Genomic DNA, 55,740 nt, shown 5'->3' on the forward strand with positions numbered 1-55,740 from the left:
TGCAAAAGGCTGGAGCCCGATGGGGCCCAGCCTTCGACAAACAAAGAGCGGTGGTTATGGGTCCCTGGCTTTCGCCAGGACGACAATCTTAAAAGCTCGCGGCCCTAGCGCTCGACGAACGCCTTCTCGATCACGAAGTGACCGGGGGTATTGCCGCTGCCTTCCCTGAAGCCGCGCGTCTCGAACAGCTGCTTCAACTCTTCCAGCATCGCCGGGCTGCCGCACATCATGATGCGGTCGGTCTCGATGTCGAGCGGACCCTGATGCAGATCGGTGAACAGCTGGTTGGAGGTGATCAGGTCGGTGATGCGGCCGCGGTTGCGGAACGGCTCGCGCGTCACGGTCGGATAGTACGAGAGTTTCTCGGACAGCAGCGGCCCGAACAATTCGTCGTCGCGCAGCTTGGCGACCAGCTCCTCGCCATAGGCGAGCTCGGAGACCTGGCGGCAGCCATGCACCAGCAGGATCTGATCGTAGCGATCATAGACCTCGGGGTCCTTGATCAGGCTGGCGAACGGCGCGAGGCCGGTGCCGGTCGACAGCAGCATCAGCCGCTTGCCGGGAATCAGGTTGTCGGTGATCAGCGTGCCGGTCGCCTTACGGCCGACCAGGATGGTGTCGCCCTCGCGGATCTTCTGCAGCTTGGAGGTGAGCGGGCCGTCCTGCACCTTGATCGAGAAGAACTCGAGCTCTTCCTCGTGATTGGCGCTCGCCATCGAATAGGCGCGCAGCAGCGGCCTTCCGTCGACCTCGAGGCCGATCATGGCAAACTGCCCGTTCTGGAAGCGGAAACCGGAATCGCGGGTCGCCCGGAAGCTGAAAAGCGTATCGGTCCAGTGCTGAACGGAAAGAACTTTCTCTCGATAGAACGCGCTCATGGGTTTTCGTTTTCTCGACTGACCAGAATTAGAATGGTTTGACTCTATTGGCGCATGACCTGTTCGGAAAACCGGTGCCCACTTTTCCGGGTCATGCTTAGACTGCTCGCGACGGCGCGGAAGTGGCCGAAATCACTGAAGATCTCGCGTGTCCATTGCGCCAATGCAGGAGATAGTCAAGGTCAACTGGCGTGCAATTGCGATCTCAGAATGGCAGTCGTTCGATTTCGCGCAGAGGTTCAACCGCGTCATCGTTAACACGTGGGACTGCACGTAATTTACTTGCTGAGATCGGCATCGATCTGGCAATTAATTGCTACGAAAACCGCGGTGAAGGGAAAATGATCTCGTGGTCCTGATCAGCCAGCGAATCTTCCTGGAAACCATCAAAAAATATTGTTTGGCGCACTCGATTGCCGTCGAGATGCAGTCCGGCGGCTGGCTGGTCACCATGACCAAGGGCAACGCGCGGCGGCTCGCGATCGGCTACGACGTCGGGCTGAACAGCGCGGTCGCGCATCAGGTCGCCAATGACAAATCGGCCTGCGCGGACGTGCTGGTATCGGCCGGCGTTCCCGCCATTCCGCACACGCTGTTTTTGGGTGCGAAGTTCAGCAAGCACATTCCGGGATCGGACTCGCTGGACGCGATGCAGCGTCTGCTCGAACAGCATCCGCGAGGGCTGGTCGTGAAGCCCAATGAGGGGACCTCCGGCGAGCTTGTCTTCCGCGTGACGACGCGAGCGCAGCTGGAGACGGCGGTTGCGCGCATCCTTGCCGCGCATCCAAGTCTTGCCATCTCGCCCTACGCCGAGATCGCGGACGAGGTACGCGTGGTGCTGCTCGATGCGCGCGCGCTGATCGTCTACGGCAAGACGCGCCCGTCGGTGGTTGGCGACGGCATCCAGTCGTTGCGCGCGCTGGCGCAGGCGAACGCGACGGCCGAGCAACTCAAGACCATCACCGAGGATTTCGATGCCGCCGCGCTCGACGCCGTTCCGCCCGCCGGCGAACGGCTTCTGCTCAACTGGCGGCACAACCTCGATGCCGGCGCGGAGCCCGTGCTGCTCGCCGATGACGCGACGCGCGAGGCCTGCGTCGTGCTCGCGGTCAGGGCCGCGCAAGCCGTCGGCATCCGCTTCGCCTCGATCGACGTCGTGCGCACGGAGGGCGTGTGGAAAATTCTCGAGGTGAATTCCGGGGTCAAGATGGAAGCGCTGGGGCGCCGGCATCCGGCGCTGGTCGAGGCGGCCTATTCGGCGGCGCTGGACGAAGTGTTCGCGTAGGCAGCGTCTCCCGGCCCGATGACGCGGGCTCGACGGCGCTATCCTGCACTGGTGAGCGCCCGATCAGCCTTGCGGGTGCTCCTTTTCATAGGCGGCGACGATCAGTTCCGATTGCTCGATCTGTGCCGTGAGACGGTCGATCTCGGCTTGCGTCTCTGGAAACACGTCAGCCCCCGCCGTATTTCCGGATTGCAATTCCGCGATCAGCTCCCGGTTCTTCGCAATCTGCTCACGGTGCCAATCGATTTCAGGATCGTCTTGCATGGGCCACCCGTCGGCGAGAACTACGACGCCAGCTCCCGCAGCAGCATGGGTGGATAAACCGGCTTCTCGAAAAACTTGACGCCCTCGGGCAGCGCGCTGTCCGGGGGCCGACCCGAGATGACAAGGACGCGCACGCCCGGGTCGCAATCGAGGGCCAAACGAGCAAGCTCGACGCCATCCATTTTGCCCGTGAGCTTGATGTCGGTGACCACCAGCGACGGATGACGCATCTTGATGGCCAGCGCTGCCGTCTCGGCGTCTTCGCACTGGATGACGTCGAAATGACCTTCCTGCAACAACAGCGCAATCATGTCGCGCTGGATCGTGTCGTCTTCAACGACAACGGCTATTTGTCGAATTGGCCTCGCGTATCCCATGGCAACCTCCAAACAACCAGCCAGAGTTAACGAATGAGAATGTTTATGGTTCTGGTTCCCGCTTCATGAGGGACTGATCCGGCGGACCTTTGCAGGTTCCGAGCGGAACAAGTTTGGAGGTTTCAGCGTCATTGATGAGCGACAAGCCGGACGAGCCGAATGGTTCGGGCCTGAGCAAGGGAATTCTCGCGACATGGTGCCAGGAGGCAAAGCTCATGAAGAACGCGGTGCAGCCGGATCAGGATTCTTGCGAACCCCACGGGACTGACGTGACGGCTGGCGCGACAGGCTATGTGTCCTCTCGACGATTGATCGAGGATCAGGCCCTTGAACGACCCGCGCTCGTCAAGCCCCCCAGGAAGCAGCACGAGACAACCGATCCGCTTCGCGCTCGCCTGCCGCACGACGTCATCTCCGAAATGGAAGCAGAGCTGAAGCAACAGGTCGACCGACTTGTCGCCGAACGACATTAGCCGGTGAAGCAACGAGCTCGCCGACTTCAACAGCCGAATCTTGCCTGCCGATGATGCTCCAGAGATCGCGGCGCGTGGACACTCGAAGGAAGATCCCGCCGGATCGACGGAGCTTTGATGGGTGCGATTGGAGCGATTCTTGGGCGCGCGATTTTCCAGGTCATGGTTGTTCTGGCGGCGGTCGGCATCGTTGCCCTCGCATGTATGGCGGTTCGCGGCGGCTGACGCGGGGGCAGTGGTGCGGCTGGCACCGACGCTCTGGCCGTCATTTTGATCCATTCAGCGCCTTGCTCATCCCGCGCAAGGGAGTACGCTTCCGTACATTGATTGATCCGGAAACAGATTATGCGCAAACTTCTTTTGAGCCTTCTCGCAGTCGCGGCGTTCGCTGCCGCCTTCAATCCTCCGGCCGCCAACGCGGTGTTTTGGCGCGGCGTCACGGCCCCGACGAATATCGACATCCACGGCTACCCAATCATCAAGGAGCCGCCTCCGAGCACATGCCAGCTGATCCATGTGAACGGATACTGGGTCCGGCAGTGCCTGGATTTGTCGCGGCGCTATTGGCGGTGAACGATGCCGCGCCGCAATGGTCGACCTCTCCCGCGAGGGAGAGGTCGACCCTCGCGGCTAGTTCGACCCGCCCGGTGAATCGTCGAGCGCCTTGAAGGCCTCTTCGAGCTGCGGCGACAGCGCGACGTTGAGCTTCTCGCCGGTCGGCAGGCGGGCGACGAACCATTTGTTGTAGAGCGGGACGATGTCGCGGTTCGAGGCGAGCCTGCGGAACGCGCGCTCGACCACGTCCTTCATCTGCGGCTCGCCCTTGCGGTACATGATGCCGTAGGGATCGTAGGACAGGTAGTCGCCGGTGACGCGGAATTTGTCCTGCGACTTGTGCCGCGCGATCAGGCCGTAAAGCAGGATGTCGTCGGTCGCGAATGCGTCCGCCTTGCCGTCCGCCAGCATCTGGTAGGACTGCTCGTGGTCGGGGGCGGTGACGATGTTGAGGCCGAGCTTTTGCTTGGCGTCGACATTGTGCATCGCCTGCTCGTTGGTGGTGCCCTTGGTCACCACCACCGTCTTGCCCTTGAGGTCGGCAACCTGGGTGACGCCGGAGGCCTTCGGCACCATCAGCTTGGTGCCGGCCACGAACATCAGCGGCGAGAATGCGACCTGCTTGCCGCGCTCGGCATTCGCCGTGGTCGATCCGCATTCCAGGTCGATCTTCTTGTCGACGACCGCCGGAATGCGGTCGTCGGAGGTGACCTTGACGTAGTCGACCTTGAGATTGGCGTCGTCGACCTCGGTCCCGATCTCCTCGACGATCGCATCGCACAGCTCGAGGCTGTAGCCAATCGGCCGGTTGGAGTGATCGAGGAACGAGAACGGCGGCGAGCTTTCGCGATAGCCGATCCGCACCGCGTGCGTGGCCTTGATGTTGGCGAGCGTGGGGCTGAGCCCCTCGCCCGCCGGCTGTGCGGTGGCCGGTGCGGCGAGCAGGCTTGCCGCCAGCAGACACGCCGACAGCAGGCATGTCGACAGCAGAGGCGCCTCAGCCCGTATCGGCCTCCAGCGGGCGCGATGCATGCATCCCTCCCCTCAATGGCCGGCCATCACGGCGCCGGGCACCGCATCCTGCGGCACCGCGTCGTCGGGCCCGAGCTCGTGCTCGGCCTTCAGCTCGCCCTCCCACTTCGCGACCACGGCGGTCGCCAGCGAGTTGCCGATCACGTTGGTGGCGCTGCGGCCCATGTCGAGGAAGGTGTCGATGCCCATGATCATCAGCAGGCCCGCCTCGGGGATGTTGAACTGCGCCAGCGTCGAGGCGATCACCACCAGCGAGGCGCGCGGCACACCGGCAACGCCCTTCGAGGTGATCATCAGCGTCGCCAGCATCGCGAGCTGGGTGCCGACCGACATCTCGATGTGGTAGGTCTGCGCGATGAAGATGCTCGCGAAGGTGCAGTACATCATCGTGCCGTCGAGGTTGAAGGAATAGCCGAGCGGCAGCACGAAGGCCGAGATGCGCGAGGAGGCGCCGAACCTGTTCAGCCCCTCCAGCGTCTTCGGATAGGCCGCCTCCGACGAGGCGGTCGAGAACGCGATCATCAGCGGCTCGCGGATCAGCCGCAAGAGATGGCTGTAGCGCGGCCCGATCACGATGAACCCGACGACGACCAGGATGCCCCACAGGATCAGGAGCGAGAGATAGAAGCCGCCCATGAAGACGATGAGCTTCCAGAGCACGCCGAGGCCGTTCTTCGAGACGGTCGCCATGATCGCGGCCCACACCGCGAGCGGCGCGAACAGCATCACATAGCCGGTAACCTTGAGCATGATGTGCGCGAGGTCGTCGATCAGGCTCATGATCGGCTTGGCCCGTTCAGGCATCGCACCGAGCGCAACCGCGAAGAACACCGCGAACACGACGATCTGCAGGATCTCGTTCTGCGCCATCGCGTCCGCGATCGAGGTCGGGATCAGATGGGTGAGGAATTTTTCGATCGAGAACGCCGACACCGGCAGGCCGGTCGACTGGGCCTTGTCGGGCAGCGTGCCGGGGAAGTTGGCGCCGGGCTGCAGCAGGTTGACCATCACGAGGCCGAGCAGCAGCGAGACGAAGGAGGCGGACACGAACCAGCCCATGGTCTTCGCGAAGATGCGGCCGAGCTTGGCGCCGCTTCCCATATGGGCGATGCCGCCGACGAGGGTCGCGAAAACCAGCGGCGCGATGATCATCTTGATCAGGCGCAGGAACAGCATCGCGATCAGGTTGACGTCTGCTGCGATCTCGGCACGGCTGTCAGGAAAGTAGTTGAAGACAATCGTCCCCATCGCGATGCCAAGGACCATCGCAATCAGGATATACTGCGTAAACCTGCTCGACATTCTCTTACCCCCGTAAGTTCCCGGCGAAGGGCAAGTGTGGCAGATTTACGCAGCTACGCAACACGCTTCGCGTCCAGCGCGACTTTGCCGAAACGTTCCCGTTGTGGAATGCCAGCGCGCGGATTAGCGTTCATGCAGCGCACAATCTGTGCAAGGCGCTGCGCGCGCCGCAGTCAATTGCATGCGAAACGACCAACGCGAGGGGAGACACCAATGAACGACACCGTCAATCGCCAGATCCTGCTTGTCGAAAAGCCGACCGGCAAGCTGGGCCCCGAGCATTTTCGCCTGACCAAGGGGACGATCCCCGCACCGAAGGACGGCGAGGCGCTGGTGCGGACGCGTTACATCTCGCTCGATGCCGCCAACCGCGCCTGGATGCACGGCGCCACTTACCGCGCTGCGGTGGAAGCCAACACCGTGATGGCCGGCGGCAGCATCGCCGAGGTGATCTCGTCGAAGGATCCCGGCCTGAAGCCCGGCGATATCGTGTTCGGCGACACCGGCTGGCAGGATTATGCCGCCGTGCCCGCCAAGCACCTGGCGAAGATGCCGAAGCTCGAGCCGATGACGCATCTGCTCAGCGTCTACGGCGTTGCCGGCCTGACCGCCTATTTCGGCCTGCTCCACGTCGGCAAGCCCAGGGAAGGCGAGACCGTGGTGGTGTCGGCGGCCGCGGGCTCGGTCGGCTCGATCGTCGGCCAGATCGCCAGGATCAAGGGCTGCCGCGTCGTCGGCATCGCCGGCGGCAAGGACAAGTGCCATTGGCTGACCAGCGAGCTCGGCTTCGACGCCGCGGTCGACTACAAGGACGGCGCCACCTACAAGGCGCTGCGCGCGGCGGCGCCCAAGGGCATCGACGTCTATTTCGACAATGTCGGCGGCGACATTCTGGAAGCCTGCCTGGCGCAGATGAACAATCGCGGCCGGATCGCCTGCTGCGGCGCGATCTCGCAATATGACGGCGTCCCCTCCGCGCACGGCCCGCGCGGCGTGCCCGGCCTGATCGTGGTGAAGCGGCTGATCATGCAGGGCTTCATCGTGATGGACTACATGGACCAGCGCGACGCCGCGCTCGCCGACCTGCAGTCCTGGGTCGCCTCGGGCAAGCTCAAGGTGCAGGAGGACGTCATCGACGGCATCGAGAACACGCCGCAGGCGCTGATCGGGCTCTTGGCCGGCGAGAACCGCGGCAAGCGCATGGTGAAGGTGTAGCTGGGGAACATCTCCGAACCCGTCATCCTGAGGAGCGCGTAGCGCGTCTCGAAGGATGCACGGCCCGGCTGGTGGCCGTCGACCCTTCGAGACGGCCGCTTCGCGGCCTCCTCAGGGTGACGGTGTGAGAGTTGTAGCGAGTGGCTTCCCAACGTCGTCGTCCTGGCGAAAGCCAGGACCCATAACCACCGAATTCGATTGAGAGTGCGATAGTGGCCCCAGCGTCACACAACAACAAGCGGTTGGGGTAATGGGTCCTGGCTTTCGCCAGGACGACGGTGAATACATTCACATTCTCTCAGGGTGACGGGGAGAGATCTGAATGCACTCGGCGCAGCCCTAATGCGCGTTGCCCGACGCCTGCGGAGCGGCTTGCGGCGTTGCCGTCTTGCCCTTCTTCGCCTTGCGCCAGTTCTCGAAACTCTGCACCACGACGAAGAACGCCGGCACGAACAGCACGGCGAGGCAGGTCGAGGCGATCATGCCGGAGAACACGGTGATGCCGATCGACTTGCGGGCGTTGGCGCCGGCACCGGTCGCGATCACCAGCGGCAGCACGCCGAGAATGAAGGCAAACGACGTCATCAGGATCGGCCGGAATCTCGCGCGCGCCGCGTCGATCGCCGAATCCAGCACCGACCGTCCGTCGCGCAGATGACGTTCCAGCGCGACCTCGACGATCAGGATCGCGTTCTTGGCCGACAGCGCGATCAGCAGGATGGTGCCGATCTGGGTGTAGAGGTTGTTCTCGATATTCAGGCTCAGCAGCACCAGCGTCGGGCCGAGCAGCGACAGCGGCACGGCCAGGATCACCGAGATCGGCGCGTACCAGCTCTCATATTGCCCGGCGAGCACGAGATAGACCAGCAGCAGCGCCAGCGCGAACACATAGTAGATCTGGCTGCCGACCTCCTTCTCCTGGTACGACATCGCCGTCCACTCGAAGCCCGAGCCGGGCGGCAGCGTCTTTGCCGCGATCTCCTCCATCAACGCCATCGACTGGCCGGACGAGTAACCCTGCGCCGGCAGCCCGATGATGGAGGCGGACGGATAGAGGTTGTAGAGGCTGATCAGCGACGGTCCGATCGAGGGCGTGATCTTGGCGACCGTGCCAAGCGGGATCATGTCGCCGTTGCTGTTGCGCACCATCATGTTCTCGATGTCGCGCAGGCTCAGGCGGTACTGTGCCTCGGCCTGGGTATAGACCTGGAAGGTGCGGCCGAACTTGGTGAACTGGTTGACGTAGCTGGCGCCGAGATAGGACGACAGCGCCGCGAAGATCTGGTCGGGGGTGACGTGCAGGGTCTGCGTCTTGATGCGATCGACGTCGACGTCGAACTGCGGCACCATCGAGCGGAACGACGACTGGACCCGCTGCAGCGCGCTCTGGGTCTGCGCATTGGCCACGATCGCGCCGGTGACTGCCTGCAGCTTGCCGTAGTCGGCATTGCCGTCGCGCAGCTCGACCTGCATGGCAAAGCCGGCGGCGTTGCCGATGCCCTGGATCGGCGGCGGCGGGATCACCAGGATGCGCGCCTCCGGGATCACCGCGAGCTTGTCGTTGAGCCCGTAGACCAGCGAACGCAGATCCTCGCCCGGCCCGCGCGCGCCCCAGTCCTTCAGGATCAGGTAGGCGACGCCGGCATTGGCGAGGCTCGAGGAGTTGTCCAGCGCGGAGATGCCGGCGATGCTGACCACCTGCTCGACGCCGGGGGTCTTGCCGGCGATCCTGGTGACCTCGTCGAGCACGTGCTGGGTGCGGTCGAGGGCCGCGCCGTCGGGCAATTGCACCGCGGCGAGCAGATAGCCCTGGTCCTCGATCGGAATGAAGCCGGTCGGCACCCGCGACAGGCCGTAGCCGGCAAGCCCGATGATAACAAGCGCAACGGCGACCGAGGTCTTGGCATGCCCGGCGATGCCGCTGACCAGCCGTGTGTAGCCGCGCTCCAGCCGGTCATAGACCGCGTTGAAGCCGCGATAGAAGAAGTTGCGCTGCTCGGGCGGAGCGGGAGGACGCAGCCATAGCGCGCATTGTGTCGGCTTCAGCGTCGCGGCGTTGACGGCGCTGAGCAGCGCGGTGGCGGCGATCACCAGCGCGAATTGCGCGTACATCCGCCCGGTCAGCCCGGGCAGGAACGCCGCCGGCAAAAACACCGATATCAAGACCAGCGTGATGCCGACGATCGGCGCGAACAATTCGTCCATCGCCTTGATCGCGGCGTCGTGGCCCGACATGCCGCGCTCGATATTGTGCGCCGCGCCCTCGACCACGACGATGGCGTCGTCGACCACGATGCCGATCGCCAGCACGATCGCAAACAGCGTCGAGAGGTTGATGGTGAAGCCGAGCGCCGCCATGGCCGCGAACGCGCCGATGATCGTGACCGGCACGGTGGTTGCCGGCACCAGCATCGCCCGCCAGTCCTGCAGGAAGACCAGGATCACGACCAGCACCAGGAGGCCGGCCTCGAACAGGGTCTTGTAGACCTCCTCGATCGAGGCGTTGACGAATTTGGTGGTGTCGAACGGCGTGTCGTATTTGATGTCCTGCGGGAACTGCTTGGCGAGCTCCGCCATCTTCTTCTCGACGGCCTTCTCCACCTGCAAGGCATTGGCGCCCGGCGACTGGAACACGCCGATGCCGGTCGCGGGCTTCTGGTTCAGTGAGAAGATCTGGCTGTAGGTCTGCGCCCCGAGTTCGACCCAGCCGACGTCGCGCACCCGGGTGACGTCGCCGACATTGCCTGTCTTGACGATGATGTCCTCGAACTGGCTCTTGTCGTCGAGCCGGCCGTTGACGTTCAGCGTGTACTGGAACGCCTGGCCCGCCGGCGTCGGCGGCGCGCCGACCTGGCCGGCGGTGACCTGCTGGCTCTGCTGCTGGATCGCCTGGATGACGTCCTGCGGCACCAGCCCGCGCACCTGCAGCTTGTTCGGATCGAGCCAGACCCGCATCGAATATTGCCCGGCGCCGAACACCGTGACGTTGCCGACACCCGGAAGGCGCGACAGCTCGTCCCGGATGTTGATGGTGGCGTAGTTCGACAGGAACAGGCTGTCATAGGTCTTGTTCGGCGAGGTCAGCGTCACGAACAGCAGGATCGAGGTCGACCGCTTCTGGACCGTGACGCCCTGGTTCTGCACCGAAGTCGGCAGCTGCGACAGCGCGCTGGAGACACGGTTCTGCACCAGCACCTGCGCGAAATTGAGATCGGTGCCGATCTTGAAGGTCACCGTCAGCGTATAGGTGCCGTCGGCGCCGCTGTAGGACTGCATGTACAGCATGTCCTCGACGCCGTTGACCTGCTGCTCGATCGGCAGCGCCACGGTGTCGACCACCGTCTTGGCCGAGGCGCCGGGATAGCGCGTCGTCACCTGCACCGTCGGCGGCACCACGTCGGGATATTGCGCGACCGCGAGATTGTACAGCGCCACGCCGCCGATCAGGATCATCAGGATCGCGATGACGTTGGAAAGGACCGGGCGCTCGATGAAGAATTTCGAGATCATGGCGCGTGCGTCCTATTTGGCGGCTGTCGGCGCCGCGTCGGCCTTCTGCACCTGCGGATCGACCTTCTGCCCGGGGATCGCGCGCAGCAATCCGGCGGTCACGATACGGTCATCGCCCTTCAGGCCGCTCTCGATGACGCGCAGCCCCTCATCGAGCGGACCCGTCGTCACCTTGCGCTGCTCGACCACGTTCTCGGCATTGACGACCAGCACGTAGCGGCCGGCCTGGTCGCTGCCGATCGCGACGTCGGGCACCAGCAGCGCCTTGTCCTGCTTTTCGAACGGCACGCGAACGCGGACATAGAAGCCGGGCAGCAAGGTCCGGTCCGGATTTGCGAACACGCCGCGGACCGCGAGCGTGCCGGTCGACTGGTTGAGGGTCGGCGAGATGTAATCAAGCCTGCCCTTGTGCGGATAGCCGGTTTCGGTCTGCAGGCCGGCCTCGACCGGCAACTGCCTGAGTTCGTTGACCGTCAGGCCGCGCCTGCGAGCTTCATCCCGCACCCGCTGCACGTCCTGTTCGTTGACGTTGAAATTCACATAGATCGGGTCGAGCTGGACGATGGTGGCAAGCTGGGTCGGCGACGCTACGCCGACCAGCTCGCCGACCGACACCAGGTGATTGCTGACGATGCCATCGAACGGCGCGGCCACGTTGGTGTAGCCGTAGTTGACCGCCGCGATCTTGGTGTTGACCTGGGCCTGCTGCAGACTGGCCTGGGCGTTGTCCCGGGTGGACGTCGAGGTATCAAGAGTCGCCTGCGAAACCGCCTGCCGCTGCACCAGATCGGTCTGCCGCTTGAAGTCGAGCTCGGCCTGCTTCAGCGTCGCCTGCGCGCCGACCTCTGCGGCCTGCGCCTGTTCCAGCTTCAGCTTGTAGGTCTCCGGCTCGATCGTGAACAGCGTGGTTCCCGCCTTCACGAAGGAGCCGTCCTGATAGTTGATCGCCTGCAGGAAGCCCTGCACGCGCGCGACCAGATCGACGGTCTGGATCGGCGCGGTGTTTCCGGTGGCGTCCAGATAACGTGTGATGGCGCGCTGCACCGGCGGCGCAACCTCGACCTTGGGCGGCGGCGGCGCAACAAAACTGTTTTGCTCGCAGGCACTTAAACTGACGAAGGCCGATACGACGAACGCGACGCGCGCAAGCGGTGCATTTCGCACCCGCACAAAATTGCTCTGACCGAAATGTGCCGACGCGCGCGCATGCCTCATTTCCGAGCCTCGATTCAAATGACTTAATTTAAAGATCTCGTGACGGGCAAAAAATCCGGCTGCTTCATCCATAGCAACAATCCGCTTGCAGCGGAACTCGAAAGCGAAAATGATGTCGCGCGCCGAGGTTGTTACAATAAGACTTTTTCAGAACTCAATTCAGTTGAGCCGGACGTATCCGGCGCGACCAGAGGATTTATTCAGATGATCAATGCGTTGACACGAGCAACGAAGCTGTCCGCATGTCTTGCGCTTGCGGCGTTCATGAGCACCGCACCGGCCTTGTCGCAGGCGCCGACGCAGGCGCAGCGCGACGCCATCAAGTCGCAATGCCGCAACGACTACATCGCCCACTGCTCCAGCGTACCGCCGGGCGGCGAAGCCTCGCTGCAATGTCTGCAGAAGAACATGGCAAGCCTCGGCCCGGGCTGCGCCAGCGCGGTGAAGGCCGTCGAAGCGCCGGCCGCCGCACCGAAGGCAGACTCTGCACCCGCGGCGGCCAAGACCGAAGCTGCTCCCGCGGCAACGGCCAAGCCTGCCACCGAGGCCGCCGCACCGAAGGCGGCCGGGACGCCGTCCAACGCGCAGATCTCCGCGATCCGCAGCGCATGCCGCTCCGATTATCCCAAGGTTTGCGCGGGCGTGCCGACCGGCGGCGCGCCGGCGCTGCAGTGCCTCGAAAAGAACAAGGGCAAGCTTTCGCCGGCCTGCGAGAAGGCCGTGGCTGCCGCTGGTGGCGGCGCCGCCGCGCCGGCCGCGAGCGCTGCAGCGACGACGGCAGCACCAGCCGCGGCGCCGGCCGTGATCGCGTTGCGGCCGCTGCGGCCGCGCGAAGAGCTGTTCGTGCTGCGCTCGGCCTGCGGCGCCGACGTCCGCTCGATCTGTGGCGGCGTCCAGCCGGGCGGCGGGCGGATCGTGCAGTGCCTCGCGACCAATGCGGGCTCGCTGTCGCCGGCGTGCCGCGACGTGCTGGCGCCGTTCGCGGCACGGTAATCCTGTTGTCGCGCGATCGACCGGAAAAGGGGAGCGAACAATGCTGCGTATTGTCCTGACCGCCGCGCTGCTCTGCGGCGCAACCGCCGTCTACGCCCAGGAGCTGACCACCGCACAACGCGACGCCTGCATGGGCGATTACGAGAAGTTTTGCAAAAGCGTGACGCCCGGCGGCGGCCGCATCATCGCCTGTCTCGCCAAGCAGAGCGACAAGCTGGCGCCCGCCTGCAAGAAGGTGCTGGCCGAAGCGGAAAAGAAATAGCCGCGCAGGCGGTGAGACGACATGTGCCCGGCGATCGCCGGGGCACGGAGCCGCAGCACCTTGTTGTCACCTACGGGCCAAGCATACCTCACCCGGGAGAGGGAATTTCATGCGTTCAATATTGCTGATCGCCGCAGCCCTGCTGTCCTTTGCCGCGACCATGACCTTTGAGTCGTCCGACGCCAACGCGGTCGTTTGCGCACGCGGCGTCTATCGCGCCGGCTGCGCCGGTCCCAACGGTGCGGTCGTCGCCCGCAAACCCGTCGCCGCCGGCTGCCGCTGGGTGTGGGTCGGCGGGGTCAAGGTCCGCCGCTGCTACTGAGACTTTCAGCCCCAGGCGGCTAGTCGCCGCGCGCATTTTCCCTCTGGCGTTCCCGCCGGAGGGCGATTAGTCTAAACCCAAATTGTAAGTACACTGTCAATTTGGGAGGCAGACGTTGCGGATCGCCGTGATCGGCGGAGGGCCCGGCGGGCTCTATTTCGCCTATCTCTGGAAGAAGCGTCATCCCGACGCCGAGATCGACCTGTTCGAGCAGAACGCGGCCGGCGCCACCTGGGGCTTCGGCGTGGTGTTCTCCGAACAGGCGCTGGACTTCCTGCGCGCCGACGACCCCGAGACGGTCGACGCCATCGCCCCGCTTATGGAGAGCTGGAAGAACATCACCCTCAATCTGCGCGGCGAGAGCGTCGAGATCGACGGCGTCGGGTTCTCCTCGATCGGGCGGCTGGCGCTGCTGACGATCCTGCAACAGCGGGTCCGCAGCACAGGCGTCACGCCGCGCTTCGACACCGTGGTGCAGTCGGTCGACGAGCTCACTGGTTACGACCTGATCGTCGCCGCCGACGGGCTGAATTCAATGGTCCGCCGCGGCTATGAGTCCGCCTTCGGCGCGTCGGTCTCGCATTCCTCAAACAAGTTCGCTTGGTACGGCACCACGAAAACCTTCGCGACGCTGTCGCAAACCTTTGTGGCAACCGAGCGCGGCAGCTTCAACGCCCATCACTATCGCTATGCGAAGGACATGAGCACCTTCCTGGTCGAGTGCGATGCGGCGACCTGGGCGGCCTACGGCTTCGCCGACAAGAGCATCGAGGAGTCGCAGGCGATTTGCGAAGACGTATTCGCCGCGACGCTGGACGGCCACCGGCTGATCTCGAACAAATCGGTGTGGCGCAATTTCCCGTGGATCTGGAACGAGCGCTGGTCGCACGGCAACATGGTGCTGATCGGCGACGCCTTGCATTCGGCGCATTTCTCGATCGGCTCGGGCACGCGGCTTGCGATCGAGGATGCGATCGCGCTGACCAAGGCGCTGGAGACCGAGAGCGGCATCGCCGCCGCGCTTGCCCGCTACGAGAGCGAGCGCAAGCCGATCGTGAAGAAGCTCGTCACCGCGGCGCGAACCAGTGCCGACTGGTACGAGCATTTCCCCGCGCACATGACGCTCGATCTGATGGATTTCGCGTACAGCTACATCACCCGCTCCGGCCGGATCGACGACGCGCGGCTGCGCGCGATGTCGCCCGCCTTCATGGCTCGTTTCGAAGCCGCAAGGGGACGCTCATGACCGGGATCGCCGACCAGGTTCCGCTGGACAATCCCGGTGCGCGCGAGATCGGCTTTACGATCCCCGAGCGCTACAATGCGAGCCGCATCCTGTTCGACAATCTCGGCAACGGGAATGCCGAGCGCCTGGCGCTGATCGGCCCGGCCGGCACGCGGACCTATCGCGAGCTCTGCACTGAGGCCGCACGCTGGGGCCGCGCCTTCCGGTCGCTTGGACTGCAGCGCGGCGACCGCATCCTGCTGTTCCTCGACGACACCCCGGCCTATCCCGCGGCATTCTTCGGCGCGGTGCGCGCCGGCTTCGTGCCGCTCTTGATCAACACGCTGACCACGCCCGAGTTGCTGCAATTCTATCTGTCCGACGCCGGCGCGCAGGTCGCCGTCACCGATGCGGAATTCTGCGCGCGCTTCAACGCGGAAGCCTGCAAGGACACGCCGCTGCGCACGCTGGTCGTGGTCAACGGCGCCGCCGGCGATCACGCCGTCGCCGAGGCGCGCAACGCCGGCGACTGGCTGCAAGGATTTCCGATCGAGCTCGACGCGGCCGACACCCACCGCAACGAGATGGCGTTCTGGATGTATTCGTCGGGCTCGACCGGCCGTCCCAAGGGCATCGTGCATCTGCAGCACGACATGGCCTATAGCGAGCGCGCCTTTGCCCGCAACGTGCTGAAGCTAGAGCCTGGTGACATCTGCTTCTCGGTGCCGAAGATCTTCTTCGCCTACGGTTTTGGCAATTCGATCACGTTTCCCTTCTCAATCGGCGCCGCGACGCTGCTGCTGCCGGGCCAGCCGAAGCCGGCCACGATCTTCGCTGCGATCGGGCAATATCGCCCGACCGTGTTCTTCGGCCTGCCGACACTCTACATCTCCCTGACCAAGGCCAAGGGCGCCGAGCAGACCGATTTCTCCTCGCTGCGGATGGCGGTCTCGGCCGCCGAGGTGCTGTCGGCCGATGTGTTCAACGGCTGGAAGCAGCTCACCGGGCTCGAGATCATCGAAGGCCTCGGCTCGACCGAAGTGCTGCACGTCTATCTCAGCAACCGCGCGGAACGGAAGAAGCTCGGCGCCGCGGGCCTGCGCGTGCCCGGCTACGAGATCATGCTGCGCGACAGCGATGGCCGCGAGGTCGGCGACAATGAGGAAGGCATCTTGTGGGTGCGCGGCGATTCCGCGACCCCGCTGTACTGGAACCGGCCGGACAAGACCGCCGAGACCGTGCGCGAGGACGGCTGGATCTACACCGGCGACCGCTTCATGCGCGACAGCGACGGCTTCCACTTCTTCCGCGGCCGCGCCGACGATCTGATCAAGATCTCCGGCCAGTGGGTCTATCCGCTGGAAGTCGAGCTCTGCCTTGCCGATCATCCCGACGTCCGCGAATGCGCCGTCTACGCCGCCGAATTGCCGGACCGGCGCATGACGCTGCGCGCCGTGGTGGTCATGAACAAGGCCGGATTCGACACGGCCGAAGCGACGCGGCGGCTGCAGGATTACGTCAAGACGAAGCTGTTGCCGTATAAGTATCCGCGCGAGGTAAAATTCATCGACGAACTGCCGAAGACCGGCACCGGCAAGATCGACCGGCAGGCGGTGATGCGGATGTGAGAGCGCCAGACTGCGCAACACTGCCGCCACACATTCGATGCCGTCCCGGCGAAGGCCGGGACCCATAACCACAAAAGTTTGTGGCGCGAAAGCTGGGGCCCCAGCCTGCCATAACAGCCTTCGGTGGTTATGGGTCCCGGATCGCGCTTCGCTTGTCCGGGACGACGAACAATTAGCTGTTCCACCATCCGGCCACACATTCGGTGTCGTCCCGGCGAAGGCCGGGACCCATAACCACAAATATTTGTGGCGCGAAGGCTGGGGCTCCAGCCTGCCATAACAACAGCCATCGGTGGTTATGGGTCCCGGATCGCGCTTCGCTTGTCCGGGACGACGACTGAGGGCGCGGCCGCCGCCTGATCCTCAACTACCAGCAGCGCCCAGCCCCGTCCCGCCATACAGCCACGCGATATCGTCACACCACTGATCCTGCGACTTCGCGCTCATGATCGCGTTGCGGATGCGGGCGTGCTCACCTGAGGGATGGTAGACGTGTTCGCCGATCGCGCGTGACATCAGTTGTACGCGCGCCGTGCGCGGGAAGCGTTGCGCGCTGTAGGCTTCGAGCGCCGCTGTCTGGTCATCGTGACTGGCCAGCATGTGCGACAGGCAGACCGCGTCCTCCATCGCCTGGCAGGCGCCCTGCGCGAAATATTGCAGCATCGGATGCGCGGCGTCGCCCAGCAGCACCACGCGGCCGTCGATCCAGCGCTCGGTGGGATCGCGGTCGCACAGCACCCAAAGCTTCCAGTTGGTGCCGTGGCGTATGATGTTCTGCGCCCGCTCATGGACGTGGGTAAAACCCTTCATCACCTCGGCTTCAAACACCGGCTTGCCCGCGACCGGCTCCGGCGCATTGTTATGATAGGTGACGACGAGGTTGAACACCTTCCAGCCCGACAGCGGGTAATGCACGATGTGGCATTTCGGGCCGGCCCACAACGTGGCCGCGTTCCAGCGCAGATCCTCCGGCATCTGCTCGGTCGGAATCACCGAGCGATAGGTGGTGTGGCCGGAGACGCGCGGCGGGCCGTCCGCCGTCACCTGCTTGCGGATGTTCGACCACAAGCCATCGGCGCCGATCAGAAGACGGCCGGTGATCCGCTCGCCACTCGCGAGCTTTGCCGTCACGGACGAGCCGTCCTGCTCGTAGCCGGTCACCTCGCTGGACACGCGTAGCTCGATCAGTTCGTGATTTTGGCAGGCACGCAGGAACACGCCGTGCAGATCGCCGCGGTGCACGACGGCATAGGGATTGCCGAACCGCGCGCGAAACGCATCGCCGAGATCGATATGGGTGATCTCGTCGGCGGTCAGCGCATCCATCAGCCGCAGCTGATCGATATAGACCGCCATGTTGCGCGCGGCCTCGCCGACGCCGAGATAGTCGAAGGCGTGGAACGCGTTCGGGCCGAGCTGGATGCCGGCGCCGATCTCACCGAGCGCGGCAGCCTTCTCCAGCAAGATGGAGCGGATGCCCTTCTGCGCGAGGCCGAGCGCCACGGCAAGGCCACCGATGCCGCCGCCCGCGATCAGGACAGGTCTCGTCTGCGCCATCAGCCCGACCTCCCGAGATGTTCGAGCGCGTCCTCGGCGCGCAGCGGCACCCGCGACGCCTCGTTGTTGAGGTCGACGAGCTGGGTCAACAGCGCCAGCAGCGTCTTGCGGTCGGCCGGCTTCAGCGGCTGCAGCATCCGCGCCTGCGCCTTGTCGACCGAAGGCATGATATCGCTCAGCACCGCCGCGCCGGCCTTGGTAAGATAGAGCAGCTTGACGCGCTTGTCCTCGGGCGCCGGCTTGCGCACGATGAACTCCTTGGCCTGCAGCCGTTCGATCACATTGCCGAGCGTGGAGCGGTCGAACGCGATCACCGCCGAGAGCCTTGTGGCGTCGATGCCGGGATGGGTCGAGATCGTGACCAGCGCGGCATATTGCACCGGCGTCAAGTCGAACGCCTTGCACTCCTCGATGAACAGCGCGACCGCGATCTGCTGCATCCGCCGGAACAGGTAGCCGGGCGCGGTGTAGACCGCGTCCATCGTGACGGGCGTTGGCTTGTTATTCGGCATCGGGCTGCTTGTCCGGGGCGGCGTCGGCGAACGCCTTGACCTGTTTCGCCGCGGCCTCGGCCTTGAGCAGGCGCGGATAGGCCGAGACGTCGACGCCGAAACGCCGCGCATTGGCGAGCTGCGGCACCAGGCAGAGATCGGCCAGCGTCGGCGCATCGCCAAAGCAGAACGGGCCGGCTTCCGCCGCGATCAGGGTCTCGCAGGCCGACAGTCCCTCGCGATTGGCCCAGGCCGCCCATTCCGTCACCTGCTCCTCGGGCAGGCCGAGCTGACGGAGCCGCGCCAGCACCTTCAGATTCTGCACCGGATGGGTGTCGCAGGCGATCGCCTGCGCAAACGCCCGCACCTTAGCGCGCCGCAGCGGATCATTCGGCAAGAGCGGCGGGTTGGGATTGGTCTCGTCGAGCCATTCGATGATCGCGAGCGACTGGGTGAGGATCGCGCCGGCGTCGCTCTCCAGCGTCGGCACCAGCCCCTGCGGATTGATCGCAAGATAGGCCGGCGCGCACTGCTCGCCCTTGCGCAGATGATGCGGCAGATGCTCTGAGGTGAGCCCCTTCAGATTGAGGGCGATCCGGACCCGGTAGGACGCGCTGCTCCGGAAATAGCCATGCAGCTTCATCGGAACCTCCCCCTGCGTTTCGTCATTGGCTTGTTTCATTGACGCTAGCCACATTGTCAGTATACTGTCAATTAAATTGCACCAACAATAATGATGGGAGGCTTGCCATGGAAGCCGTGCAGAAGACCCCGGAGCGCGAGGCATTCTACAAGAAGATCGACGGCCAGAACCTCTCGGCGCTGTGGAACGTGATGAACGATCTGATCACGCCGGAGCCGAAAAGCGCCTGCCGACCTCACTTGTGGAAGTTCGACCAGATCCGCGACTACATGAACGAGGCCGGCAAGCTGATCACGGCCAAGGAAGCCGAGCGCCGCGTGCTGGTGCTGGAAAATCCCGGGCTGCGCGGCCAGTCCAAGATCACGACCTCGCTGTTCGCCGGCGTGCAGATGGTGGTGCCGGGCGACATCGCCCCCGCCCATCGTCATGCCCAATCGGCGCTGCGCTTCGTGCTCGAGGGCAAGGGCGCGTTCACCGCCGTCGACGGCGAGCGCACCGCGATGTCGCCGGGCGATTTCGTCATCACCCCGTCGATGACCTGGCACGACCATTCCAACGAAACCAATGAGCCGATGTTCTGGCTCGACGGGCTCGACATCCCGATGGTGCAGTTCTTCGACTGCTCGTTTGCCGAAGGCGCCAAGGAGGACCAGCAGTCGATCTCCAAGCCGGCCGGCGCGAGCTTCGCGCGCTACGGACACAATCTGCTGCCGATCGACCAGAAGCGGACCTCGAAGACCTCGCCGATCTTCAACTATCCCTATGAATACACCCGCGAGGCGCTGGAGAAGGCCAAGGTCAGCGACGAATGGGACGCTTGCCACGGCCTGAAGCTGAAATTCTCCAACCCCGAGACCGGCGATTTTGCGATGCCGACCATCGGCACCTTCATCCAGCTGCTGCCGAAGGGTTTCAAGACCGCGCGCTATCGCGCGACCGATGCGACCGTGTTCGCCGCGATCGAGGGCAAAGGCCGCACAAGGGTCGGCGACCAGACCTTCGAGTGGGGACCGCGCGATTTGTTCGTGGTGCCCAGCTGGCACTGGGTCACCCACGAGGCCGATGCCGACTCCGTGCTGTTCTCGTTCTCCGACCGCCCGGTGCAGCAGAAGCTCGACCTGTTCCGCGAGGACAGGGGGAACGCGTAAGGGGCGCGGCAAAGTGTAATGCTGTCGTCCCGGGCAAGCGAAGCGCGACCCGGGACCCATAACCACAGGGTCTTGTTGTTCGAGGCGCTGGGGCCCCAGCCCTTTCTAACAACGACACCCTGTGGTTATGGGTCCCGGCTTTCGCCGGGACGACACCTTGGTTGTGGCGGCAGCGCGTCCCTTACCGCCAGTGCAGCAACCGCGTCTCCAGCAAATTGATCAGCTTCCCCACCGCAAGCCCGAACAGCGACAGGATCACGACGCCGGCGAGCAGCTGATCGGTCTGCATCAGATTGCCGGCCTGCAGCACGAAGGCGCCGATGCCGTATTGCGCGCCGATCATCTCGGCGCTGACGACGAGCAGCAACGCCACCGACGCGGTGATGCGGAATCCGGCGAGGATCGAGGGCAGCGCGCCGGGCCAGATCACGCGGCGCACGATGGCGTGGAACGGCACGTTGAAGCTTTGCGCCATCCGGATCAAATTGCGCGGCACCGCATCGACGCCGCTATAGACCGAGATCGCGGTCGAGAAGAACACGCCAAGCGCAATGGTCGCGATCTTCGGCTCCTCGCCGATCCCGAGCCACAGAATGAGCAACGGCAGCAGCGCGATCTTCGGAATCGGAAACAGCGCCGAGATGAAGGTGATGCCGACGCCGCGCGCCATGGTCGACAACCCGATCGCGAAGCCGACCACGACGCCGGCGGCCGTGCCGATGATCCAGCCGGTACCGATTCGCATAATGGACCACGACAAGTGCTGCCACAGCGCGCCCGACATCGCGAGCTTATAGATCGCGACCGCGATCGCCGACGGCGCCGGCAGGAACAGCGGATTGACCCATCCTGCGCTGCCGGCGAGCTGCCAGACCGCGATCACAAGCGCAAGCGCGATCCAGCCGGCATGGCGGCTGCCGCCAGGCGTGAAGCCGGCGCCGCGAAACGCGACCGGGCGCGTCGCCTCCGCCGATTGGTCTTTCGTTTCCCGCGGCGCGCGGTCAAGCATGCTGGACCTCGCGTTCGGCATCGATCGCCTCCGACCGGATCAGCGACCACAGCTCGCTTTGCAGCGTAGCCATCGGCCCGCGCGCGTGCGTCGTGCCGCGCTCGGCGCGCGTCATCGGGATGGCCACGATTTCCCGGATGCGGCCAGGGCGGCGCGACAGCACCACGACGCGGTCGGCGAGCCGCACCGCTTCCTCGAGATTATGTGTGACATAGACCGCGCCCATCGCACCGTCGGCGAGCAGACGGACGAAATCCTCCATCAGGAGCTCGCGGGTCTGCGAATCCAGCGCCGACAGCGGCTCGTCCATCAGCAGGATCGCGGGGCGAACCGCCAGTGCCCGCGCAATGCCGACGCGCTGGCGCATGCCGCCGGACAGCTGCTTGGGATAGGCGGCGCGAAAATCCGAGAGCCCGGTGCGACGCAGCGCATCGTCGACCACGGCGCGGCGCTCGCCGGCACTCAAGCCCGTATGGAGCAGCGGAAACGCGACGTTCTCCTCGACCGTGTTCCACGGCAGCAGGGCAAAATCCTGGAATACGAAGGTCAGCGGATTGAGGCTATCGGCCGGCGCGGCGCCGCGCAGCTCGGCGGCGCCTGCAGCTGGCCGCAGCAAGCCGCCAAGAATGGAAAGCAGCGTGCTCTTGCCGCAGCCGGACGGACCGACGATCGCGACGATCTCGCCGGCGCGCACCGTGAAGGAGACATCGTCGAGCACGTCAAGCGCGCCGAAGCGATGGCTGATATGGTCGGCGATCAGGTCCATGTCAGAGCCCCACTATTCCATCCGTCACCCTGAGGAGCCGCGCAGCGGCGTCTCGAAGGGTCGACGGCCCGGATGTAGCAGCTCGGCCGTCGACCCTTCGAGACGCGCGCAAGTGCGCGCTCCTCAGGGTGACGGGGATAGAGTTGTGCACGCAGTCCGACATCAATCCGCCTTCACATAATCCTTCGCGATGATCGCGTTGGCGTCAAAGCCCTTGTCCACAAAGCCCTGCCCCTGCAGCCATTTGATCTGGTTGTCGAGGTTCTTCACGTCGAGCTTGCCGTCGGGATCGATATAGGCGCAATTGCCGACCACCTGCGCGACCGGCAGGTTGGTGTATTTGGCGATGATCTCGAGCAGCGGCCTGGTCTTGTCGTTGATCGGCGCCACGCCGTCCTTGATCGCAGTCAGGATCACGTCGTGATATTCGTGGTCGGCACGGGTGAGCGCGGTGAGCAGCCTGGTCACCAGCGGTGCGTTGGTCAGCGCCTTCGGCGACGCGAAGATGGCCCCTAACTGCCACGGCGTCTCGTCGCCGACCCAGCCGAGCAGTTTCGCGCCGTTGGAATCCATCAGCGTCCGCGCGGTCGAGACCGGCAGCAGCGCGGCGTCGACGGTTTCGCCCTTCAGCGCCGCGGCCGCGTTCGACAGCGACTGCAGCGGCACCACCTTCACGTCGGACAGCTTGAAGCCGTATTTGTCGGCGAGCAGGCCGAGCGAATAATGGAAGCTGGAGCCGACCTGGGTCACCGCGACGCGCTTGCCCGCCAGATCCTTCGGCGTCTTGAGGCCGCTCGCATAGGCGTTGTTGCTGGCGAAGTAGCCGATCAGGGGATAGCCGGCCTTCTCGCGGCTCATGCCGCCGATCACCTTCAGCGTGCCCTTGCCGGCGAGATTGTAGAGGCCGGCGGTGACGGCGGTGATGCCGACATCGACATCGCCCGACGCGGTCGCGACCGCGATCGGCTGCGCCGCGTCGAAGAACTTCAGCTCGACGTCGAGCCCGGCGTCGCGGAAATAGCCCTTGTCCTGCGCGATGAACACCGGCGCCGAGGACGACAGACGCAAGACGCCGATCTTCGCCTTCAGGAGATCGTCGGCCCGCGCGATGCCGCTCGCGGCCCACACCAGGAGACCCGCGAGTGCGAGCCGCGCCCAACCCTTCATTGCCGTCTCCACTCATAATCCTTCAGGCACGGCCTGATCGCGGCCGATGAACGCGCCCTGCGTGCTGAGCTGTTGTTGCAACTTTTCGACGGAAATGTCGCGCGGAATCGTATTTCCCGACAGCGCGAGTGCGGCAGCGGTTCCCGCCGCCTCGCCCATCACAAAGCAGGCACCGGAGACCCGCGCCGCCGATTGCCCTTCATGGGTCATCGACGCGCAGCGGCCGGCGACCAGGAGATTGTCGACGCCCTCCGGTACCAGCATGCGGTACGGCAACTCGTTGTAACCGCGGCTCTCCGGGATCGGCGGAAACTCGAAGATCACATCGCCCGGCACATGGGATTCCTTCGGCCAGCCATTGACGCCGATCGAATCTTCGAACGAGGCGCAGCCCAGCACGTCCTCGCCTGACAGCATGTAGCCGCCGATCACACGCCGCGTCTCGCGGATGCCGAGCTGCGGCGGCAGATCGACGATGTAGGAATTCTCGAAGCCGGGCACCGTGCGCAGGAACTTGAACGCTTCGACCGCCTGGCGGCGCCCCTCGATCTCGCCGCGCGTCATGTCATCGGGATCGATGCCGGAGATGGCGCCGCCGTCGCTGCGCGTCACCTGGGTGAAATTCACCCGCCATTCGATCTGCGATTTCTGCGGCCGCACGATCGCGGACTTGCGTGGAAATTTGTGCGTGCCGGCGGCCTCGGCCTGCGCCATCCGCTCCGGGATGGTGCGCCACGCATCGCCGGCCTTCGCCGGATCGATGCCGTTGAGGCGGAACATCATCGAGGGGTAGAGCATGCCGCCCTGGTTGTCGCCGACCTCATGGGGCGCCCCCGCCCACACCGCGAGATCGCCGTCACCGGAGCAATCGATGAAGATGCTGGCGCGCACCGCCTGCCGGCCGGCCTTGGTTTCCACCATCAGCGCACGGATGTGCGAACCATCCATGACGACGCCGGCGCCGAGCGCGTGGAACAGGATGTCGACCTTGTGATGCGCCAGCAGATCGTCGGCCGCGATCTTGTAGGCCGCGGTGTCGTAAGCCTGCGCGAGTATCTTGCCGAGGATCAGATGCGGCGCGTTCAGCCCGCCGAGCCGGTCGATCCGCGCCAGCAGGTCGGAGGCGATACCCTGCACCACGCGGTGCATCTCGCCGAAGACGTTGGCGTGCAGTCCGCAGAAGTTGGTCACGCCGGCCGCGGTGCCCATGCCGCCGAGAAATCCGTAACGCTCGATCAGGAGCGTCCGCCGTCCGGCACGTGCCGCGCCGACCGCTGCCGCGATGCCGGCGGGACCGCCGCCGAGCACCACCACGTCATATTCGCCATAGACCGGGACCTGCCGCGCAGGTTCTTCGATCGTGCTCGCTCGCATCATTTCCGCCCTCAACAAAGTTGATTGGGCCAACTATGAATTGATGCAGATTGCAGTACAATCCACCAAATTATGTAATCAGCTTTCGCGAATCGAGAAAGGCTCGAGCAAGGCAGATGGATACGCTGGTCAACCTCGAAGCCTTCCTCGCCACCGCCGATGCCGGCGGCTTTTCCGCCGCGGCGCGCAAGCTCAATATCGCGACATCCGTCGTCGCCAAGCGCGTCACCCAGCTCGAGGAGCGGATCGGCACCGCGCTGTTCCACCGCTCGACCCGCCAGTTGCGGCTGACCGAGGCCGGGCAGCAATATGTGCATCGCGCCCGTGGCGTGGTTGCCGATGTCGGCGATCTCTTGTCGCGGATGGGCGAGAAGCAGCGCGACCTCTCCGATCATCTGCGGGTCAAGGGGCCGACCTCGCTGACGGTTGCGCGGCTCGCCGATGCCTTCACGATCTTCCAGAAGCAGAACGGAAGCGTGAAGTTCGAGATCGTGATGATCGACCGCCCGGTCGATCCGGTGACCGAAGGTTTCGACCTCGCGATCGGCGCCTTCCCGCATTCCTTTGGCGGCGTGGTTGACGAGCCTTTGTGCCGGCTGCCGCGCCTCGTATGCGCCTCGCCGGCCTATCTGAAGAAGCACGGCATACCGAAGCATCCGCGCGACCTGGTCGATCATCGCTGCCTCAGTTTTCTGCCGACCGGACCGGAATGGCCGTTCGAGGGACCGCGTGGCCGCATCAATATCCAGGTCCGCCCGATTCTCTCTTCGAACGAAGGCCGCGTGCTGACGCAAAGCGCGATCGCCGGCAACGGCCTTGCGCTGCTCTCGCACTATCTGGTCGCGGACGCGCTGCGCGACGGCGCCTTGCAGCCGGTGCTCACCGACTTTCCGATCCCCGAATTGTGGGTCAAGGCCGCCGTTCCCGAGCGCCGCATCGATGCCGCCGCGGTGCAGGCGCTGCTGAAGACATTGAAAAAATCGCTGTCGCAGCCGCTGTGACGGGACGCCGGCCTTGCCGTTGGCATGCCGAGCTGAGACAAGGACGCGAAAGGATCGCCCGCTTGAAACTCCTGATCTCAATGTCGTTTGGTCTCATCATCGTCGCTGGGCCCGCGGCGGCGATCGAGACCTGCCGCTTCATCGAGGCCAAGGCGGAGCGCGAGGCCTGCTATCATCGGCAAGAGCAGGACCTTGCGGCGAAGCGCAAGCCCGAGCCGCCGGTGACACGGTCGAGCGAATCGAAGACGTTCGATCAGCTGCAGCAGATGCGCCGCGACGACGAAGAGGTCTATCGCAGCATGCGCGGCATCTGCCGCGGCTGCTGAGCTTACGCGCCGCCGCCCCAGCGGCCGGCGCGCTTTTCGGCGAAGGATGCTAGACCTTCGGCAGCTTCCGCGGTCTGCCGCTTGGCCGAATGCAGATGAACGAGGCGCTTGTAGGCCTCATCGTCCACCGCCATGCCGCCGAAGGAGCTCTCCATCGCAAGCTTCTTTGTCTCGGCCATCGCATCCGGCGCATTGCCGAGCAGTTGCTCGACGACCTTGGCGCCGGCGCTGTCGAGATCGGCTGATGACACCACCTCATGGACGAGGCCGATGCGGCGGGCATCCTCGGCGCCGAACCGTTCGCCGGTCAGCGCATAGCGGCGCACCTGGCGGACGCCGATCGCGTCGCAGAGCTGCGGGATGATGATCGCCGCGGTCAGGCCCCAGCGCACCTCGGTGATCGAGAACAGCGCATTGTCGGCCGCGATCACGATATCGCAGGCCGAGATCACGCCGGTGCCGCCGCCGAAGCAGCCGCCCTGCACCAGCGCCACGGTCGGGACCGGCAGCGTGTTGAGGCGCTGCACCGCCTCGAAGGTGGCGCGCGAAGCCGCCTCGTTCTCCTCGAACGATTTCGGCCGGACGCCGTTGATCCATTTCAGGTCGGCGCCGGCCTGGAAATGCTTGCCGTTGCCCTTCAGCACGACGACGCGCACCGGCCTGGTCGAGAGATCGTCGATCGCGGCCAGCACGCCCGCAATCAGCGCGCCGTCATAGGCGTTGTTGACCTCGGGGCGATTCAGCGTGACGGTCGCGACCCCGCGCGCATCGAGGCTCCACAGGACTGGGCTGGCCGACATGACGTTGCTCCCTCGTTCGGCATTGCTGTTATCTTGTACCAGCCTTGCACTATGGCGAGAGCAGATGCCTTGATCCATCACTTTCGAGCGCGCGCGACCGCGCCACGCGCATGACGGGTTGCGCGATGCCCCGCGCTTGTGGAAACTGACGGGGCACGTTGCGGAGAATTGTTCCACTCATGCGTATTTGCATTTTCGGCGCGGGCGCCGTCGGCAGCCACTTCGCGGTCCGGCTCGCGCGCGCCGGTCACGATGTGGCGTGCGTGATGCGCGGGCCGCATCTCGACGCGGTCAGGGCCAGCGGACTGACGCTGAAGGTCGGCGATAGCAGCGTCACCGCCAAGGTGAAGGCCTCAGCCGATCCTGCCGATCTGGGGCCGCAAGACGTCGTCATCAGCACACTGAAGGCGACCGGCATCGGCGCGCTCGCAACCGGGCTCCCGCCGCTGCTTCAGCGCGACACATCAATCGTATTCGCGCAGAACGGCATTCCCTGGTGGTACGGTCTCGGCCTGCCGCCGCAGCATCCCGCGATTCCCGACCTCGGCTTCCTCGATCCCGGCGGGCATTTGCGCAGCGTCGTCCAGAAGGAGCGGATCATCGGCGGCGTGATCTTTTCCTCCAACGAGGTGGTCGCTCCGGGCGTCGTCGCGAACCTGTCGCCGGACCGCAACCGCCTCTTGATCGGTGAATGCGACGATCGGCAGAGCGAGCGCATCGCCCGCTTGCGCTCGGCGCTCAACGACGCCGCAATCGAATCGCCCGAGGTCAAGGAGATCCGCGAGACGATCTGGTCGAAGCTATTGACCAACATGTCGATGTCGGTGCTCTGCCTGTTGACCGGACTGACCGCGCGCGGCGTCCGCGACGATCCCGACATGCAGGACGTGATGCCGCGCCTGCTCGACGAAGCCAATGCGGTGGCGACACGCTATATCCCCGCGGTCAAGCGCGTCACCCGCAGCGGGCCGGCACCGGACCACAAGCCATCGATCCTGCAGGATTACGAGCTCGGGCGCGCCATGGAGATCGATGTGCTGGTGCGCGCACCGGCCGCATTTGCCCGTGCAGCCGACATTTCGACCCCGATGCTCGACCTGATGGCCGCGCTCGCGATCCAGAAGGCGCGTGACAAGGGCCTGTATCAGGGCTGACAATCCGACCCACCACGATAACAAGCAGGGACATCGAACCATGCAAGTCAAGGACAAGGTCTGTGTCGTCACCGGCGGCGCGAGCGGCATCGGCGAAGCGGTGGCGCGGGCCTATGCGGACGCCGGTGCACGCGGCGTCGCGGTCGCCGATCTCAAGACCTCGCGCGACAGGCTCGCCAGCGTCGCCGGCGATATCGACGGTCTGGCGGTCACCGCCGATGTCGGGCTCGAGGAGGACATCAAGGCGTTGATCGCCGCGGCCGAGGACAAATATGGCCCGGTCGACGTGTTCTTCTCCAATGCCGGGCTGTCGCGCAAGGGACAAGAAACCGCGTCCGATGCCGACTGGGATGTGAGCTGGCGCGTGCATGTGATGAGCCACGTGTTCGCGGCGCGCGCGCTGGTGCCCGGCATGCTGGCGCGCGGCTCCGGCTATCTCATCAACACCGCATCCGCCGCGGGGCTGTTGGCCTCGCTGAACTCGATGCCGTACGGCGTGACCAAGAACGCCGCGGTCGCGCTCGCCGAGCATCTCGCCATCCAGTATGGCGATCGCGGCATCCGCGTCTCCGTGCTCTGTCCGCAATCGGTGCAGACGGGGATGACCACGCCGGGCCCGAGTGCGGCGCGCGTCGACGGCGTGCTGCAGCCGGGCGAGGTGGCGCGGATGGTGATCGAGGCGATGGCGGAGGAACGTTTCCTGATTCTGTCGCATCCGCAGGTTCAGGAATACATGCAGCGCAAGGCCACCAATCGCGAGCGCTGGCTGTCCGGCATGCGCCGCCTGCGCGACCGGATCTATGGCGGGGCGGCGTCAGCCTGACCGTAGCCGACGTCAGGCTGACGGCGGCGCAAATCTCTCCAGCAGGCCGGAATAGGCCTTGGCCGCGGGCGACGCATAAGCACCGCGACGTGACGTCGTGAGCTTGAGGCCGGCAAGCGCTTCCGCCTGCTTCACCGCGGCGGCCACGCCGTCGACCACAGGCGCGCCGAATTGCACCGACAGCTCATGGGCAAGATCGGCCATGCCGGCGCAGCCGAGCACGATGGCGTCCGCACCCTTGTCCAGCGCGCGGGCGATCTCCGCCTCCAGCCTCGGTCTGGCGCCCGAGCCCGGCTTCTCGAGATCGAGCACCGCGACATCGCAGGCGGTGACCACCGCGCGGTCGGCAAAGCCGTAGCGGCGCACCAGTTCCTCCAGCGGCACGATCGAGCGCGGCAGCGTGGTGACGATGCCGATGCGCTTGGCGATCTGTCCGGCGGTGACGAGCGCCGCCTCGCAGATGCCGACCACCGGATAGCGCGCCGCCGACCGCGCGGCGTCTAACCCGGTATCGTCGAAGCAGGCGATGATGCCGGCATCGGCATCGGGCGTCTTCAGCAGCGCCTCGATCAGCCCGGGCACGGCGAAGGCCTCGTCATAGAAGCCTTCGATCGAGGCCGGTCCCATCGCAGATGTGACGGCGACGATCTCGGTGCTAGGTGCGGCCACCGCTTGCGCCGCGGCCGCGATGGTCGCGGTCATCGACGCGGTGGTGTTGGGATTGACGATCAGGATTTTTGTCATGGTCCGAGATTAGTAGCCCGGATGGAGCGAAGCGCAATCCGGGACGGTGTCACAGGTGGAAGGACCTGCCCCGGATTTCGCTGCGCTTCATCCGGGCTACAGATTCTAAGAGTGCTTCGCGACCCAGGCCGCGAAGGCATCGAGCACCTCGGCCATCACCTCGTGGTCGTCGCGGCCGGAGCGCTTGAGGACATGGAAGGAGTGATCGGCCTCCTGCACCAGATGCAGCGTCGCGCGCGCGCCCAACCCCTTCACCACGGGCTCGAGCAAATCGAGCTCGGCCAGCGCATCGCGCGTGCCCTGCAGGAACAGCATCGGGACGTTGACCTCGGCGAGATGCTTGGCCCGCTCGCTCGACGGCTTGCCGGCGGAATGCAGCGGAAAGCCGAGGAACACCAACCCGCGCACGCCGGCGAGCGGCGCCCTGGCCTGCGCCTGCGAGGTCATGCGTCCGCCGAACGACTTGCCGCCGGCGAACAGCGGCAGTTCGCCGCAATGACGCACAGCTTCCGCCACCGCGGCACGCACCGTCGCCTGCGCGACGGCGGGCGGATCGGGCCGCTTGCTGCCCTTATCCATGTAGGGAAACTGATAGCGCAATGTCGCGATGCCGCGCTCCGCCAGGCCCTCCGCGATCACGGCCATCGAGGGATGCGTCATGCCGGCGCCGGCGCCGTGGGCAAACACATAGGCGCCACGAGCCTGCGCCGGCCGCAGCAGCAGCGCGGACACTGTGCTGTCGTCCGAGACGCTGATCGAAAGCGGTTGTGTGCCTGACGCGTTCAAGATGACATCTCGAAGAATTGTTGCTCCGTTACTTCTAGTCGCAGGCCTCGATGCGCGCAAATGCCGCCGCAACTGGCACGCCGCAAGTGAACTGGCTCACAGCGGATCAACATTTCCGTTGTTAGACCAAGCGCCGCCACTGTAGGATGGCGCACACCGCATCACACGCTTAACGCGAACTCGTTTTTCGGCGAATTTTAACATCTCGTCCATATGACGCGCGGGTACCGCGAATTGGGGGAACGGGGCATGCCTCGCAAGACGATATTCGTCATCGGACTGTTGATTGTCGCCGGCGTCCTCTATTTCAAGGACGATATCGAGACGGTCGCGAGCGGCTTCCGCGTCAAGGTCGTCGACTACCAGCCGCCGGCAAAGACCGTGTGGCTGGATCAGAATGTCAGCGCGGAGCGGCTGCGCTGGTTCTACCACGCCGACCAGGGCACGCGGACCTTCGGCATTCCCCATGAATGGTTCATGGCGCTGGAGCAGCCGACGGTCTGGCCGCTGTTCACCGCGGCGCCGCGACTCAGCGAGACCAATTATCTCGGACGCTTCGGCTTCATTCCCGACACGGTGATTCCAGGCAAACCCGATGCGCTGCCGATCGGCTTCGCGCAGGGCGGCCCGATGGCCGATGCCAACGGCGCGCCATGGCGCAACCCGCACAGCAAAGCCGACATGACCGGCGTAGGCCTCACCTGCGCCGCTTGCCACACCGGCAGCTTCAGCTATCGCGGCACCGAGATCGTGATCGACGGCGGGCCGGCCAACACCAATCTGTTCGAATTCCAGAAGAGCGTCGGCGTCTCGCTGCTGCTGACGCGGTTCTGGCCGGGGCGCTTCGCGCGCTTTGCCGACGAGATCCTGGGCAAGGATGCCAGCCTCGACGAACGCATGGCGCTGCGCGGCCAGCTCGACCTCGTGCTGAAGCAATACGCCAACATCAATTCGCTCGAGAACAAGGTCGCCGCCAACAGCGTCGAGGAAGGCTATGCGCGGCTCGACGCGCTGAACCGGATCGGCAACCAGGTGTTCTCGATCGACCTGAACAACCCGAACAATTACGCCTCGCATTCGGCGCCGGTGCATTTCCCGCGAATCTGGAACGCACCGTGGTTCAGCTGGGTGCAATATGACGGCTCGATCATGCAGCCGATGGTGCGCAACGCCGGCGAGGCGCTCGGCGTCAGCGCCGAGCTCAATCTGCTCGACGAATCCAAGGGAATTTACAAGTCGAGCGCGCGGATCGACGTGCTGCACGAGATGGAGCGGATGATCGCCGGCGAACCGCCCAGCGAGGACAAGGGCTTTGGCGGACTGGCGTCGCCGAAATGGCCGGAGAACATCCTGCCTCCGATCAACATGGATCTCGCGAAGAAGGGCGGCGAGCTCTACAAGACGCATTGCCAAGGCTGCCACGGCCCGGCAATCGACAGCAAGGCGCTGCCCGCGAGCGAAGCCTTTGCGCTGTTCAAGGACAAGAAGCGCTGGATCAAGAACGAGGCCGGCCAGCCACTGCTCGATGTCGAGATGATTCCGATCAGCCATATCGGCACCGACAGCGCGCAAGCCGAGGGCCTCGCGCACCGCACCGTCGAGACGCCGGCCAATCTCAACATCAAGGACGGCAGTTTCGGTCCGGCGCTCGGCGACCTCGTCGAGAAGACCGTCGATTATTGGTACGACCAGAACAAGACCCCGCCGGAAGACCGCAAGCGCATCAACGGCTACCGGCCGAACGAGATCCAGGCGCCGCTCGCCTACAAGGTCCGGCCGCTCAACGGCATCTGGGCGACCCCGCCCTATCTGCACAACGGCTCGGTCCCGACCATCTACGCACTGCTGTCGCCGGTGAAGGATCGTCCCGCAACCTTCTATCTCGGCAGCCGGGAGTACGATCCCAAGGATCTCGGCTATGTCTGGAAGGACAAGATCAAGAACGCCTTCATGCTCGACACCACCAAGCGCGGCAACGGCAATTCCGGACACGAATTCTCCAACGAGAAGCGCACCGGCGTGATCGGGCCGGAGCTGAAGGAAGACGAGCGCCGCGCCCTGATCGAGTTCATCAAGACGTTGTAGGCCCCGAAGAGACTGCGCCCCCTCTCCCGCTTGCGGGCAGGGCTATCGCATATGCCCCTTGGCGACCGCGCAAGTGCTTGGCCTCGTGGTTCGAGACGCGCCGCAAGCGGCGCTCCTCACCATGAGGGTCTACTATTGTGCCGCAAAACAAGACCTCATCCTGAGGAGCCCGCCGAAGGCGGGCGTCTCGAAGGATGGCCACGAGGGCACCGCCACGAAATGCGATAGCCCTGCGCTTGCGGGGGAGGATTGGGGTGAGGGTATCTCCGCGAGTCACATAGCGGAAAGAGTGCCCACCCGCGTCGCATCTTGCGATGCGATGCGACCTAAGAGCGAGCTTCGCTCGTCTCGCCCCCGCAAGCGGGAGAGGTGAACTGAGTTTGCAGAAAGAATCCTGCACATCCTCCGTGTCGGCTGATGTCCTCGCCAACAGCGGCTGTCCCTCAACTCTTCGGCACCGGCTGCCGGCGCGCCGGGCGGGTCATTGCTTCGAGTTCAAGCAACTGGTTGAGCTGCGCTTCGGTCAGCAGCTTTTCCTCCAGCACGATGTCGGCGACCGAGCGGTTCTCCTTGAGCGCACGGCGCGCCACGCGCGATGAAGCCTCGTAGCCGAGCGACGGCGCCAGCGCCGTGATCAGGCCGATCGAGCCCTGCACCAGGCTGCGGCAGCGCTCGCGATCGGCCTCGATGCCGTCGACGCAACGCTTGGTCAGCGTATCGACCGCCGCCGTCAGCATGCGCAGCGAGCTCAAGACACAATAGCCGATGGTCGGCTCGAACGCGTTAAGCTGCAATTGGCCACCCTCGGCGCACATCGTCACCGTGAGGTCGTGCCCGATCACCAGGAAGGCCACCTGATTGACCACCTCGGGAATGACAGGATTGACCTTGCCCGGCATGATCGACGAGCCGGCCTGCACGGCGGGCAGGCGGATTTCGCCGATGCCGGTGCGCGGCCCCGACGACAACAGCCGCAGGTCGTTGCAGATCTTGGACAGCTTGACCGCGACGCGCTTGAGCACGCCGGAGAACAGCACGAAGGCGCCGAGATCGGACGTCGCCTCGATCAGGTTAGATGCCAGCACCATCGGCTGGCCGGACAGCCGCGACAGCTCCTCGACCGCGAGCGCCGCATAGCGCGGATCGGCATTGATGCCGGTACCAATCGCGGTGGCGCCGAGATTGACCTCGCGGAACAGCGCGGAAATCTCGTTCAGGCGCGCGACGTCCTCCTTCACGGTCACGTGGAAGGCGTCGAATTCCTGGCCGAGCGTCATCGGCACCGCATCCTGAAGCTGGGTCCGCCCCATCTTCAACACGTCGGCGAACTCCACCGCCTTGCCCTTGAGGGAGTAGGCGAGATCGTCCAGCGCGCGCACCAGCGGCTGGGTGGCGAAGATCACCGCGAGCCGCAGCGCGGTCGGATAGGCGTCGTTGGTCGACTGCGCCATGTTGACGTCGTCGTTCGGATGCAGCGCGTGATAATCGCCGGGCTTGCGCCCCATCAGCCGCAGCGCGACGTTGGCGATCACCTCATTGGCGTTCATGTTGGTCGAGGTGCCGGCACCGCCCTGGATCGCGTCGACGATGAAGGATTCGGCATAGACCTTTTCGGTCGCAATCTGGGTGCAAGCCGCTTCGATCGCATCCGCCTTCTCGGGTGCAAGATAGCCGAGCCGCTTGTTGGCGCGCGCGGCGGCCTGCTTCACCAGCGCCAGCGCGCGGACGAATTCCGGGAAGTGCCCGACCGGCACGCCGGTGATCGGAAAGTTCATCACCGCGCGCTTGGTGTGAATGCCCCACAGCGCATTGGCCGGCACGTCGTCCTCGCCGAGCAGATCGTGCTCGGTGCGGGACTGCGCCTGCTCGATCGGCACGGTGCGGACGGTCGCGACCGCGAGGTGGCTGGGGCCGCCGCTCTCGCCGGAGGCGGACGCGGCAGCTGCAGTGTTGGCGGTCTCAACCTTCGATTCGGCCATCGGTACCTCCGTTACCTCTCGCAGATCTTGTCGTCAGCGACGCCGGCGATGATGCGCCGGGCGGGCGTCGAAAGCCAATGCCTATCGGCAGAGTCTTGCACACCGGTGAGCGGCAAGACGCGGAAAAGCGGCATCGGCGCGCGCCGAACCGGGAGATTAAGGGCTTTGCCTTATCCGTCATGATAACAACAACTTATAGCTCGATATCGTGGCTCGCTTTGCGACCGATGCGGCTGCTTTCTCCGCCCCGTCGTCGCGTGCTAGACGAGCATCGACTGGCGCGAGGGCGCCGCCGACACTGAACGAACCAAGGGCCAAAGCCGTGTCCAACAACAACGAAGCGATCACCATCAAATTCCGCTGCCCGGCGGAGCTCGAGGGCAAGATTCCGCCGCCGGTGCCTGCATCATTGGGTCTTCCCGGATGGCTCAAGGCGATGCCGACGCAGGCCTTCAATACGATGAGCAATCGCGAAGAGGATACCGTCAAGCGCTGCCCGCCATTCGTCGATGCGATGACATCGGGTTTCCTGTTGCCGCTGGTCTGCGATCTCAAGGTCGAGAATGGCGCGATCACCTGGGACAACGACCTTCCGGCCGGCGGCGCGCTCGAATTCCCGCGCTCGCCGGTCGGATTCCACGACGAAAGCCAGGTGGTCGGCTCGCCGCTGTTCGAGCCCGACCGCTTCGTCATCAAGTTCATCAATCTGTGGACCATCGAGGCGCCGCCGGGCTATTCGCTGTTCTTCACGCATCCGGTCAACCGGTTCGACCTGCCGTTCACCACGCTGACCGGCATGGTCGATTGCGATCTGTTTCACGACAGCTGGGTTCATTTCCCGGCACGCTGGCACGACACCAGTTTCAACGGCGTGTTGCCCAAGGGCACGCCGGTTGCGCAATGCTTCCCGGTCAAGCGCGAGAACTGGGTCGCGCAGACCGCGGCGATGACGCCGGATGAAACATCGCGCGCGCAGGAACTGACCAACAGGATGGCCCGCGAGTCCGGACTCTATCGGCGCCAATTCCGGACGTAGATCGGGCGCGCGAAACTGCGTTGCGGGGCGATGACGGGCGTTGGTGGGGAGAAGATTCCCTCCGCCGGTCCCTGCGAAAGCAGGGACCCATACGCCGCGGCGGGTGTTGTGACCAGGACTCGTCGTTCCGGCATCGCTCAACAATGACCATTGGTAGTTATGGGTCCCTGCTTTCGCAGGGACGACGGTACACCGGCGGCCGAAGCTCTAGATTCTTGTTTTGACGCGTTAGCGCAAACCGGTGTCTGCTTCGCTCGAAAACGCTAGCTCAGGAATTCCGCAAAGGCGCTGCGGCGGAAGAAGAAGCGGCCGTGCGATGACATGATCAGCGCGGCCGTCGTGCGGCCGATCATTTGCGGCCGGCCGCGCAACGCCAGACGCAGATTGGCCTCGCCGGCCGCGCGGTCGCCCATTTCCAGAAGACTGGCGGAGAAGCTGAGACGCATCAAGGGATCGTCGGGCCGCTGCGCCATCACCTGGCGGTAGAGATCCGCCGCGGCAGCATATTCGCCATCGAGCAGCAGCACACGCGCGAGCGCGGCCAGAACATCCGGATGTCCCGGCGCCGCAATGCGCAGCTTCTCCAGAATCTCGCGCGCCCGGCCGCGCTCATTGCGCTGGGGCAGCAGCTGCGCCAGCAGGAGCTGAAACTCGAGGCTCCCCGGCGCGAGAGCAAGCGCGCTCTCGATGACGGCAACCGCCTCGTCGATGCGACCGGCCGAGTGCAATTGCCCTGCCAGCGCCTGGAATGCCGGCAGGTACGGCGGCCGCCGCGCGGTGGTTCGCCGCAGCAGATCGATCGCCTCGCTGCCGCGACCGGCGCCTCCAAGCGCTGCGCCGAGCAGGGTCTCGAGGCCGGGATCGTCGACGCGGCGCACGGCCCGCTCGAGTGGCGCGATCGCCTCCTCGTTGCGGTTCTGGATCATCAGCGCCCGTGCCAGGATCGAGGCCGCGCCGACATCCGTCCGGTTTGCCTTCAAGACCTCTGCCGCCAGCCGCTCGGCTTCGACGACCTGTCCCATCTGCAATGCGACCACGGCGCGTTGCAGGACCGGAGATGGGCTGGGCCCGCGATTGGAAGGAGGCGGCGGTTTCGGCATGCGGTCCGTCGTGAGATGGTTCTTGTCAGCCGTTATCACTGCCGCCGACGGAGCGTCCAGCGAAAGTCGCATCCGGACACCGAGATACCGTCCGGTTCCAGCCTCCACCGTCCGATTTCATACATCCCTGCGGCTGTCAGGCGACGGGGACCAACCGCCCTCTCCCTGCAATTTTTCGACTGCTTAACCTATTCAATCTAGCTTGGGTTGCCATCACAGGGCCCGGCTTGATGCTCGCAACAACGCTCGAAACCATTCAGTCGACGGACTCGAAGCGCACCAACTACACGCGCGGGATTCTCGTGATGCTGGTCGCCGCCCTCCTGTTCAAGGTTGTGTGGTTCTCCCAGCTGGGGCTGGGGCACGGCCGCGAACTGGTCGACTTTGCCGCCTTCTACATTACCGCAAAGCTGGTGTGGCTCGGCGACCTCGACCAGGCCTATCAATTCGCGAAGCTCGCCATCATCGAGAAGCAGGCGTCGGGCGGGCACGACGGCTTCATGCCATGGACCTATCCGCCGCAATTCAACCTGCTGCTGGCTCCGTTCGCGCTGGTCCCGTTCGGAATGGCCTATCTGCTGTTCATGGCCTCGACGCTGGCTCTTTACCTCGCCGTGCTGCGGCGTCTTGCCGGAAACCGGTTCGTGCTCGTGCTGATCGTTTTCTTTCCGACGATCGGGGTCACGCTGGCATGCGGTCAGAACAGCTTCCTTACCGCCGCACTGATCGGACTGGTGTGCCTGTACTTCGAAGAGCGACCGATGCTCGCGGGCGTGGCCCTTGGTCTCATGATCATCAAGCCGCATTTCGCCGTTGCCTACGCACTCTATGCCATCCTGCGGCGCTCGTGGATCGTCGTGATGACGGCGGGCGCCGTCGTGCTGATCAGCTCGGCGATCTGCACGGTGCTGTTCGGCATGCAGATCTGGACCGTAATGCTGCAGAGCGTGCATGATTCGTCGGTATTCCTGCGGGAAGCCTATTATCCGCTGTATCGAATGGTCTCGGCCTATGCCGCGCTGCGAACCACGGGGTTCTCCGCATCGGCAGCGTTTATCGGCCAGGGCGTCGTCGCCGTCCTTGCGCTCGGCGTCGTGCTGGTCGCGGCCTACCGCAAGATGCCGGTGCGCGAGAGTCTCGGCCTGACCGCGATCGTATCGGTTTGCATCAGCCCCTATGCGTATGATTATGACTTCCTGATCTTCAGTGTCGGAATGGCGCTGCTGTTGCCGGCGCTTCAGGCCAAGGCCCGCGAGTGGGAACGTGCGATCATCTATGCCGCGCCGATACCGATCGGCGCCTTCGGCTACATGCACACGGTCCATAACAACACGCCCCGCACGGACGCCCATTGGGTCGACGTGCTTTCGATCGGGGGCTTCGGGATCGCCGCGCTGATCACGCTGATCGTCGGAATCCTGCTGCTGCGCGGGTCAAGCGCCGCTTCCGTCCCGGCGCAGGGGCCGCTTGCGAGGATTTGAGCACCCGGCGCGACGCCCCCCCCCCCGCGATCACGTAACCCTCACGGCGCCATCATTTCGAGACGATCGCGCGCCGGCAGGGTCGACGCGAAGGCCTTCAGGGCGCCGGCGACGAGCTGCGGCTCCGCGGCGGGCGTGACGTAGAAGGTTACGTCACCCCGCGCGCCGGTCACCGGAATCGTGTGCAGGACCGCGACCTTCCTCCAGCTCGCCGGCACGCTCTGCGCAAACCAGCTGTCGTAGATCATGGCGACGCCGACATGATACTCGTCGGCGAGCGCGGCCATCTCGGCCGGGCCGTAGCGGCCGGCGCGCTTCGCCTTGCGCACCCGCTCCGAACCGAGCCCCCACAGATCCAGGACAAAGTTCGGATTTCCCCAGGCAACGAGCCCAAGATCGTTCACGGCAACCGGCCGCCGGTAAAGCTGCTGGGCGAAGCGGCCCAATTGATAATGCTGCTCGTAGACGCCGCGCGAGGCAAACGGCGTCTCCAGGGCGGCGCTGACATAGCCCACGCTGGCAAAACCGGCTAGCCCGACGCCGGCGAGCACGGCGGCAGTCCATTGCGGGACGCTCAAGACCGTTCGCGCGCGCGCAACCGCGTAGAGCAGCGCCAGCACCGCAAGCGCAACAATGTAAACCTCATACCGGTAGAACCAGCCATATTGGCCAAAGCCGAGATGCGCAGCGATCGCGGCGAGCACCGTCGCACAGACGATCAGCGCGCCGCGGTCGGAGCGCAGCAGCGCCGTCGCGCCGGCGAGCGCAAGACCGAGCAGCATCAGCCTGAAGCCGGCGGGATCAGCGAAGCTGTCGCCGAGATTGCGGAGGATGGAGGCGAACACGCCGGTTCCTTCATAGCCGGATTCGGCGATGCGCGATTTGAGCAGTACCGAGCTCGGCAAAAGCGGGAGCCCGAGCGAGGCCATTCGCGAGGAGTACGCGGCGAACGCGCAGAGCGTCACGGCGGCGGCCGCGGCGGCAAAACGGCGCTGGCCGAGCAGAGCAAACCCCATCATCGCCGCGATGGCAAATGCGATTCCCTCGAAGCGAATCAGCGGCAGCAGCACCAGCGCCGCGAAATGCATGGCGGTCGGCGACCGTCCGCGCGCGGCTTCGGTCAGGCCGCCGAAGGTCGCGACCGTGGCCCAAACGTGAAGACTGTGCTCCATGCCGGTCATCGGCAGCGCGATCGCGCTTGACGAAAAAATGGCGAGCAACGCGACGAAAAACAGCAGCGGCTTCTCCCGGCCGGGGCCAAGCAGTTCAGCCGATTCAAGAATGCGCAGGAAAGCCACGACGGTCGCTGCCGCGGCCGCGGCATTGATCAGGAGCGGACCGAATGCGCCAAGATGCAACGTCTCGGTCACGGCCAGCAGGTAGGGCCAGATGATCGACGAGCTTGGCGACGAGACCTCGGACGCATTGACGCCGTAGCCGCCGGACCGGATGTGATCGGCGACGGCGAGGTGGATGTAGGGATCGTCGAGGGTGAAGACCAGCCGGCCGTCGCAGAACGTGACGCTGAAGATCAGCGTCGCCGCGAACAGCACGAGCCACAGCGATGCCGTCACAAGCGGGACGCTCTGCCGGATCGCGCTGGATCGCGGGAACGACGCGTGGTTGGCGGCGACGCCAGGCATCAGATACGCATCCGTTTAAAGATCGTCTCCGGCAGCGCGCAGATGATCGCCATCACCAGCCGGAAGCGGCGGGCCACATAGATCACGTCACGCGGCCTCGTCACATCGGCCCGGAAGATATCCTCCGCGATTCGATCCGGCTGCACCGTCAGGGGAGCCGGCAGCTTCATATGCGCCGTCATCCTGGTCCGCACGAATCCCGGCTTGACGGTGACGACACGGACCTTGCCCGCAAGCGCCAGGCGATTGCGCAAGCCGGACAGGAATTGCGAGAAGCCGGCCTTGGCCGCGCCGTAGTAATAGTTCGAGGCCCGCCCGCGATCGCCGGCGACCGAGCTCACGCCGACGATGGTTCCCGAGCCGCGCGTCGCGAAGGCTTGCGCGAACAGTTCGAGCAGCAGGCTGGGCGCCTCGAAATTGGTGCGCATGATCTTCGTCGCAAGCTCGGGATCGGTCTCGGCACGCCCTTGATCGCCGAGCTCTCCGACAACGCATACGACGGTGTCAGGAAGCGTGGAAAGGCCGGCGACGAAGCCGGCAAGCTGCCCTGTCTGCAACACGTCGAGCGCGACAACCGAGGTTTCGATACCGCTTCGCGTCTTGATGTCGTCCGCATTGCGCTGTGCCGCCTCGATATCGCGGGCGGCGAGCATCACGCGCCATCCGTCCCGCGCATAGCGTAGCGCGGTCGCGTGCCCGATGTCCGAGCTGCCGCCAATCACCAGAATTGATTTTGTGCCGGTCATCAAATTCCAAGCCGTGCTGAAAGATGGGACACGAAGCGGCTGCTCGCCCCGGTCTGCTGGCGGATGTCCCGCAGGGCCGCAAGGCCGGGATATCCGGATTCGAATGTCGCGCGGGACTGCCGCGCGTCCTTGGCGAGATAGAGCCGGCCGCCGGCATCGACCACCAGCGCGTCGAGCTGGTCGAGAAACCCGAACAGCGCGTCGCTGACCGGGAAGTCCATCGTCAGCGTGTAGCCGCGGAGCGGAAACGACATCGGCCCGCTGCCTTCGCCAAGCTGCTTGAGTACCGCGAGAAACGACGCATCGCCGCGCCGCGACACGCGATCGAGAATTTCGGCGAGAACACGGCGCGCGCGGTCGAGCGGGATCACGCATTGATATTGCACGAAGCCACGCCGGCCGTAGATCCTGTTCCAGTCGGCGATCGCATCGAGCGGAAAGAAATACGAGTCCCAATGGACCAGCCGCGGCTTGCCCGGATGCGCGGCGCCGCGGCGGAAGTACAGCTCATTGAACACCCGCATCGATGCGCGATTGAGCAGCCATCCCGGAAATAGCTCCGGGACCGCGAGCCGCGACGTGCGAAGCTTGGGAAACGTCTCGAGGTCCGGTCCAAGCATATCCTTGTCGCGGCGCGTGGCGTGCTCGGCCAGATAGACCAGCGACCGTCCGAGCGCCGCACCGCGCGCAAGGCAGTCGATCCAGGCCACCGAATAGGTGCTCGATGCGCTGCTATCCAGCTGATCGATCGCCGCGTCGAGATTGCCGGCGACGCGGGTGTCCTGACGCAGCCAGGCGGTCTCGATCGGCAGCAGCCGCAGCGTCGCGTCGAGGATCATGCCCGTCAGGCCCATGCCTCCCAGCGTCGCCGCGAACAGCGCGGCGTTTTCCGATCGCGAGCAGGTGACGATCTCGCCGCCAGGCAGCGCGAGGCGGAACGAATCGACGATGGTGCCGAAGCCGCCATCGCGATGATGGTTCTTGCCGTGAACGTCGGCCGCGATCGCGCCGCCGATCGTCACGAATTTCGTGCCGGGCACGACCTTGAGGAAGAAGCCGCGCGGCTCGAAAACGGCAAGGATGTCGGCGATGGTGACACCGGCTTCGACCGTCAATCGGGCGGTTGCGGCATCGAAGCTCCGCATCCGGTTCAGGCCGCGCGACGAAATCGTCGATTGCGTACCGATCGCGGCATCGCCGTAGGCCCGCCCGGCCCCGCGCGCGACGACGCCTGACCGCGCAAGCAGGTGGTCCCGGGCGCCTGCCGGCGTCTGCGGCGTCAGCAATTCGGACGACGCCTTGGGATAGTTGCCCCAGCCGGACAGGCCAATGCCGCCCGGACTGGAGGTCGACATCACAGCTCCTGGTAACGCAGCCGCCGGCATCGCTAGATGGCGGCGAGCATGATGGCGCCGATCGCGCCGAGCGCGACCCAGCTGACGCGATCCCTCAGCGCAAAGATGACCGGATCGTCGTCGATCAATCCGCGCTGCGCGAACAGCATCACACGGCCGATCCAGTACATCAATATCGGACAACCGACCCAGAGCAGTTGCGGATGGCTGTAAAGCGCGCGCACCGTATCGGACGAGATGTAGAGCGTGAAGATCACGACGGCGTTGAAGCCTGACGCGGCGGCGAGGATCGCGATCATCGATTTGTCTTCGACCTGGTAGCCGCGCGCCGCCAGCACGGCGCCGTCCGGTTGGCTGGCGAGCTCGATATAGCGCTTCACCAGCGCCAGCGACATGAAGATGAAGAGCGAGAACGCGAGCAGCCATTCCGACATCGGCACGCTGATCGCGACGGCGCCGCCGATCACGCGGACGGTGTAAAGCGTGGCGAGCACGACGACGTCGACGGTCGCGATGCGCTTGAGCCAGAACGAATAGGAGGTGGTCAGCGCGAAATAGCCGAGCAGGACGCCGCCGAACTCGATCGATATCGACATTGCGATCGCAAATGCGGCGACCAGCGCCAGGGCCATCGCACCGACGGCCCGCGATGCCGGGATGGCGCCGCTTGCGATCGGACGGTTGCGCTTGGTCGGATGCGCGCGGTCGGCCTCGACGTCGAGCAGATCGTTCAGGATGTAGGCGCCCGACGCACAGAGCGAGAATGCGATCACGGCAAGCAGCGACGTCGCGGCCGATCCCGGTGCGAATTTGTGTGCAGTCAGCAGCGGCACCAGCACGAGGGCGTTCTTCGCGTATTGATGCACCCTGAACAGCTTCAGCCAGCTGCGCATGCCGACCTGCGCGGGCGCGGACGGCTCGGATCGACCGGGGCGGGCGAGGCGCGATGCGGAATCGGGCAACACGACTGCCGCGCTGCCGATATAGTCAAAGCCCTGGCGAAGCACGGGCAGCAGCTCTTCGCGCTGTGCCGCCGGCAATTGACGTTCCGGCGCGGCGGCCCAGGCGGTGAAGACGCCAAGATGCTGGGCAACCGCGCTGACGAACGGCTCGGGATGGGTTTCCGAGCAAAGGTAGACCGGGCGGCCTTCGCCCAGCACCTGCAGCAGGAACCTTACCGCATCGTGGTCGAATTGCGCCCGGGATGGATCGAACCCCGATGCATCTACACCATGCGTCGATGGCGCTTGCGCTCCAAGGGGAGCGGTGATCGCCGCGGCGAAAGCGCGAAAGCGGCGGATCAAGTCGGATGCGATCTCGGGTGGGACGGAGCTTCCCCGCATGACCTCGTCGACATCGACGACGAGCGGCCGGCCTTTTGAACGCAGCGGATCGCGAAGGACGTCGCCGCCCCCCTGCTCAACCCGTTCTGGAACGCTAGCTCGCATACGCGCGGTCTTCCGGTGCCCCCTCCCCATTGTCCCGGGCTTTCCCTAATTTGGGGTGAACTTGATCTCGGGTGAACTTGGGGGAGCAAACGCCGGGCAGATCGCGCCGGAATGCGTGGTGTAAAAGCCTCGCCGACAGCGTGCGGCCGAGCGAGAAATGGCGATCCCGGGAAGACTCGAACTTCCGACCTACGGTTTAGGAAACCGTCGCTCTATCCGGCTGAGCTACGGGACCGCACCGCCCGCAGCGAAGGCATGCGGGCGTCGCCATCCCATAGCAGAGCTGCCGGGTGATCGCCAGCCCGCGCCACAACGGACGTGCGCGAAGTTGCGCAGCGTTTGGCGCGTCGCGCGTTACGCCACCTGCCGGGCCGGATTCGGGGCGCCATCCGCGCTCGCCCGACGCGCCGGCAGAAACTCGATGGCCTCATCCTTCAGCGAGCCGAAGCGCAGCGTCATGATGTCGAGCGCATAATTCTGGTAGAGCCGCCACGGCCGGCGCGAGCCCTGCTTGGGGAACCTGGCGGCGGCGCGCTGGATATAGCCCGAGGAGAAATCCACCCAGGGCAGTTCGGTCACGGTCGGATCGTTCCGCCGCGGCGTGACCTGCGCGTAGCCGTTCGCCTTCATGTGGTTGAGCATACGGCAGACATATTCGCAGGTCAGGTCGCATTTCAGCGTCCATGACGCGTTGGTGTAGCCGAAGGCGGCGGCGAGATTCGGCACGCCCGAGTACATCAGCCCCTTGTAGTTCATGGTCTTCGACAGATCGACACGCGCGCCGTCGACATTGATCTCGAGTCCGCCGAGCACCTGCAGATCGAGGCCGGTCGCGGTCACCACGATATCGGCGTCGAGCAGATTGCCGCTCTTGAGCTTGATGTCGCCGGGCGTGAAGGTCTCGATCTGGTCGGTGACGACGGACGATCCGCCGTTGCGCAGCGATTGGAAGAGATCGCCGTTCGGCACCAGGCAGAGCCGCTGGTCCCACGGATTGTAACCGGCGTGAAATGGGTGGCGACGTCGTAGTCGGGGGCGAGCGCGTGACGCACGCCGCCGAGGATCAGCTTCTTCACGCGCTCCGGATCGCGCTTGCAGAGCCGGTAGAAATACATGCCGAACAGCACGTTCTTCCAGCGCGTGAGGCCGTAGGCGAGCTTGGCGGGCAGCCGTGCCCGCAGCCAGTTGGCGACCTTGTCCTCATCGGGCCGCGCCACGACGTAGGTCGGCGAACGCTGCAGCATCGTGACATGGGCGGCGGTCTTGGCCATTTCCGGCACCAGCGTCACCGCGGTCGCGCCGCTGCCGATCACCACCACCTTCTTGCCGGCATAGTCAATGTCGTCGGTCCATTTCTGCGGATGGACGACGCGGCCGGTGAAATCGGCGATGCCGGGGAAGTCGGGCGTGTAGCCGTGCTCGTATTTGTAGTAGCCGCTGCACATGAACAGGAAGTTGCAGGTGAGGCGCTCGATCGTGTTCTCCGGCCCCCGCTCGACCTCGACCGTCCATTGCGAGTCGGCGGACGACCAGTCGGCGCGCACGACGCGGTGGTTGAAGCGGATGTTCTTGTCGATGCCATAGACGCGCGCGGTCTCGCGCACATAGTTCAGGATCGAGGGGCCGTCGGCGATCGCCTTCGGCTCGGTCCACGGCCGGAACGAATAGCCGAGCGTGTACATGTCGGAGTCGGAGCGGATGCCGGGATAGCGGAACAGGTCCCAGGTGCCGCCGATGCAGTCGCGGCCTTCAAGAATGGCGTAGCTGCGGTCCGGGCAGTTGGCCTGCAAATGGTAGCCGGCGCCGATGCCCGACAGTCCCGCACCCACGATCAACACGTCGAAATCAGCGGACATGCCCTGATCCTCTCCCGTGGTAGTATTGACAATGTATATTGTCAGATAACTTGACATCTGACAATGCCTCGTGTCAATACGCTTTCATGGCAAGCAGCCGGAAAGCCCGCCTCTATGGCGGTATGGACGCCGAGGAACGCCGCGCGGAGCGGCGGCTCAAGCTGATCGATGCCGCGATCGAGGTCTATGGCGAGGTCGGCTATCGCGGCGCCACCGTGAAGGCGATCTGCGAGGCGGCCGAGCTGACCGAGCGCTATTTCTACGAGTCCTTTGCCAACAGCGAGGCCCTGCTGATCGCGGCCTACGGCCATGTCGTCGGCCACCTGCACGAGGAAATGACCGCTGCCGCCGCAGCCGTGGGCGACGATGCCGAGATGAGGCTGCGTGCCGCCCTGACGCTGTATTTCACGCGGCTGAAGCAGCACCCGAAGCCCGCGCGGGTCTTTCTGCTGGAAATTTCCGGCATCAGTCCGGCGGTCGATGCCGTCAAGCTCGACGCCCTGCGCGTCTTCAGCGATATCCTAGTGCCGCCGGCGCTCGATGCGAAGCGCAGCGACAAGGGCGCGGCCGCCTCACTGCTCTCGGTCGGCATGGTCGGCGCCGTCATCTCGATCGCGCTGCGCTGGGTGTCGAAGCAATACCCGCAGGCCGTCGAGGAGGTCGTCGCGATCGCCGCCAGCTTCTGCCGTGTGGCGCTGACCGAAGCCGACCACCGTGAGGATGGTCACTTATCGTAGCGGCCGGATCGTACCGGCCAGCGGGACCCGCCGATTTTCGATCACGTTTCGCCAGCGCTTGCGGACCCCGCCCCTAGCCTGTCGCTGATTTTACTTGCATATCGGGCCCCTGGGTTCTCTTATGCCCGGTACCGGGCGCAACAAGATGCAGCCTGTTTCGCCTGACAAAACAACGCTGTTTGCATCGGCGGAGCTGAATTTTGGTCGACCTGCACAGGCTTGACGATGTGACCGCGCGCCTCGGCGATGTGGTTCTCGATCCCTCGACCTGGCCGTCCTTCATGGACGAGGTTTGCGCCGCCGTCGGCGCGACCGGCGCTGCGATGCTTCAGAGCGATATCCGCACCGAAGACATTCCGCGCACGGACTCGATCACCGAGTATTTCACCAAGACCTACTTCCCGCACAACCTTCACCTCACCGACATCCGCGCGGCCCGCGGCGTGCCGTTGATGCACGCCGGCGTCGATGTCATCACCGATGCGGATCTGTTCGAGTCCGAAACCGAGATGCTGCGCGATCCGCTCTACGCCACGCTCGGCGAGTTCGGACTGAAATGGTTCGCGGCCGTCGGCTTCCACTCCGGCCCGGCATTGTGGGCACTGACGATCCAGCGCTCACCCAGGGAAGGCTTGTTCGACGCCGACGAGATCAAGGCGCTGCGAAGGGTGTCGGCGCCGCTCACGGAAGCCGCGACGCTCTCCGCCGTCGTCGGCCGCTCCGCGCTCTCGGGCATCACCAGCGCGCTCGATCTGATCCAAGTCGCCGCGATTGCCGTCGGCCGCTTCGGCGCCGTCATCGGCATGAACAGTCAGGCGGAAAGCTGCCTCGGCTACGACCTTGCGATCCGCAACAATCGCCTCACGCTGCTCGACCGGCAGGCCAATGCCGATCTGACCAGGCTGATCGATCTGCTGGCCCACAGCTCGGACCTGCACCCATTACCGTCGTCGCCGATCGTGGTGCGCCGGGTCGACAAGCGGCCGATCGTGATCCAGATCCAACCGGTGCCTCCGGCGGCGCGCTCGCCGTTCCTCGGGGCGCGCGCGATCCTGTTGATCCGCGATCTCGAAGGCAGCGCGGCGTTCGATCAGGCGCTGCTGACGGCGACGTTCGAACTGACGCCGGCGCAGGCACGCCTCGCCACCCGGCTTGCGCGCGGCGATTCGGTCGAAGCGGCCGCGCAGGAGGCCGGCGTTGCCCTTGCCACCGCGCGCAATCAGCTCAAGACGATCTTCCAGAAGACCGGCACCCACCGGCAGGCGGAACTGGTTGCACTGCTGCACAGGGTGAAGTGAACGATTAAAGGCGAATTGTTCTGATCTCCGGCCCGTTCCGATGAGATTCTTCAGTTATTCCAATCGCGAAGGCTGGGTTCCATCAGCCCCGGCAACATTCCACAGGTCAGGAAAATCGTCGGGTTCCCGGGTGACAAGTGTCACTAAAATGGCGACAATCTGCTCACTCTGTGTCGTTCGGGTTTGGTCTCAATGTCCGTGATGCCGTCACGATCATCGACGTTGGCTGTTGCCGTTTTCGCCGCCGCTTGTGTGCTGGCGCCGATGAGCGCGCACGCGCAATGGTGGCGCGGCGGGCCGAAGGACTTCGAGGACTGCGCCGACCTCGCCGAGAAGGCGAAGACCAGGGAAGACAAGACCGCGCAACTCGCCGATTGCAACGCCAAGTTCGCCGGCCGTCGCAAGCCTGGTGGTGGCTACACCTATTACGACTTCATGCAGGACCGCAGCTTCGACATCGCCGGTCCTAATCCGACACCGGACGAGCAAAAGAAGATCGACCAGGAATATACCGGCTATCTCGAGCAGCAGCGCCGCTCGCGTATCGTCGCGGCGTTCAATGCGAAGCAACTCGAGCGGCAGGAGACACAGCCGGTGCGGCCGCCGCAGATCCAGCAGGCATCATTGCACAATGAGCCGGTGCGCAGTGAGACTGCGAAAGTCCCCGTCCCCGCCGCAAGGCCGGTCAAGCCGCGGGTCGCTGCCGTCCCTATTCCCGAGCCGCGGCCGCGGGCAAGCAACTGCGTGAAGGGTACGTTCTCCTGCGAATGGCCGCGGCTTTCCGAGGGATTGGACGGCCTGAAGAAGCTGTTCACGCCGACACCGCCGCCACCGACCAAGGTTGCGAAGCGAACCGACGTCAATCGGTAATCACCATCGCCCAGAACCTGCGGTACGGCGACTTCGGGTTGTCGACGAAGGCGACGCCGACGCGCCTGGCGCCCGGCATCAACAGGTTCTCCCGATGGCCCGGCGAATTCTCCCACTGCTTCAGCATCTCGGCGAAGGCGATGAAGCCGGCGCCGATATTTTCGGCGGCGCGCTGTTTCTTGAGCGGCGCGATGCGCGTGAAGAAGCTGCCGCCCGCGGAGTGGCTGACCGATCCGGTCGCCGACATCGCCTGCGCCTGCTTCAGCGCCATCCCGTTCAGCTTCGCGTCGAGCTTCACCGCGGGCATGCGGTTGGCGCGCCGGTAGGCGCTGATCGAGCCGGCATAGTCGGCGGCGCCTGCGGCCGTGGCGAAGCCAAACACGAAAGTGAGCGCGAGGAACAGCAGCTTCATCTGAGGTCGTCTCTGTAATGGATCAGCGCGCGCGGGTGCGCTTGTGGTGTCGGGGCGCGACCGATCTGTGCGCAGGCACGGCCGCTCGGCTCGCTGCCGCAGCCGCCGCGCGCTGCTCCTGCAAGCGCGCATCATAGCCAGGCGACGGTGTCACGGTCGGCGGCGCCGCACGGGCCGGGCCGGCCACGAGCGCAACAAGCGTGAGCAGCATGATGCTGGACCGTTTCATGATGTCACCTCCTCTGTTGTTCGATCGACGTGGCGGACGATCATCGGCGTTCATGGTCGCTGCCATCGCGGATCTGTTCGGGCGTCAGCCCCGGCGATCCCTTGCCGTCCGCCTCCGCCTTCCGGATCAGCGCGATGACGCGGCGCGACAATGGCGCCGCGAGCCCGCGGCGATCCGCGATCGCGGTGATCACGCCCTGCAGATAGTCGATCTCGGTGCGGCGGCCGCGCTGCAGATCCTCCCACATCGAGGAGCGCGCCTCGGGATCGATCTTCATGGTGCGGCCGAGGGCAGCCGCAGCAAAGGCGGCATCCAGCTCGACGGCAGCGGCGTCGGCGATACCGGTGCAATGCCTTCGGCGCGCACCGCGGCCAGGCCCTCGGCCATCTGATCGGCAAGCAGTCGTCGCCAGCCGCGCTGCGCGAGCTGTTGCCGCAGCGAAATATTGGACAGCGCATTGAGCGCATTGTTGAGATTGACGGTCAGCTTGCCCCACTGCACGCCGTCGATATTGCCGGTGTCCTTGATCGCAAGGCCCGGCACCGACAGCCGCATTGCGGTGCCCGCGTCATCCTGCGCGATCACGATGTCGCCGGAGGTCGAGCGATGGAAGCGGCCGTCGCCGAGCGCGACCACGTTGAACGGCACCATGCCGCCGAGCACCTTGCGGCCCGGCAGGCGGTCGCGCAGCAGCGGCACATTGCCGACGCCGTTCTGCAGACTGATCACCGCGGCATCGGCAGGCGCGTGACGCGCGATCACATCGGCCATCGCGGCGGTATCGGCACTCTTCACCGTCACCAGCACGGTTTCAACGTCGGACAAGATCGACGGATCGTCGGACACAATGAGCCGGTCCGCGGATACCGTCCGCTCGGAGCCGTCAAAGCTGCTGATCCGCAAGCCGTTGCCTGCGATCTCCTGGATCAGCCGTGGCCGCGCCAGCAGCGCGACACGGCGCCCCGCGGCCGCGAGCATGCCGCCGACGAAGCAGCCGATGCTTCCGGCGCCCGCAATGCCGATCGGCCGGTCCTTGTTCATCTGGAACGTCCATTCATCATTGGCTCGATAGCAGACCTTGGGTTGCCTGCCTATTTCCACGCACCGCAGGCCGGGTGGCCCGCCTTGTAACCGTCATGGGCGGAAGCTATGTTTCCCGCTCGGGGCACGGTTGCGGCAGGGGACGATCATGGGTTTACTCGACGTACTCAACGGCATGCAGAACGGCCCCCGCGGTCCGAGCGGGCCAAGCACATCATCCGACAGTTCGAGCGGCGGCGGAATGTCGCCGATGACGATGGCTATCCTGGCGTTGCTTGCCTGGAAGGCAGTCAAGCATTTCTCCGGCGGCCAGGCGGACGCGAGCGCCCCTGAGCCGAAGCCGGCGCAGGCGCCGCCGCTTCCTCCCGGCAACGTCACCGCAGGCCTGCCCGGCGGCGCCGGTGGCGGCGGGCTCGGCGATCTGCTGAAGGGCGGCCTCGGTGGCCTGCTCGCCGGCGGCGCAGCCGGCACCGTGCTCAGCGGCGGCCTTGGCGACCTGCTCAATCAATTGCAGCAGAAGGGTCATGGCGATGCGGCCAATTCCTGGGTCAGCAACGGCCCCAACAAGCAGATCGCGCCCGGCGACCTCGCCAACGCGCTCGGCGCCGACCAGATCGACTCGCTGGCGTCGCAGAGCGGCCTGTCGCGCGACGATCTGCTCCAGGGCTTGAGCCAGTATCTGCCCGACGCGATCAATCACCTGACGCCCGACGGGCGGTTGCCGAGCGGCGACGAGCTGCACCGCAGGCTTTAGCGGCAGCGTTGATTCCATCTGAGGAGGACGACAGTCATGGGCGGCATCATCTGGGTCATCATCGTCGGCTTTATCGCGGGGATCATCGCGCGGTTCCTGTCGCCGGGGCCGAACAATCCAAGCGGCTTTATTCTCACCACCGTGCTCGGCATCGCCGGCGCGTTTCTCGCGACCTTCATCGGCCAGGCGATCGGCCATTACGGTCCTGAACAAGGCGCCGGCTTCATCACCGCCACGATCGGCGCGCTGGTGGTGCTGTTCATCTGGAATCGGCTGGTCGCGGCACGCGTGATCCCGGACCCGGGAAACAGGTGACAGCACAGCGATCCGAATATTGATCCAAAATCAAAATGCCCCGGCCTGGCCCGGGCATTTTCGTTTCCGTAACGGTCGGAAGACGTGGATAGCCAGTTCACTGAATCAGATGCATGCCGGCATCCATGCGGACGAATTCGCCGGTCATGTTGCTCGAGGCCGGGCTTGCCAGGAAGCAGACCAGATTGGCGATATCTTCGGCCGTTGATGCGACCTTCAGCGGCACCCGCGCGACCACGGTATCGCGCACCTGCTTGGCGCCCGCCTCGCCGCGGCCCTTGGTGAACCAGGGCGTATCGATATAGCCCGGACACACCGTGTTGACGCGGATCAACGGCGCCAGCGCGCGCGCCAGTGACTGCGTCATGGTGTTGAGCGCGCCCTTGCTCGCGGCATAGGCGACCGACGAGCCGCCGCCGGAAATGCCGGCGACCGAGGAGACGTTGACCACCGCCGAGGGACGGCTAGATGCCTTCGCGCCGGCTTCGAGCAGCGCGCGCGCGGCACGAACCATCTGGAACGGGCCGATGGTGTTGACCGCATAGATGCGCTGGAAATCCTCCGCGGTCAGGCCGTCGAGATCGTGATGCGGCACGTGCTTGGTGGTGCCCGCATTGTTGACGAGCACGTCGAGGCGGCCCCAGCCCTGCGCGGCGGCCGCGATCTTCTTGCAGTCCTCATCGCGCGAGACGTCGCCCTGCACCACCAGCACCTCGGCGCCTTGCTTGCGGCAGGCTTCCGCGGTCGCTTCGGCTTCCGCCTTGCTGTTGGAATAGTTGATGATGAGGCGCGCGCCCTGCGTGGCGAGGATTTGCGCGGTGGCGGCGCCGAGTCCCGATGCCGATCCCGTCACGATCGCGCACAAACCATCCTTGGACATCTGCATTTTCCTTGTTGTTGTGAGCCAGATGAACTCCGGCGGCGGCACACCATATCGCGTGGGACAGCATCTGCAAACCGCGCCAAATCCTCACGTATACGCGTTCGCTCCCTTTTGCAGGCTGGCCCACTGCCCCTCGTCATGGCCGCAGATGATCTTGACGCCGGATGCCTCGATCCTGGCGATCTCGTCGAGCGACTTCAGGAACTGGTCGACATCGAGGCTGTTTCTCGGTGAGGTCCGCTGGTCGAGATTGGCGCGCACACTGAGCGCGTCGGACGCCAGCAGGAATTCGCCGCTGTTGTCGAGCTTGACCAGCGCGCCGGTCGTTCCCTTCGAGTGGCCGGGCAGCGGGACCAGCGTGAGCTTGCCGTCGCCGAACACGTCCATCTGCTTATCGAAGATCTCCATCTTCAGCGGATGATCCCAATCCGCCTTGACGTATCCGCGATCGAACGCGTTATCGGCATTCGCCGCCTCGACCTCGAGTGCGTGGACGAAGATCGTCGCCTTCTTGAAGAAGGCGTTGCAGCCGCAATGGTCGGTGTGCAGGTGGGAGCAGATCACCACGTCGATGTCGTCGGTGCCGAGGCCGACCGCCTTCAGGCTCGTCAGCACATGGTCGTCCGCCGGCATGATCGGGCGCATGTATTTGGCCAGCGTGCCGAGCCGTCCTTCAGGATCGGTCGCGACATCGGGATGGCATCCGGTATCGAACAGCACATTGCCTTGCGTGTGCCGCAACAGCACGCAGGACACCGGAAGCTCGATCATCTCGCCGCGCGCCGCGTCAGGCAGATAAGTCCGCTTCGACATCTGGAGACGGCCGCCCGACAACATGTGCATCTTCATCTCGTTACCTCCGCTTTTGGCTTCAAACTACATATGAGTTTTATGGAAACTCATAATGGATTTGACAGCATATTATTCGTCCTTATAGCTTCCGCGCAACGTCGCGATCGCATGACAAATGCGCTCAACGAAGCACCCGGGCTCCTTCGGATCGGCATCGTTGACATCGATCAGCGGCCGTCAAAGGGAAGTTTCGCCACGATGTACACCGTGTTCAGCACGTTCGCTGCGACATCCGATGCGGCAGCATTCAAACCCTTTCTCTGCGTTCCCGCGCGTCCCGACCGCGCATACTTTCCCGATGGCGTCGAACTGTCCTATGGCGCCATCGCGCGGCAGGTCTGCGCATTGCGCGATCAGTACCGCGCAGCAGGCTTCGGCCACGGACACCGCGCTTGCCTGCTGCTGGAGAACCGGCCCGATTTCGTCGTGCATTGGCTGGCGCTCAACGGCCTCGGCGTCTCGATCGTTCCGATCAACCCGGCCTATCGCGCGGCGGAAATCGCGTACCTGATCGCGCATGCCGAACCCGACCTGATCGTCACGCTGGCTGATCAGAGGGAATTGCAGAAGGCGCTGACCGGCGACGTTCCGCTGCTCGTCGTCTCCGGTGACGATCTCGGCGCCGGCATCGAGAAAGTCCCGCAGGCCCAGCGGCCACCACCGCGCGCCGGCGAGCCGGGAAGCGAGACCGAGGCTGCGCTGCTCTACACGTCAGGCACAACGGCGCGCCCGAAGGGATGCATCCTGACCAATGAATACGTGGTCTCGACCGGCCGCTGGTACGTCAGCCACGGCGGCGATGCGACGTATCATGCAGGAACGGAGCGCCTGTACAGCCCGCTGCCGCTGTTTCACATGGCCGGCCTGACCCTGACCCCGATCGCGATGATGTTGACCGGCGGCTGTCTGATCCTGCCGGAACGCTTCAACGCGAAACATGCCTGGCGCGACATCGTCGCGTGCCGGGCAAGCGTGCTGCATTATCTCGGCGTGATCGTCGCGGCCCTGCTGGCGCAGCGGGAGACGCCGGACGAGAGAGCCCATGCGCTGCGCTTCTCGATGGGCGTCGGCGCCAATCCCGAGCAGCGCGCGCGGGCTCGCGAACGCTTCGGCATCCCCTTCGTCGAAGGCTGGGGCATGACGGAGACCGGACGCAGCCCCTTCAACACAGTCGAGCCGCGCCATCTCGAGACCAACACAATCGGCCGCAGCGTGCCCGGCCTCGAAATGATCATTCTGGATGCCGACGGCAATACGCTGCCGGCAGGCGCAGTCGGTGAGCTCTGCGTGCGCCATTCGGAAGCGACGCCGCGGCGCGGCTTCTTCTCCGGCTATCTGAAGGACCCCGAGACCACCGAGCAGGCCTGGCGCGGCGGCTGGTTTCACACCGGCGACAGCGCGTGGCAGCACGAGGACGGCGCCTTCGTGTTCGTCGACCGGCTGAAGCACCTGGTCCGGCGCGCCGGCGAAAACATCTCGGCGGCGGAGGTCGAGGCCGTGCTGACGACGTCGCCTCTGGTCAAGCAGGCGGCGGTCGTCGCCGCGCGCGATCCGATCCGCGACGAGGAAGTTGCGGCCTTCATCGTGATCAACGACGGCACCGATGCTGCACGCGAGCTCGCGCAAGACATCTTCCACTTCTGCCGCGAACGCCTGGCGCCGTTCAAGCTGCCGGCGTGGATCGCCTTCGTGGCCGAACTGCCGCTGACCTCGACCAACAAGATCCAGAAACACGTGCTGCTCGGCGCGGACAGGGATCCGCAGTCGCATCCGGGCATGATCGACCTGCGGCAAGACAAGACCAACGCCATAAGGCAATCGAACTAGAGGAAACCAGGGACAATGACATCGAGATACGGACGGATGGCCGCGAGCGCTGCAATCCTCTCAGTCGCCTTCGCCGCCGCGCCATCCCACGCACAGATATCCGACGACATGGTGAAGATCGGCGTGCTGACCGATCAGGCCGGTCTTTATGCCGACGCGGCCGGCCCCGGAGCGGTCGAAGCGGTCCGGATGGCGATCGCGGATTTCGGCGGCAAGGTCCTGGGCAAGCCGATCGCGATGGTCGATGCCGACCATCAGAACAAGGCGGATGTCGGCGCCGGCATCGCGCGGCGCTGGTATGAGCAGGAGAATGTCGACGTCATCGTCGACTTCGCCAATTCCGCGGTCGCTTTCGCCGTGCTCGAACTCACCAAGCAGAAGAACAAGGCGATGCTGGTGTCGTCGGCAGGCTCCTCCGATCTGACCGGCAAGGGCTGCTCGGCGAATTCGGTGCAGTGGACCTACAATACCTATGCGCTCGCCAACAGCACGGTTCGGGCGCTGGCCAAGTCGGGCGCCAAGAGCTGGTACTTCGTCACGGTCGACTACGCCTTCGGCCACGCCCTGCGCAACGACGCGGCCAGGACCGTGGAGAAGGTCGGCGGCAGCATCGCCGGCGAGGTGCGGCATCCGCTCAACAGCATGGATTTCTCGTCCTATCTGCTGCAGGCCCAGAGCTCGAAGGCCGATGTGATCGCCTTTGCCAACACCGGCGGCGACCTCGCCAACTCGATCCGGCAGGCGCAGGAATTCGGGATGGCGCACACGCAAAAGCTCGCGGCCTTCCTGATGCAGACCAGCGACATCCACGCGATCGGTTTGCAGGCCGCCCAGGGGCTACAGCTCGCGACCGCCTTCTATTGGGATCTCGACGACAAGACCCGAGACTTCGCCGCGCGCTTCATGGCCAGGACCAAGAAGCGGCCGACCATGGTGCAGGCCGGTCTCTACTCCGCGGTCATGAACTACCTCAAGGCGGTCGAGAAGTCCGGCACCGACGACGGCCCCAAGGTGATCGCGCAAATGAAGGACATGCCGATCGACGATTTCTTCGCCCGCAACGCATTCCTGCGCGAGGACGGCCAGCTGATCCACGACATGTATCTCGTGCAGGTGAAGTCGCCGGCCGAATCGAAGGGCGCCTGGGACTACGAGAAGCTGGTGCAGGTGATCCCGGGCAAGGAGGCGTTTGCCACGCCCGAGGAGAGCGCCTGCCCGCTGCTGAAGAAATGATTGCGCACACGAATCCACACACCACAGGCAAGAAACCACAAGCAAGGCTGGAGATCGCATGACCGAACTGCCGCTGCTCTTTACCCCGCTGCAACTGCGCGACCTCGAACTGAAAAACCGGATCATGGTCTCGCCGATGGCGACCTATTCGGCGCGGGAGGGGCGCGCCACCGATTGGCACACCGCGCATATCGGCAAGCTCGCCGCCGGCGGCGCCGGCCTCGTGTTCGTCGAG

The 55,740-nt window shown here is 65.0% G+C and carries 52 protein-coding genes, 1 tRNA gene and 2 pseudogenes (1 of these 55 running past the window's edge); 25 read left to right on the plus strand and 30 right to left on the minus strand.

The genetic code is table 11. The annotated features are described in order from the left end of the window. Positions 1 to 104: 104 nt before the first annotated feature. On the minus strand, positions 105 to 878 hold the full coding sequence (locus tag ACE10X_RS42070) for a ferredoxin--NADP reductase (protein ID WP_038384761.1): 774 nt from the start codon (positions 876 to 878) through the stop codon (positions 105 to 107). Between the two features lie 349 nt (positions 879 to 1,227). Here ACE10X_RS42070 and ACE10X_RS42075 point away from each other — a divergent pair, with 349 nt between their 5' ends. Further along, a complete protein-coding gene (locus ACE10X_RS42075) occupies positions 1,228 to 2,163 on the plus strand; it encodes a RimK family alpha-L-glutamate ligase (protein WP_038384760.1) in 936 nt (311 codons plus the stop codon). A gap of 63 nt (positions 2,164 to 2,226) precedes the next feature. Here the strand turns inward: ACE10X_RS42075 and ACE10X_RS42080 are convergent, their stop codons facing one another. Beyond that, a complete protein-coding gene (locus ACE10X_RS42080) occupies positions 2,227 to 2,427 on the minus strand; it encodes a hypothetical protein (RefSeq protein ID WP_028341810.1) in 201 nt (66 codons plus the stop codon). A 20-nt stretch (positions 2,428 to 2,447) separates the two neighbouring features. Further along, positions 2,448 to 2,804, minus strand: a complete 357-nt coding sequence (locus ACE10X_RS42085) for a response regulator (protein ID WP_038384759.1) — start codon at positions 2,802 to 2,804, stop codon at positions 2,448 to 2,450. Positions 2,805 to 2,938: 134 nt separating this feature from the next. Here ACE10X_RS42085 and ACE10X_RS42090 point away from each other — a divergent pair, with 134 nt between their 5' ends. Both ACE10X_RS42090 and ACE10X_RS42095 read left to right on the plus strand, forming a co-directional pair. Next, positions 2,939 to 3,277: a hypothetical protein gene (locus tag ACE10X_RS42090; protein WP_375763826.1), complete on the plus strand. Its 339-nt coding sequence runs from the start codon at positions 2,939 to 2,941 to the stop codon at positions 3,275 to 3,277. A gap of 345 nt (positions 3,278 to 3,622) precedes the next feature. Beyond that, on the plus strand, positions 3,623 to 3,850 hold the full coding sequence (locus tag ACE10X_RS42095) for a hypothetical protein (RefSeq protein ID WP_038384757.1): 228 nt from the start codon (positions 3,623 to 3,625) through the stop codon (positions 3,848 to 3,850). A 57-nt stretch (positions 3,851 to 3,907) separates the two neighbouring features. Here ACE10X_RS42095 and ACE10X_RS42100 read toward each other — a convergent pair whose 3' ends face one another. Continuing rightward, positions 3,908 to 4,864: an amino acid ABC transporter substrate-binding protein gene (locus tag ACE10X_RS42100; RefSeq protein WP_051002985.1), complete on the minus strand. Its 957-nt coding sequence runs from the start codon at positions 4,862 to 4,864 to the stop codon at positions 3,908 to 3,910. A 12-nt stretch (positions 4,865 to 4,876) separates the two neighbouring features. Then, entirely contained in the window at positions 4,877 to 6,166 is a 1,290-nt protein-coding gene (locus tag ACE10X_RS42105; RefSeq protein ID WP_028336266.1) for a dicarboxylate/amino acid:cation symporter, read from the minus strand. Positions 6,167 to 6,379: 213 nt separating this feature from the next. On the opposite strand from ACE10X_RS42105, the gene ACE10X_RS42110 reads away from it, so the two are divergent. Then, positions 6,380 to 7,381: an NADP-dependent oxidoreductase gene (locus tag ACE10X_RS42110; RefSeq protein WP_038384756.1), complete on the plus strand. Its 1,002-nt coding sequence runs from the start codon at positions 6,380 to 6,382 to the stop codon at positions 7,379 to 7,381. 339 nt (positions 7,382 to 7,720) lie between these two features. On the opposite strand, the gene ACE10X_RS42115 is transcribed toward ACE10X_RS42110, so the two are convergent. Continuing rightward, positions 7,721 to 10,891: an efflux RND transporter permease subunit gene (locus ACE10X_RS42115; protein ID WP_375763827.1), complete on the minus strand. Its 3,171-nt coding sequence runs from the start codon at positions 10,889 to 10,891 to the stop codon at positions 7,721 to 7,723. Between the two features lie 12 nt (positions 10,892 to 10,903). Continuing rightward, on the minus strand, positions 10,904 to 12,106 hold the full coding sequence (locus ACE10X_RS42120) for an efflux RND transporter periplasmic adaptor subunit (protein WP_244435797.1): 1,203 nt from the start codon (positions 12,104 to 12,106) through the stop codon (positions 10,904 to 10,906). 204 nt (positions 12,107 to 12,310) lie between these two features. On the opposite strand from ACE10X_RS42120, the gene ACE10X_RS42125 reads away from it, so the two are divergent. The 5 genes from ACE10X_RS42125 to ACE10X_RS42145 all read left to right on the plus strand — a co-directional run bounded on the left by ACE10X_RS42125 (position 12,311) and on the right by ACE10X_RS42145 (position 16,536). Further along, positions 12,311 to 13,099 (plus strand): cysteine rich repeat-containing protein, encoded by a 789-nt coding sequence (locus ACE10X_RS42125; protein WP_038384754.1) that lies wholly within the window; start codon positions 12,311 to 12,313, stop codon positions 13,097 to 13,099. Positions 13,100 to 13,139: 40 nt separating this feature from the next. Next, positions 13,140 to 13,361, plus strand: coding sequence for a cysteine rich repeat-containing protein (locus ACE10X_RS42130; RefSeq protein WP_028336261.1), 222 nt, complete (start codon positions 13,140 to 13,142; stop codon positions 13,359 to 13,361). A gap of 109 nt (positions 13,362 to 13,470) precedes the next feature. Beyond that, entirely contained in the window at positions 13,471 to 13,683 is a 213-nt protein-coding gene (locus ACE10X_RS42135) for a hypothetical protein (RefSeq protein WP_028341820.1), read from the plus strand. 115 nt (positions 13,684 to 13,798) lie between these two features. Beyond that, entirely contained in the window at positions 13,799 to 14,929 is a 1,131-nt protein-coding gene (locus tag ACE10X_RS42140) for an FAD-dependent monooxygenase (protein ID WP_038384753.1), read from the plus strand. Beyond that, positions 14,926 to 16,536: a benzoate-CoA ligase family protein gene (locus ACE10X_RS42145; RefSeq protein WP_038384752.1), complete on the plus strand. Its 1,611-nt coding sequence runs from the start codon at positions 14,926 to 14,928 to the stop codon at positions 16,534 to 16,536. The genes ACE10X_RS42140 and ACE10X_RS42145 overlap by 4 nt, the downstream gene beginning before the upstream one ends. 363 nt (positions 16,537 to 16,899) lie before the next feature. Here ACE10X_RS42145 and ACE10X_RS42150 read toward each other — a convergent pair whose 3' ends face one another. The 3 genes from ACE10X_RS42150 to maiA are packed head-to-tail and all read right to left on the minus strand — an operon-like array spanning position 16,900 to position 19,227. Continuing rightward, positions 16,900 to 18,093: a 3-hydroxybenzoate 6-monooxygenase gene (locus ACE10X_RS42150; RefSeq protein WP_038384751.1), complete on the minus strand. Its 1,194-nt coding sequence runs from the start codon at positions 18,091 to 18,093 to the stop codon at positions 16,900 to 16,902. Beyond that, a complete protein-coding gene (locus ACE10X_RS42155; RefSeq protein WP_026191972.1) occupies positions 18,093 to 18,605 on the minus strand; it encodes a MarR family winged helix-turn-helix transcriptional regulator in 513 nt (170 codons plus the stop codon). Before ACE10X_RS42155 ends, ACE10X_RS42150 begins: the two co-directional genes overlap by 1 nt. After that, on the minus strand, positions 18,595 to 19,227 hold the full coding sequence (maiA, locus tag ACE10X_RS42160) for a maleylacetoacetate isomerase (protein WP_038384748.1): 633 nt from the start codon (positions 19,225 to 19,227) through the stop codon (positions 18,595 to 18,597). The genes ACE10X_RS42155 and maiA overlap by 11 nt, the downstream gene beginning before the upstream one ends. Before the next feature lie 107 nt (positions 19,228 to 19,334). Between maiA and gtdA the strand changes: the two genes are divergently transcribed. Continuing rightward, complete coding sequence (gene gtdA, locus ACE10X_RS42165; RefSeq protein WP_038384747.1) at positions 19,335 to 20,375, plus strand: gentisate 1,2-dioxygenase; 1,041 nt, start codon at positions 19,335 to 19,337, stop codon at positions 20,373 to 20,375. Positions 20,376 to 20,556: 181 nt separating this feature from the next. Here gtdA and ACE10X_RS42170 read toward each other — a convergent pair whose 3' ends face one another. The 4 genes from ACE10X_RS42170 to ACE10X_RS42185 form a co-directional block, all read right to left on the minus strand. Next, a complete protein-coding gene (locus ACE10X_RS42170) occupies positions 20,557 to 21,384 on the minus strand; it encodes an ABC transporter permease (protein WP_375763828.1) in 828 nt (275 codons plus the stop codon). Beyond that, positions 21,377 to 22,150: an ABC transporter ATP-binding protein gene (locus ACE10X_RS42175; protein ID WP_038384745.1), complete on the minus strand. Its 774-nt coding sequence runs from the start codon at positions 22,148 to 22,150 to the stop codon at positions 21,377 to 21,379. The genes ACE10X_RS42170 and ACE10X_RS42175 overlap by 8 nt, the downstream gene beginning before the upstream one ends. A 162-nt stretch (positions 22,151 to 22,312) precedes the next feature. After that, positions 22,313 to 23,317: an ABC transporter substrate-binding protein gene (locus ACE10X_RS42180; RefSeq protein WP_038384744.1), complete on the minus strand. Its 1,005-nt coding sequence runs from the start codon at positions 23,315 to 23,317 to the stop codon at positions 22,313 to 22,315. A gap of 12 nt (positions 23,318 to 23,329) precedes the next feature. Next, on the minus strand, positions 23,330 to 24,691 hold the full coding sequence (locus ACE10X_RS42185) for an FAD-dependent oxidoreductase (RefSeq protein ID WP_038384746.1): 1,362 nt from the start codon (positions 24,689 to 24,691) through the stop codon (positions 23,330 to 23,332). Positions 24,692 to 24,807: 116 nt separating this feature from the next. On the opposite strand from ACE10X_RS42185, the gene ACE10X_RS42190 reads away from it, so the two are divergent. Continuing rightward, positions 24,808 to 25,692 carry a LysR family transcriptional regulator gene (locus tag ACE10X_RS42190; protein ID WP_375763829.1) on the plus strand — a complete coding sequence of 295 codons (885 nt, stop codon included), beginning with the start codon at positions 24,808 to 24,810 and terminating at the stop codon, positions 25,690 to 25,692. 62 nt (positions 25,693 to 25,754) lie between these two features. After that, positions 25,755 to 26,018 carry a hypothetical protein gene (locus ACE10X_RS42195; protein ID WP_063709675.1) on the plus strand — a complete coding sequence of 88 codons (264 nt, stop codon included), beginning with the start codon at positions 25,755 to 25,757 and terminating at the stop codon, positions 26,016 to 26,018. A gap of 2 nt (positions 26,019 to 26,020) precedes the next feature. Here the strand turns inward: ACE10X_RS42195 and ACE10X_RS42200 are convergent, their stop codons facing one another. Then, positions 26,021 to 26,818, minus strand: coding sequence for an enoyl-CoA hydratase-related protein (locus tag ACE10X_RS42200; protein WP_375763830.1), 798 nt, complete (start codon positions 26,816 to 26,818; stop codon positions 26,021 to 26,023). Between the two features lie 179 nt (positions 26,819 to 26,997). On the opposite strand from ACE10X_RS42200, the gene ACE10X_RS42205 reads away from it, so the two are divergent. Further along, a complete protein-coding gene (locus tag ACE10X_RS42205; RefSeq protein ID WP_304557343.1) occupies positions 26,998 to 27,972 on the plus strand; it encodes a ketopantoate reductase family protein in 975 nt (324 codons plus the stop codon). 40 nt (positions 27,973 to 28,012) lie between these two features. Beyond that, positions 28,013 to 28,795 carry an SDR family oxidoreductase gene (locus tag ACE10X_RS42210; protein ID WP_038384738.1) on the plus strand — a complete coding sequence of 261 codons (783 nt, stop codon included), beginning with the start codon at positions 28,013 to 28,015 and terminating at the stop codon, positions 28,793 to 28,795. A gap of 12 nt (positions 28,796 to 28,807) precedes the next feature. Here ACE10X_RS42210 and ACE10X_RS42215 read toward each other — a convergent pair whose 3' ends face one another. Together ACE10X_RS42215 and ACE10X_RS42220 are read right to left on the minus strand one after the other, a co-directional pair. Beyond that, positions 28,808 to 29,539, minus strand: coding sequence for an aspartate/glutamate racemase family protein (locus ACE10X_RS42215; RefSeq protein WP_038384737.1), 732 nt, complete (start codon positions 29,537 to 29,539; stop codon positions 28,808 to 28,810). A gap of 105 nt (positions 29,540 to 29,644) precedes the next feature. Further along, a complete protein-coding gene (locus ACE10X_RS42220; RefSeq protein WP_375763831.1) occupies positions 29,645 to 30,325 on the minus strand; it encodes an alpha/beta family hydrolase in 681 nt (226 codons plus the stop codon). A gap of 249 nt (positions 30,326 to 30,574) precedes the next feature. Here ACE10X_RS42220 and ACE10X_RS42225 point away from each other — a divergent pair, with 249 nt between their 5' ends. After that, positions 30,575 to 32,410, plus strand: a complete 1,836-nt coding sequence (locus ACE10X_RS42225) for a cytochrome c (RefSeq protein WP_038384735.1) — start codon at positions 30,575 to 30,577, stop codon at positions 32,408 to 32,410. 443 nt (positions 32,411 to 32,853) lie between these two features. On the opposite strand, the gene ACE10X_RS42230 is transcribed toward ACE10X_RS42225, so the two are convergent. Then, positions 32,854 to 34,389, minus strand: a complete 1,536-nt coding sequence (locus ACE10X_RS42230) for an aspartate ammonia-lyase (RefSeq protein ID WP_304557344.1) — start codon at positions 34,387 to 34,389, stop codon at positions 32,854 to 32,856. A 322-nt stretch (positions 34,390 to 34,711) separates the two neighbouring features. On the opposite strand from ACE10X_RS42230, the gene ACE10X_RS42235 reads away from it, so the two are divergent. Then, complete coding sequence (locus tag ACE10X_RS42235; RefSeq protein ID WP_028341840.1) at positions 34,712 to 35,425, plus strand: hypothetical protein; 714 nt, start codon at positions 34,712 to 34,714, stop codon at positions 35,423 to 35,425. Between the two features lie 263 nt (positions 35,426 to 35,688). On the opposite strand, the gene ACE10X_RS42240 is transcribed toward ACE10X_RS42235, so the two are convergent. Continuing rightward, the gene (locus ACE10X_RS42240) at positions 35,689 to 36,447 is read right to left on the minus strand and encodes a lipopolysaccharide assembly protein LapB (protein WP_038384734.1); all 759 of its coding nucleotides are present in this window, start codon (positions 36,445 to 36,447) and stop codon (positions 35,689 to 35,691) included. A 308-nt stretch (positions 36,448 to 36,755) separates the two neighbouring features. On the opposite strand from ACE10X_RS42240, the gene ACE10X_RS42245 reads away from it, so the two are divergent. Then, the gene (locus ACE10X_RS42245) at positions 36,756 to 38,006 is read left to right on the plus strand and encodes a glycosyltransferase family 87 protein (protein WP_038384733.1); all 1,251 of its coding nucleotides are present in this window, start codon (positions 36,756 to 36,758) and stop codon (positions 38,004 to 38,006) included. A gap of 41 nt (positions 38,007 to 38,047) precedes the next feature. Here ACE10X_RS42245 and ACE10X_RS42250 read toward each other — a convergent pair whose 3' ends face one another. The 6 genes and pseudogenes from ACE10X_RS42250 to ACE10X_RS42275 form a co-directional block, all read right to left on the minus strand. Next, positions 38,048 to 39,649: a hypothetical protein gene (locus ACE10X_RS42250; protein WP_038384732.1), complete on the minus strand. Its 1,602-nt coding sequence runs from the start codon at positions 39,647 to 39,649 to the stop codon at positions 38,048 to 38,050. Then, complete coding sequence (locus ACE10X_RS42255) at positions 39,649 to 40,395, minus strand: SDR family oxidoreductase (protein WP_038384731.1); 747 nt, start codon at positions 40,393 to 40,395, stop codon at positions 39,649 to 39,651. Before ACE10X_RS42255 ends, ACE10X_RS42250 begins: the two co-directional genes overlap by 1 nt. Continuing rightward, the gene (locus ACE10X_RS42260) at positions 40,395 to 41,750 is read right to left on the minus strand and encodes an FAD-binding oxidoreductase (RefSeq protein WP_304557345.1); all 1,356 of its coding nucleotides are present in this window, start codon (positions 41,748 to 41,750) and stop codon (positions 40,395 to 40,397) included. The genes ACE10X_RS42255 and ACE10X_RS42260 overlap by 1 nt, the downstream gene beginning before the upstream one ends. Positions 41,751 to 41,782: 32 nt before the next feature. Continuing rightward, positions 41,783 to 43,093, minus strand: a complete 1,311-nt coding sequence (locus tag ACE10X_RS42265) for a UbiA family prenyltransferase (protein ID WP_244435795.1) — start codon at positions 43,091 to 43,093, stop codon at positions 41,783 to 41,785. A gap of 263 nt (positions 43,094 to 43,356) precedes the next feature. Continuing rightward, positions 43,357 to 43,433, minus strand: a tRNA-Arg gene (locus tag ACE10X_RS42270). A 119-nt stretch (positions 43,434 to 43,552) separates the two neighbouring features. Continuing rightward, a pseudogene (locus ACE10X_RS42275) lies at positions 43,553 to 45,054 on the minus strand (flavin-containing monooxygenase). Positions 45,055 to 45,140: 86 nt separating this feature from the next. Between ACE10X_RS42275 and ACE10X_RS42280 the strand changes: the two are divergent. The 3 genes from ACE10X_RS42280 to ACE10X_RS42290 all read left to right on the plus strand — a co-directional run bounded on the left by ACE10X_RS42280 (position 45,141) and on the right by ACE10X_RS42290 (position 47,959). Beyond that, the gene (locus ACE10X_RS42280) at positions 45,141 to 45,791 is read left to right on the plus strand and encodes a TetR/AcrR family transcriptional regulator (protein WP_051002983.1); all 651 of its coding nucleotides are present in this window, start codon (positions 45,141 to 45,143) and stop codon (positions 45,789 to 45,791) included. Between the two features lie 200 nt (positions 45,792 to 45,991). Continuing rightward, positions 45,992 to 47,089, plus strand: coding sequence for a helix-turn-helix transcriptional regulator (locus ACE10X_RS42285; RefSeq protein WP_038384725.1), 1,098 nt, complete (start codon positions 45,992 to 45,994; stop codon positions 47,087 to 47,089). 192 nt (positions 47,090 to 47,281) lie between these two features. Beyond that, complete coding sequence (locus ACE10X_RS42290; RefSeq protein WP_038384724.1) at positions 47,282 to 47,959, plus strand: hypothetical protein; 678 nt, start codon at positions 47,282 to 47,284, stop codon at positions 47,957 to 47,959. Here ACE10X_RS42290 and ACE10X_RS42295 read toward each other — a convergent pair. The 3 genes and pseudogenes from ACE10X_RS42295 to ACE10X_RS42305 all read right to left on the minus strand — a co-directional run bounded on the left by ACE10X_RS42295 (position 47,949) and on the right by ACE10X_RS42305 (position 49,641). Next, positions 47,949 to 48,371, minus strand: a complete 423-nt coding sequence (locus tag ACE10X_RS42295; protein WP_038384723.1) for a CAP domain-containing protein — start codon at positions 48,369 to 48,371, stop codon at positions 47,949 to 47,951. The two genes, ACE10X_RS42290 and ACE10X_RS42295, sit on opposite strands and share 11 nt — an antisense overlap. 22 nt (positions 48,372 to 48,393) lie before the next feature. Continuing rightward, a complete protein-coding gene (locus ACE10X_RS42300) occupies positions 48,394 to 48,600 on the minus strand; it encodes a hypothetical protein (protein WP_028341850.1) in 207 nt (68 codons plus the stop codon). A 40-nt stretch (positions 48,601 to 48,640) separates the two neighbouring features. Further along, positions 48,641 to 49,641, minus strand: a pseudogene (locus tag ACE10X_RS42305) (2-dehydropantoate 2-reductase). A 148-nt stretch (positions 49,642 to 49,789) separates the two neighbouring features. On the opposite strand from ACE10X_RS42305, the gene ACE10X_RS42310 reads away from it, so the two are divergent. Next, entirely contained in the window at positions 49,790 to 50,395 is a 606-nt protein-coding gene (locus ACE10X_RS42310; protein ID WP_038384722.1) for a YidB family protein, read from the plus strand. A gap of 36 nt (positions 50,396 to 50,431) precedes the next feature. Continuing rightward, positions 50,432 to 50,710, plus strand: coding sequence for a GlsB/YeaQ/YmgE family stress response membrane protein (locus tag ACE10X_RS42315; RefSeq protein ID WP_028336227.1), 279 nt, complete (start codon positions 50,432 to 50,434; stop codon positions 50,708 to 50,710). Between the two features lie 97 nt (positions 50,711 to 50,807). On the opposite strand, the gene ACE10X_RS42320 is transcribed toward ACE10X_RS42315, so the two are convergent. Both ACE10X_RS42320 and ACE10X_RS42325 read right to left on the minus strand, forming a co-directional pair. Further along, complete coding sequence (locus ACE10X_RS42320) at positions 50,808 to 51,590, minus strand: SDR family NAD(P)-dependent oxidoreductase (protein ID WP_038384721.1); 783 nt, start codon at positions 51,588 to 51,590, stop codon at positions 50,808 to 50,810. Between the two features lie 90 nt (positions 51,591 to 51,680). Continuing rightward, the gene (locus ACE10X_RS42325) at positions 51,681 to 52,442 is read right to left on the minus strand and encodes an N-acyl homoserine lactonase family protein (RefSeq protein WP_038384719.1); all 762 of its coding nucleotides are present in this window, start codon (positions 52,440 to 52,442) and stop codon (positions 51,681 to 51,683) included. Positions 52,443 to 52,643: 201 nt separating this feature from the next. Between ACE10X_RS42325 and ACE10X_RS42330 the strand changes: the two genes are divergently transcribed. The 3 genes in view from ACE10X_RS42330 to ACE10X_RS42340 are tightly spaced (at most 58 nt apart) and all read left to right on the plus strand, a layout consistent with a single transcriptional unit that may run on beyond the window. Then, positions 52,644 to 54,272: an AMP-binding protein gene (locus tag ACE10X_RS42330; protein ID WP_375763832.1), complete on the plus strand. Its 1,629-nt coding sequence runs from the start codon at positions 52,644 to 52,646 to the stop codon at positions 54,270 to 54,272. A gap of 15 nt (positions 54,273 to 54,287) precedes the next feature. Then, complete coding sequence (locus tag ACE10X_RS42335) at positions 54,288 to 55,505, plus strand: ABC transporter substrate-binding protein (RefSeq protein WP_038384717.1); 1,218 nt, start codon at positions 54,288 to 54,290, stop codon at positions 55,503 to 55,505. Between the two features lie 58 nt (positions 55,506 to 55,563). After that, positions 55,564 to 55,740, plus strand: partial view of an NADH:flavin oxidoreductase/NADH oxidase gene (locus tag ACE10X_RS42340; RefSeq protein ID WP_038384716.1) — the 5' end (the start) only. It continues 957 nt past the right edge of the window; only the first 177 of its 1,134 coding nucleotides appear in the window; the start codon lies at positions 55,564 to 55,566; its stop codon lies off the right edge, out of view.

This window comes from Bradyrhizobium sp. Pha-3 (assembly GCF_042258325.1).
GTDB lineage: Bacteria > Pseudomonadota > Alphaproteobacteria > Rhizobiales > Xanthobacteraceae > Bradyrhizobium > Bradyrhizobium elkanii.

Excerpts from the sequence above, each read along its gene's own strand:
- ACE10X_RS42070 (WP_038384761.1), bottom strand. The coding sequence starts at position 878 with ATGAGCGCGTTCTATCGAGAGAAAGTTCTTTCCGTTCAGCACTGGACC.
- ACE10X_RS42080 (WP_028341810.1), bottom strand. The coding sequence starts at position 2,427 with ATGCAAGACGATCCTGAAATCGATTGGCACCGTGAGCAGATTGCGAAG.
- ACE10X_RS42085 (WP_038384759.1), bottom strand. The coding sequence starts at position 2,804 with ATGGGATACGCGAGGCCAATTCGACAAATAGCCGTTGTCGTTGAAGAC.
- ACE10X_RS42090 (WP_375763826.1), top strand. The coding sequence starts at position 2,939 with ATGAGCGACAAGCCGGACGAGCCGAATGGTTCGGGCCTGAGCAAGGGA.
- ACE10X_RS42095 (WP_038384757.1), top strand. The coding sequence starts at position 3,623 with ATGCGCAAACTTCTTTTGAGCCTTCTCGCAGTCGCGGCGTTCGCTGCC.
- ACE10X_RS42100 (WP_051002985.1), bottom strand. The coding sequence starts at position 4,864 with ATGCATCGCGCCCGCTGGAGGCCGATACGGGCTGAGGCGCCTCTGCTG.
- ACE10X_RS42105 (WP_028336266.1), bottom strand. The coding sequence starts at position 6,166 with ATGTCGAGCAGGTTTACGCAGTATATCCTGATTGCGATGGTCCTTGGC.
- ACE10X_RS42110 (WP_038384756.1), top strand. The coding sequence starts at position 6,380 with ATGAACGACACCGTCAATCGCCAGATCCTGCTTGTCGAAAAGCCGACC.
- ACE10X_RS42115 (WP_375763827.1), bottom strand. The coding sequence starts at position 10,891 with ATGATCTCGAAATTCTTCATCGAGCGCCCGGTCCTTTCCAACGTCATC.
- ACE10X_RS42120 (WP_244435797.1), bottom strand. The coding sequence starts at position 12,106 with ATGAGGCATGCGCGCGCGTCGGCACATTTCGGTCAGAGCAATTTTGTG.
- ACE10X_RS42125 (WP_038384754.1), top strand. The coding sequence starts at position 12,311 with ATGATCAATGCGTTGACACGAGCAACGAAGCTGTCCGCATGTCTTGCG.
- ACE10X_RS42130 (WP_028336261.1), top strand. The coding sequence starts at position 13,140 with ATGCTGCGTATTGTCCTGACCGCCGCGCTGCTCTGCGGCGCAACCGCC.
- ACE10X_RS42135 (WP_028341820.1), top strand. The coding sequence starts at position 13,471 with ATGCGTTCAATATTGCTGATCGCCGCAGCCCTGCTGTCCTTTGCCGCG.
- ACE10X_RS42145 (WP_038384752.1), top strand. The coding sequence starts at position 14,926 with ATGACCGGGATCGCCGACCAGGTTCCGCTGGACAATCCCGGTGCGCGC.
- ACE10X_RS42150 (WP_038384751.1), bottom strand. The coding sequence starts at position 18,093 with ATGGCGCAGACGAGACCTGTCCTGATCGCGGGCGGCGGCATCGGTGGC.
- ACE10X_RS42155 (WP_026191972.1), bottom strand. The coding sequence starts at position 18,605 with ATGCCGAATAACAAGCCAACGCCCGTCACGATGGACGCGGTCTACACC.
- maiA (WP_038384748.1), bottom strand. The coding sequence starts at position 19,227 with ATGAAGCTGCATGGCTATTTCCGGAGCAGCGCGTCCTACCGGGTCCGG.
- gtdA (WP_038384747.1), top strand. The coding sequence starts at position 19,335 with ATGGAAGCCGTGCAGAAGACCCCGGAGCGCGAGGCATTCTACAAGAAG.
- ACE10X_RS42170 (WP_375763828.1), bottom strand. The coding sequence starts at position 21,384 with ATGCTTGACCGCGCGCCGCGGGAAACGAAAGACCAATCGGCGGAGGCG.
- ACE10X_RS42175 (WP_038384745.1), bottom strand. The coding sequence starts at position 22,150 with ATGGACCTGATCGCCGACCATATCAGCCATCGCTTCGGCGCGCTTGAC.
- ACE10X_RS42180 (WP_038384744.1), bottom strand. The coding sequence starts at position 23,317 with ATGAAGGGTTGGGCGCGGCTCGCACTCGCGGGTCTCCTGGTGTGGGCC.
- ACE10X_RS42185 (WP_038384746.1), bottom strand. The coding sequence starts at position 24,691 with ATGCGAGCGAGCACGATCGAAGAACCTGCGCGGCAGGTCCCGGTCTAT.
- ACE10X_RS42190 (WP_375763829.1), top strand. The coding sequence starts at position 24,808 with ATGGATACGCTGGTCAACCTCGAAGCCTTCCTCGCCACCGCCGATGCC.
- ACE10X_RS42200 (WP_375763830.1), bottom strand. The coding sequence starts at position 26,818 with ATGTCGGCCAGCCCAGTCCTGTGGAGCCTCGATGCGCGCGGGGTCGCG.
- ACE10X_RS42205 (WP_304557343.1), top strand. The coding sequence starts at position 26,998 with ATGCGTATTTGCATTTTCGGCGCGGGCGCCGTCGGCAGCCACTTCGCG.
- ACE10X_RS42210 (WP_038384738.1), top strand. The coding sequence starts at position 28,013 with ATGCAAGTCAAGGACAAGGTCTGTGTCGTCACCGGCGGCGCGAGCGGC.
- ACE10X_RS42215 (WP_038384737.1), bottom strand. The coding sequence starts at position 29,539 with ATGACAAAAATCCTGATCGTCAATCCCAACACCACCGCGTCGATGACC.
- ACE10X_RS42225 (WP_038384735.1), top strand. The coding sequence starts at position 30,575 with ATGCCTCGCAAGACGATATTCGTCATCGGACTGTTGATTGTCGCCGGC.
- ACE10X_RS42230 (WP_304557344.1), bottom strand. The coding sequence starts at position 34,389 with ATGGCCGAATCGAAGGTTGAGACCGCCAACACTGCAGCTGCCGCGTCC.
- ACE10X_RS42240 (WP_038384734.1), bottom strand. The coding sequence starts at position 36,447 with ATGGGACAGGTCGTCGAAGCCGAGCGGCTGGCGGCAGAGGTCTTGAAG.
- ACE10X_RS42245 (WP_038384733.1), top strand. The coding sequence starts at position 36,756 with ATGCTCGCAACAACGCTCGAAACCATTCAGTCGACGGACTCGAAGCGC.
- ACE10X_RS42250 (WP_038384732.1), bottom strand. The coding sequence starts at position 39,649 with ATGCCTGGCGTCGCCGCCAACCACGCGTCGTTCCCGCGATCCAGCGCG.
- ACE10X_RS42255 (WP_038384731.1), bottom strand. The coding sequence starts at position 40,395 with ATGACCGGCACAAAATCAATTCTGGTGATTGGCGGCAGCTCGGACATC.
- ACE10X_RS42260 (WP_304557345.1), bottom strand. The coding sequence starts at position 41,750 with ATGTCGACCTCCAGTCCGGGCGGCATTGGCCTGTCCGGCTGGGGCAAC.
- ACE10X_RS42265 (WP_244435795.1), bottom strand. The coding sequence starts at position 43,093 with ATGCGGGGAAGCTCCGTCCCACCCGAGATCGCATCCGACTTGATCCGC.
- ACE10X_RS42280 (WP_051002983.1), top strand. The coding sequence starts at position 45,141 with ATGGCAAGCAGCCGGAAAGCCCGCCTCTATGGCGGTATGGACGCCGAG.
- ACE10X_RS42290 (WP_038384724.1), top strand. The coding sequence starts at position 47,282 with ATGTCCGTGATGCCGTCACGATCATCGACGTTGGCTGTTGCCGTTTTC.
- ACE10X_RS42295 (WP_038384723.1), bottom strand. The coding sequence starts at position 48,371 with ATGAAGCTGCTGTTCCTCGCGCTCACTTTCGTGTTTGGCTTCGCCACG.
- ACE10X_RS42300 (WP_028341850.1), bottom strand. The coding sequence starts at position 48,600 with ATGAAACGGTCCAGCATCATGCTGCTCACGCTTGTTGCGCTCGTGGCC.
- ACE10X_RS42310 (WP_038384722.1), top strand. The coding sequence starts at position 49,790 with ATGGGTTTACTCGACGTACTCAACGGCATGCAGAACGGCCCCCGCGGT.
- ACE10X_RS42315 (WP_028336227.1), top strand. The coding sequence starts at position 50,432 with ATGGGCGGCATCATCTGGGTCATCATCGTCGGCTTTATCGCGGGGATC.
- ACE10X_RS42320 (WP_038384721.1), bottom strand. The coding sequence starts at position 51,590 with ATGTCCAAGGATGGTTTGTGCGCGATCGTGACGGGATCGGCATCGGGA.
- ACE10X_RS42325 (WP_038384719.1), bottom strand. The coding sequence starts at position 52,442 with ATGAAGATGCACATGTTGTCGGGCGGCCGTCTCCAGATGTCGAAGCGG.
- ACE10X_RS42330 (WP_375763832.1), top strand. The coding sequence starts at position 52,644 with ATGTACACCGTGTTCAGCACGTTCGCTGCGACATCCGATGCGGCAGCA.
- ACE10X_RS42335 (WP_038384717.1), top strand. The coding sequence starts at position 54,288 with ATGACATCGAGATACGGACGGATGGCCGCGAGCGCTGCAATCCTCTCA.